Genomic DNA, 50,228 nt, shown 5'->3' with positions numbered 1-50,228 from the left:
ACATAGATGCAGCCGGGTGTCAGTGGGCAAAAGCGGGTTGACAGTGGGGGGCGAGTCCATACATAGGAGCGAGCTTGTCTCGCGATCTTTTGGCCTTTAAAAGATCGCGAGGCAAGCTCGCTCCTACAACGGCCACATAGCCTTGACGTCCTGCACGAGACTACAATCAGCACCCCGCTCCGTTGGCTGATTGGCGTCGCATGTTGACCTGCTCTGTACACCCCCTGCCCTACCACCCCAACCCTGCCGTTTATTTTGCGGCGATTCACCATGCCCCTGGCGCAGTCTTGCTGGACAGCGGCCGCCCCGTCGCAGAGCGCGGGCGCTATGACCTGCTGAGCGCCTGGCCAGTCGAAGAGTTGAGCGTGCGGGCGGACGAATCAGGGCGCGGGTTTCTGCAACGTCTGCGTGATGCGCTAAAACAACTGGGTGACGCTGAACTGCCAGCGCCCTATGAGCTGCCTTTTGTCGGCGGGCTCATCGGCTACCTGAGCTATGACTTCGGCCGCCAACTTGAACACCTGCCCGCCCAGTCGCTCAACGACCTGCATTTACCCGATGCGCGGCTTGGGCTGTATGCCTGGGCGCTGGTCAGCGACCACCAGGCAGCGACCAGCCAACTGGTGTTTCACCCCAGCCTGGCAGTGGCCGAGCGCGAGCGCCTGATTGAGCTGTTCGCTCAGCCCGCGCAGAGCGAGCCTGGCACGTTCTCGCTCAAACACCCCATGCAGCCCGACATCAGCGCTGAGTTTTACCAACACGCCCTGCAAAAAATCCAGCACTACATTCAGGCGGGCGACTGCTACCAGGTCAATTACACCCAGCGTTTCAGCGCCCCCTGCGAGGGCGACCCGTGGGCCGCCTATTGCGCCTTGCGCGACGCGTGCCCGACGCCGTTTTCAGGCTTTGTCAGCCTGCCCGAAGACACTGCCATCCTCAGCCTGTCGCCCGAGCGCTTTGTGCATGTCAGCCAGAATCAGGTCGAAACCCGACCGATCAAAGGCACGCGCCCACGGGGTCAAAATCCGGCAGAAGATGCCGCCAACGCCGCCGAGCTGCTGGCCAGCACCAAGGACCGGGCGGAAAACCTGATGATCGTCGACTTGCTGCGCAATGACCTGGGCCGCACCTGCCGTACCGGCTCGGTGAGCGTGCCGCAATTGATCGCCCTCGAAAGCTACCCCAACGTTCACCACTTGGTGAGCAGCGTTGTCGGTGAACTGGCGCCGGGCAAAGACGCGCTAGACTTGATCGGTGACAGCTTCCCCGGCGGCTCAATTACCGGCGCGCCGAAAATCCGCGCCATGCAAATCATTGATGAGCTGGAACCCACCCGGCGTAGCATTTACTGCGGCTCGCTGCTGTACCTGGATGTGCGCGGAGAAATGGACAGCTCAATCGCCATTCGCAGCCTGCTGGTCAAAGACGGCCGGGTCAATTGCTGGGGCGGCGGCGGGATCGTTGCCGACTCTGACTGGCACGATGAATATCAAGAATCGATCACCAAAGTGAAGGTGCTACTCGACACGCTGCAAACCCTGTAGCGCGCGGTTTTTGCTACCATCCGCCCCACTAGAGAGCGCCCAGCGCCATTCACCGTAGGAAACCGCCTGATGAGCCATCCGTTCGACGTTGCGCAAACAGCCGCGACATACGCCAGCAAGTCCCCGCAGGACATTCTCAAACTCGCCTTTGAACATTTTGGCGACGAACTCTGGATCTCGTTCAGCGGCGCCGAAGACGTGGTGCTGGTGGACATGGCCTGGAAGCTCAACAAGAACGTCAAAGTGTTCAGCCTCGACACCGGGCGCCTGCACCCCGAGACCTATCGCTTTATTGAACAAGTACGCGATCACTACAAGATCCAGATCGAGCTGATCTCGCCAGACCAGACCAAGCTGGAACCGTTCGTCAAAGAAAAAGGCTTGTTCAGCTTTTACAAAGACGGCCACGGCGAGTGCTGCGGCGTGCGCAAGATCGAACCGCTGCGTCGCAAACTGTCGACTGTTAAAGCCTGGGCGACCGGCCAGCGCCGTGACCAAAGCCCTGGCACCCGCAGCCAGGTCGCGGCACTGGAAATCGACGGCGCATTCTCGACGCCAGAGCGCCCGCTGTACAAATTCAACCCGCTGGCGCAAATGACCAGCGAGGAAGTCTGGGGCTACATCCGCATGCTCGAGCTGCCGTACAACAGCCTGCATGAGCGCGGTTACATCAGCATTGGCTGTGAGCCTTGCACCCGCCCGGTCCTGCCAAACCAGCACGAACGCGAAGGCCGCTGGTGGTGGGAAGAAGCGACGCAAAAGGAATGCGGCCTGCACGCCGGCAACCTGATCGCCAAGCACTAAACACCACACCCTGTAGGAGCGAGCTTGTCTCGCGATCTTTTAAAGATCAAAAGATCGCGAGACAAGCTCGCTCGTACAGTTGTTTCGCCCGCTTGCGTTTACCCCGAACTTACGTTCAGAATTAGCAATAATTCTCAATAACGTTTGAGTAATATTCTATGTCTTCGGGTGAACCTCCGTTCCAGGCCGCGATTTCAGACCTGTACTGCGAACATCACGGCTGGCTGTTTGGCTGGCTGCGCCGAAAACTCGGCTGTGCGCACAATGCTGCCGATCTGGCTCAGGACACCTTCGCCCGAATTCTCAATGCCCGCGAGTCGGTGGCCTCCCTGCGCGAGCCGCGAGCGTTTTTGAGCACCACCGCCCGTCGGCTGATCATCGATCAAGTACGCCGCAAGCACATCGAAAACGCTTACCTGCAAGAGCTGGCCCTGACCGCCGAGGCACTGGAGGGCTTTCAGTCCCCCGAACACATCCTCAGCACCCTCGAAGCCCTTGAACACATCGCCTTTATGCTCGAAGGCCTGCACGACAACGTCCGCCAGGCGTTTGTCCTGTATTACCTCGACGGCCTGACCCAAAGCGAGATCGCTCGCCAGTTGGGGTTGTCTGATCGCACTGTGCGCAAATACCTGATTCAAGCCTTGCTGCACTGCAGCCACAGCCTGGACACCTGATGCCAGCGCCCCGCCAGATCATTGATGAGCAAGCAGCCGAGTGGATGCTGCGCCTGCACGAAGAAGGCTTCAGCGACGCGGCGCGTCTTGAGTTCGAGTGCTGGAAGCAGCAGAGCCCGCAACATGCAGCCGCCGCCCAGCGCATGCAAGATGCCATCAGCCGCCTGCAATCGCTGCGCGAACAGTCGGCCCCGGCAAAGGCCGCGCTGAATGCAGCCTTTACCGGGCGTAAACCCACGGCCCCGCGCAAGCACATACTGCGTGTTGTGCTGATTGCTGCATGCCTGGCCTTGCCCGTGACCCTGACGCTAAAAAGCCAGTACCCCGAACGCTGGCTGGCCGATATCAGCACCGGGCCCAACGACTGGAAGACCCTGCACCTGGCGGACGACTCCACCCTCACCCTCAGCGGTGCCAGCGCGGTCAACGTGCACTTCAACAGCACGGAGCGACGGATCGAATTGCTCCAGGGCGAAATTCTGGTCGAGGTGGCGCATGACCGTTCACGACCCTTTATCGTGCAGACCGCGCAGGGCACCATGCGCGCCCTGGGCACCCGTTTTGTGGTCAATCATCTGGCAGACACCACCGTGCTGAGCATGCTGCAGTCGCGGGTGGCGGCGCAAAGTGCCAACGAGCAACAAACCCTGGAAGTGGGCGCCGGCTCAAAGGCGTTGATCAGCCGCGACGCGGTAAAACTCTCTGGCACGGTAGACCCCGCCAGCATCAATGAAGCCTGGCGCCGCCATCAGTTGGTGGTCGAAAACCAGCCGCTGGATCAGGTGCTGGATGAGATAGCGCGCCATCGCCGCGGCCATCTGCAGTTTGATCGCAACGCTCTGGCCAACTTGCGCGTGACGGCCGTGTTGCCGCTGGATGACACCGACCGGGCGCTGCAATTGATCGCCGACACCCTGCCGTTGAGCATCAATACCTATACCCCGTGGCTGATTGTGATCAGCCAGTTGCCGCAGCCTAAAAAATAATAATTCGCATTCGTTCCGCTTTTTCAGCGTCAGCCGTCAAGGAAGGTATACAGACCCATAAAGGATTGCGTTCTCCATGCTGACCTCCTCCCTTCATCGCGGGCGTTTTCGCCCTCAGGCCTGCAAGCCGCTGACACTGGCCATTCATTTGATTGTGGCGTCGGCGGCCGGCGTGTTGAGCACCTCGATCGCCCAGGCGCAAACGGCCGTGCAGACTTACGATATTCCTGCCGGACCGCTGAGCAGCGCCTTGAATCGCTTCGCACAACAAGCGGGCGTGGCGATCATTTTTCAATCGCACAACCTTGAAGGGCTGACCACACCCGGTCTGCATGGGGTCTACAACGAACAAAGCGGCTTTGAAACACTGCTGCACGGCAGCGGCTACACCGTGGTTAAAAGCACTAACGGTTACATGCTTGACGCCTTGCCTGCGGCGGGTAGCGCGCTGGAATTGGGCGCAACCCAAGTCAGCGCCAACCAGCTAGGCACAATCACTGAAGGCTCGGGTTCCTACACCCCCGGCAGCATTGCCACCGCTACGCGCATGGTGCTGACACCCCGCGAAACCCCGCAGTCGATCTCGGTCGTCACACGCCAGGCGATGGACGATTTTGGCCTCACCTCGATTGATGACGTGATGCGCCATACCCCGGGCATCACCGTGGCCACCTATGACAGCGACCGCACCAGCTATTACTCGCGCGGCTTTGCGATCAAGAACTTCCAATACGACGGTATCCCGATCCTGCAAGACCCGCAATACTCCGCCGGGCACACCCTCACCGACACCGCGATTTACGACCGGGTAGAGATCCTCAAGGGCGCAACGGGCTTGCTCACTGGCGCTGGCGGCCCCGGCGGCACCATCAACATGGTGCGTAAAAAACCCACCCGCGAGTTCAAGGCCCACATCGATGTCGGCGCCGGCTCGTGGGACAACTACCGCTCGGAAATCGACGTCAGCGGGCCACTGACCGAAAGCGGCAATGTGCGGGGCCGGGCCGTGGCGGCCTACCAGGACAAACACTCGTTCATTGACCACTACAAACGCGACAGTGAGGTCTATTACGGGATTCTTGAGATTGATCTGGACCCAGACACCCTGCTCACCCTCGGCGCCGATTATCAGGACAACAACCCCAAAGGCTCCAGTTGGTCAGGCAGCGCCTCATTGTTCAACTCCGCCGGTGAACGCATCAGCACCCCGCGCTCGTTCAACAACGGCGCCAAGTGGAGCAGCTGGAAGCAATACACGCGCACCGCTTTCGCCACCCTCGAACACAGTTTTGACAACGGCTGGGTCGCCAAAGCCCAGTACAACCACCAGATCAACGGCTATAACGCCCCGCTGGGCGCTTTGCTGTTCCCCAACTTAGAAACCGGCGAAGCACGACTGCTGGCGCGCAAATATACCGGCGAATACGTCAGCGACAGCGGCGACATCTACGCCACCGGCCCGTTCGAGTTCCTGGGCCGCGAGCATGAACTGGTGGTTGGCGGTTCGGTATCGCGCTCGCACTGGACCGGCAACGACTACACCAGCGCCATCCAGTTTAAAAGCATGTACGACTACTATAACTGGAAAGGCGATGCGTATGAGCCGGACTGGGGCAACGTGACCTCGCGAAACGACGAAACTACCCGTCAGACCGGCACCTACATCACCGGCCGCTTCAGCCTTACCGATGACCTGACCCTGATGCTCGGTACCCGCGTGGCCGACTACACCCTCACCGGCACCAGCCAGGCCAAGGACACGGGCAAGGTGTTGCCGTATGCGGGGTTGATTTATGACATCAATCAAAACATCTCGGCCTACGCCAGCTACACCGAAATCTTCTTGCCGCAGTCGTATTACCGCAACCGCGACAACAAAATGCTTGAGCCCGATGAAGGCACCAACTACGAGATCGGCTTGAAGGGCGAGTTCTTCGACGGGCGACTGAATTCAAGCCTGGCCTACTTCGAAGTGCACCAGGACAACCGCCCGGAAGACGACACCGCCTACAACGCGAACCCGACCAACCCGGACATCGAGTACGCCTACAAGGGCATCAAGGCCACGACCAAAGGTTACGAAGCAGAAATCTCGGGCGAACTGCTGCCCGGCTGGCAACTGCAAGCGGGCTACACGCACAAGGTCAGCCGCGAAAAAGGCGGCAAGAAGGTGTCTACCTGGGAGCCCGAAGACCAGATCAACCTGTACACCAGCTACAAGCTGACCGGCGACTGGGACAAACTCACCCTGGGCGGTGGCGTACGCTGGCAAGGCACGGGCTGGCAAATGCTGACCAACTGGAACAAGGGCGGCACCGTAGAGAAGTTTTCCCAAGACCCGTACTGGCTGGTGGACCTGATGGCGCGCTACCAGATCAGCAAAAACCTCTCGGCCACGGTCAACCTGAACAACGTGTTCGACAAGTCGTATTACACCAACATCGGCTTCTACAACTCGTCGTATTACGGTGATCCGCGCAACGTGATGGTGAGCACGCGCTGGGATTTCTAAAGCGCCCGTGCAGTAAACCTGCAGGAGCGAGCTTGTCTCGCGATCTTTTGAGTTTTAAAAGATCGCGAGACAAGCTCGCTCCTACAGCTACATACAAAACACACGCGCACAAAAAAACCCGCACTAGGCGGGCTTTCTGTGGATCACAAGCTTTCAAGGGGCTTGTGTTCCGAATATGGCGCAGCGGACGGGACTCGAACCCGCGACCCCCGGCGTGACAGGCCGGTATTCTAACCGACTGAACTACCGCTGCGCGTAACACTGAAAGCGAATGGTGGGTGATGACGGGATCGAACCGCCGACCCTCTGCTTGTAAGGCAGATGCTCTCCCAGCTGAGCTAATCACCCTTTCACTTCACTCTCGTTGCGGGGCGCATTCTCTCACACTTTTTGTGTAAGTGGTTGTTTTTATTCAAGTTTTTTTTCAAAACCGTTTAAAAACTACCGTTTCCAACGCCCTGCATCTTTGATTCAACAGCGAGCTGCTGAATCGAAGCCTTTCAGGAAAAGCCTGCATTCAGCGGACCTTTCCAACCACAAGCGTTCAAGGGGCTTGTGGTACAAAAAATGGCGCAGCGGACGGGACTCGAACCCGCGACCCCCGGCGTGACAGGCCGGTATTCTAACCGACTGAACTACCGCTGCGCGTAACACTGTGAGCGAATGGTGGGTGATGACGGGATCGAACCGCCGACCCTCTGCTTGTAAGGCAGATGCTCTCCCAGCTGAGCTAATCACCCTTTCACTCTCGGTGTGGCGCGCATTCTACGGAGCGACCTATAGTCTGGCAAGCACTTTTTAAAATAATTTTCTTATGCACGACAAAGGCTTAGCGCAGGGTTGGCCTATTAAGGCTATCAAGCGAATAATGCCCTCTTTGTATAAAGGAGTGATTCACCCCATGTGGTTCAAAAACCTGCTTATCTATCGCCTGACCCAAGATCTGCCTTTTGATGCGCAGGTGCTGGAAACGGCACTGGCCACCAAACCGGCCCGCCCGTGTGCAAGCCAGGAATTAGCCACCTACGGTTTCGTCGCCCCTTTCGGCAAAGGCGAAGACGCACCGCTGGTTCACGCCAGCCAGGACTTCCTGCTGATTGCCGCCCGTAAAGAAGAACGCATCCTGCCAGGCAGCGTTGTGCGTGATGCATTAAAGGAGAAGGTCGAAGAGATCGAAGCCGAGCAAATGCGCAAGGTCTATAAGAAGGAGCGTGACCAGCTCAAGGATGAAATCATCCAGGCCTTCCTGCCGCGTGCCTTTATTCGCCGTTCGGCCACCTTTGCCGCCATCGCGCCAAAACAGGGCCTGATCCTGGTCAACGCCTCCAGCCCTAAACGCGCCGAAGACTTGCTGTCCACCCTGCGTGAAGTGATCGGCTCGCTGCCGGTTCGCCCGCTGGGCGTAAAAGTCGCGCCAAGCGCCACCATGACCGAATGGGTCAAAACCCAAAAAGCGGCCGACAACTTCTTTGTGCTGGACGAGTGCGAACTGCGCGACACCCACGAAGACGGCGGGATTATCCGTTGCAAGCGTCAGGACCTGACCAGCGATGAAATCCAGTTGCACCTGAGCACTGGCAAAATCGTGACCCAACTGTCGCTGGCCTGGCAAGACAAGCTGTCGTTTGTGCTGGACGACAAACTGGTGGTTAAACGCCTGAAGTTTGAAGACCTGCTGCAAGACGAAGCCGAACAAAACGGCGGTGACGATGACCTCGGCCAACAAGACGCCAGCTTCACCTTGATGATGCTGACCTTCGGTGAGTTCTTGCCGCAGTTGTTTGAAGCGCTGGGCGGTGAAGAAATTCCACAAGGGATTTAACCCTGACGCCCGTGGGAGCGGGCTTGCTCGCGATTGGATCGACTCGTACATCACAATGACCGAGTGGCTTGCATCGCGAGCAAGCCCGCTCCCACAAAAGCCTGACCATAATAAGGAACACCATGCGTGCACTTGCTGCTTTAAGCCGCTTTGTCGGTAATACCTTTGCTTACTGGGTGCTGATTTTTGCCGTGCTGGCGTTTCTGCAGCCCGGGTGGTTTATCGGCCTCAAAGGCGCCATCGTGCCGCTTCTGGGTGTGGTGATGTTCGGCATGGGCCTGACCCTCAAACTCGATGACTTCGCTGAAGTCGCCCGCCACCCGTGGCGCGTTGCGCTAGGCGTGGTTGCTCATTTCGTGATCATGCCCGGGGTGGCGTGGTTGCTCTGCCAGATTTTCCACCTGCCGCCCGAGATCGCCGTCGGGGTGATTCTGGTGGGCTGTTGCCCAAGCGGCACGTCTTCCAATGTCATGACCTGGCTGGCGCGGGGCGACCTGGCCCTGTCCGTGGCGATTGCCGCCGTGACCACCCTCCTCGCCCCACTGCTGACCCCGGCGCTGATCTGGCTGCTGGCATCGGCCTGGTTGCCGGTGTCATTTATGGAGCTGTTCTGGTCAATCCTGCAAGTGGTGCTGCTGCCGATTGTGCTGGGCGTGCTGGTGCAACGCTTGCTCGGCGCCCGTGTGCATTTCGCGGTCGACGTGCTGCCGCTGGTGTCGGTGGTCAGCATTGTGATTATCGTGGCCGCCGTGGTGGCCGCCAGCCAGGCAAAAATCGCCGAGTCGGGCCTGTTGATCATGGCCGTGGTCATGCTGCACAACAGCTTTGGCTATTTGCTCGGCTACTTTACCGGCCGCCTGTTCAAGCTGCCGTTGGCCCAGCGCAAATCCCTGGCCCTGGAAGTCGGCATGCAGAACTCCGGCCTGGGCGCGGCATTGGCCAGCGCGCACTTTTCGCCGCTGGCAGCCGTGCCCAGTGCGCTGTTCAGTGTGTGGCACAACATTTCGGGGGCGTTGCTGTCGACGTATTTCCGCCGGATGAGTGAAAAAGACGATCGCTTGAAGGCCAACCAGCCATCCACTGACTGAAAACTCGGGGTTGATCGTCAGAAAAATCGTGTGCAATATAGTGCGCACTGCGGGGACGACCCTGCGACTCATCGAGTGATTAATCTGGGGACGACCCCATCAATTGATGGAGATAACCATGTCCTGGATTATTCTGTTTTTTGCCGGTCTGTTTGAAGTGGGCTGGGCCGTCGGCCTCAAATACACCGAAGGCTTCACCCGGCCAATCCCCACCGCCCTGACCGTTGCAGCCATGCTGGTCAGCCTTGGCCTGCTCGGCCTGGCCATGAAAGAACTGCCACTGGGCACCGCTTATGCCATCTGGACCGGTGTGGGCGCTGTCGGCACGGTCATCGCCGGGATCATTCTGTTTGGTGAATCCATGGCGCTGTTCCGACTGGCCAGCGTTGCGCTGATCATTGCCGGCCTGGCCGGGCTTAAGCTCAGCAGCTAAACGCTAGAGCGTGTCTCGCGATCTTCTGACAATCAAAAGATCGCGAGACTGGCTCGCCCTCCCCAGCCTTTACCTCACGCGACATCACCGCGCAATTCACTGACCCGCTCACGCAACAGCTTTTGTGTGGCTTCGCTGGCCGGTATCGGCGCGCCCGCCACCAGGGTGACCCGCGACCACAAGCGGCGGAAAAAGCCCTTGTTCGGGTCACGGCTGAAAAAGCTGCCCCACAGGCCTTGCAACGCCATCGGAATGACCGGCACAGGCGTCTGCTCCAAAATCACCCGAACCCCCGCCTTGAACTCGCTGATCTGGCCATCACTGGTCAACTTGCCTTCCGGGAAGATGCACACCAGTTCACCGTCATTCAAATACTGGGCAATCTTTCTGAACGCACGCTCATAGGTCGCCTCGTCTTCAGCACGCCCGGCGATCGGAATCGCGCCCGCAGTCCGGAAGATAAAGTTGAGCACCGGCAAGTTGTAGATTTTGTAATACATCACAAAGCGAATCGGCCGACGCACTGCGCCGCCGATCAACAACGCATCCACGAACGACACGTGGTTGCACACCAACAAGGCCGCCCCTTCATCCGGGATGGCTTCCAGGTTTTTGTGTTTGACGCGGTACATGGAATGGCTGAGCAGCCAGATCATGAAACGCATGGTGAATTCAGGGACGATTTTGAAGATGTAGGTGTTCACCGCAATGTTCAGCAACGACACCACCAGAAACAACTCTGGAATCGTCAGCTTGGCCACACTCAGCAGCAGGATGGTGACGACGGCCGACACCACCATAAACAGCGCATTGAGAATGTTGTTGGCGGCGATGACCCGGGCGCGTTCGTTTTCGGCGGTGCGCGACTGGATCAGCGCATACAGCGGCACTATATAGAAGCCGCCAAACACGCCCAGCCCCAAAATATCCAGCAACACCCACCAGGCCTGGCTAAAGCCCAGCACGCCGAGCCAGTCGTTGGCCTGGATGTTTTGCGGCATGTGCCCCGAATGCCACCACAGCAACAGGCCAAACACAGTCAGACCAAACGAGCCAAACGGTACCAGGCCGATTTCGACCTTACGCCCCGAGAGCTTTTCGCAGAGCATCGAGCCCACGGCAATGCCCACCGAAAACACGGTGAGAATCAGCGTCACCACGGTTTCATCGCCGTACAACCATTCTTTGGCGTAGGCCGGGATTTGCGTGAGATAAATCGCCCCGACAAACCAGAACCACGAGTTGCCGACCACTGACCGCGACACGGCAGGCGTCTGATTCAAACCCAGGCGCAGCGTGGCCCAGGTCTCACTGAAGATGTTCCAGTTAAGGCGCAGTTCTGGAGTGTCGGCAGCAACCCGCGGTATGGCGCGACTGGCCAGATACCCGAGCACGGCCACCGAAATAATCACCCCCGACACAATCACCGTGTAGTGCTGCGACGAGAGCATGATCCCGGCGCCGATGGTGCCCGCCAGAATCGATAAAAAGGTGCCCATTTCAACCAGGCCGTTACCGCCTACCAGTTCATCGTCGTGCAGGGTCTGCGGCAAGATCGAGTACTTCACCGGACCGAACAGAGCCGAGTGGGTGCCCATAGCAAACAGCGCGACCAGCATCAAGGTCAAATGATCGAACGCAAAACCGATGGCGCCGACAACCATGATGGCGATTTCGCCCAGTTTGATCAGACGAATCAGTTGGTCTTTGGGGTATTTTTCGCCAAATTGCCCGGCCAAGGCCGAGAACAAAAAGAACGGAATGATGAAGAGCAGCGCACACAGGTTGACCCAGATGCCGCGATCCCCGTCGATGCTCAGCTTATAAAGGATGGCGAGAATCAGCGACTGCTTGAACAGGTTGTCATTGAGTGCACCCAGGGACTGGGTGACAAAGAACGGCAGGAAGCGACGCTTCCCGAGCAAACTGAACTGCGAAGGGTGACTCATCATCCATGTACTCAAGTTGCGCCGGAGGCTTTCTCATTGGAGTGTGGTTTTAACACTCAAGACACAACCTTACCCAGGTTCTGTAACGAAAAACGTCAATTTCGGCGTTTTCGCACAGAGCCTGGGCACATGGATTACTTCTTAAGTCCGGCGATGCACGGCGACACAAACAACTCGCCGCGCCAGGCACCTTTAAGGGTGCGCGAACCGACAATGAACCACATCATCACCAGCATCGCGACCAGCACGCAGCCCACCCCATCGAAAAAGCTCAGCTGCAACACATGGCCCAGACGCAAGGTGGCCAGCGAGTAAACGCCCAGCGGGAAGGTAAAGCCCCACCAGCCCAGGTTGAACGGAATACCGGCACGGAAGTAGCGGATGGTGATCAGCAGCGCCATTAGAATCCACCACAGCCCGAAGCCCCACAGCGCGATACCCGAGATCAAACCCAAGCCTTCGGCGATTTCACCAATGCGGGCAAAACCATTGGCGGCAAAAATCGCGGGCGAATCAGCCCCCAACAGCAACATGCCCAGTGCACCGGTACCAATCGGCCCCAACGCCAGCCAGCTCGACGCAGCCATGTTTTCGTGCGGCAACTTGTGCAGCGCCATGCGCAACATCAGGATGGTCAAAATGCTGAAAGCGACCGGCACCGAAAACGCCCACAGCACGTAGCTGGTGATCAGCACATGGAACTGCATCACCGGGTCAGCCAGATGCGGGGCGAGCAAGCCACCACTGGCCGCCGCCACTTCAGCCGCCACCACCGGCAACAGCCAGACCGCGGTCATCTGGTCGATGCTGTGATCCTGACGGGTGAACATCATGTAAGGGATCATCACCCCGAACGCCAGCGACATGGCCACATCCAGCCACCACAGCACATGCGCCACCTGGACCATATCGCTGCCCCAGCGGGCGACGCCAAACAACAGAAAACCGTTGATGATGGTCGCGAGGCCCATAGGGATGGTGCCGAAAAACATCGACACGGTGGAGTGACCGAAGATCCTCCGCGCTTCATCGAAATACAGCACCCAGCGTGCACCGTAGAGCAGGCTGAACAGAATGAACAAACCGATGTTGAACAGCCAGAGGCCTTCGGCAACGGCATGCAGCCCCGGGATTTGCACCGGCAATTGCGCCAGCGCCAGGGCCAGGACGCCTGTGCCCATGGTGGCGGCAAACCAGTTCGGGGTGAACTGGCGAATCATTTCACGTGGGTGCTGCAATTGGCTCAGTGGCCGAAAGTCAGCTTTGGCAGTTGTGGTGCAATTCATGGGCTCCTCCTGTTCCTCTTGTGAGGTGATTCAAGAGTAGAACTGAATCGAATATCTATATAACGGGTAATTTCTCTAACTGTTATCTGTTTTACCTATATAGGTACGAAAGGCGCGGACTCAAGCCTTGCACGGGCTGGCAGCTCGTCTTAAAAACACACTTAACAGTGCCCCCAACGCCAGCACAATCAACACCACACTGAAGCCGTCGGCGGTTCTGACCAGACCAAAAATGCGCGTCAGGCTCCCCACCAGCAATACCGGCAGGCAGAACGCCAGATAACTGAGGATGTAAAAAGCCGACATCAAGCCCGCCCGCTCATGGGGCAGCGCCAACGGCACGACACTGCGGATGCTGCCTAAAAAGCCGGTGCCAAAGCCGCTGCCAGCCACTAACGAGCCAAAGAAAAACAGCCCGAGGTTGCCACTGTGAACGGCCAGCATGATTGTGCTGACGCCCACCACCAGCAGACTGGAGCCCAGCGTCAGCACCCGCGTGGCAGATTGATTGCGCATGCTGAAAATAGCCAGGGCGCCACTCAAGGTCAGCACGGCCACCATCGCCCCGCCCACCAGAAAAGAGTTTGAGCCCGTGGCCGCACGGATCAGTGACGGCACCAGCGCCAGGTAAAAGCCCCCCATCGCCCACACGGCAACGTTGACCGGCAACACCTGCCACATCGCCGCACGTGCTTGCGGCGGGATATGCAAGCTGGGCCGCAACGAACCCAGTACGCCGGGTTGCGGGCTGACGCTCTCGGGCAATCGCCAGACATACACGGCCTGGGCGGCCAGCAAGCCGAGCAATACCCAGTACGCGAGGTGCAACGGTTGCGGCGCAAACTCCACCAGCACGCTGGTACCAAATGCCCCGCAGGCCATGCCCACCAAGGGTGAAATGCTATTGATCAGTGGCCCTTGCTGGCGGTCGTTGTCCAGCATTGCAGCGCCCAGCGCACTGGTTGCCATGCCCGTGGCAAAGCCTTGCAACAAGCGCGCGGCAATCAGCCAGGCCACACTGTCCGCGCTGAGAAACAAGCCCATCGCCAGCATGTCGAGGATCAACGCGCAAAAAATGACTGGTTTACGCCCCAAATAATCCGACAATGAGCCCACTGTCAGCAGCGCCGTCAGCAAGCTCAAGGCGTAAACGCCGAAGATCAGGGTCAAGGTGGCGGCCGAAAAGTGCATGTTTTCCTGGTAGATACGGTACAGCGGCGTGGGCGCCGCCGAAGCCGCCAGAAAGGTCAGGACGGTAAGCCCGAGAAACACCATGCTGGAACGGTTTGGAGCCGGGATATCAGTGCTGTTGGACATACCATCCTCGCTAAAGCTAAGAATTTGCTTTTGCGGAGTGTGCGACGGCCTGCGGCTTAAAGCAAATTCTTTGTGTTAAGGTTTTACGCATGAACCAACCTAAGGAAGTACGCACGGGCGGGCGAAGTGCCCGCGTGCAGGAATCAATCCATTCGGCGGTGCGCCAATTGCTCAAGGAGCACGAGCGCGCCAACGTCACCGTGCCCATGGTGGCCACCCTCGCCGGGGTCACCCCGTCGACCATTTATCGGCGCTGGGGCGACTTGAACGTGTTACTCGCCGACGTTGCCCTGGAGCGCATGCGACCCGACACCGAGCCGCTAGCCACGGGCAGTTTGCGCGGGGACATCCAGGCATGGGCCGAGCAGTATCTGGATGAAATGAACTCCGAGCCCGGGCGCAACATGATGCGTGACGTGCAATGCAGCCCGACCAAAGGGACCTGCGTGCAGATCCTCGGCGCTCAGTTGCGGATCATCCTAGAACGTCACCGTGGGCACGTCGACCAACTGCCGGACATTGACCGCCTGTTGAACGTGATCGTCGCCCCGGTGGTGTTTCGCATCTTGTTTGCCGAAGCGCCATTAACGCTCGAACAACTGAATGAACAGATCGACCTGGCACTGGGCCAATGAGCCGCCCTGCGACACCAGGCCGCGCTCAGACCATGGTCGAGCCTGACGCGATTTAAACATCGTGCGAGACTAGACTTGCGGGCCGGATCGCCCGGGTCTATTTACCTTCAGGAGTCTCCATGTCGTTGTCCAGCGGGCTGATTGCCGCCGTCGCCCTGGCTTATATGGCCATCATGTTCGCCATTGCCTTTTATGGTGACCGGCGCAGCAAACCGCTGCCGCCGCGGGTACGCGCGTGGGTCTACAGTTTGTCGCTGGCGGTGTACTGCACCAGTTGGACCTTCTTTGGCGCCGTGGGCCAGGCCGCCGAACAACTCTGGGCGTTCTTGCCGATTTACCTGGGGCCGGTGCTGCTGTTGGTCTGCGCACCCTGGGTCCTGCAAAAAATGGTGATGATCAGCAAGCAAGAGAACATCACCTCGATTGCCGACTTTATTGCCGCACGCTATGGCAAATCCCAGTCACTGGCGATTGTCGTGGCCTTGATCTGCCTGGTCGGCGTGCTGCCTTACATCGCCCTGCAACTTAAAGGCATCGTGCTCGGCGTTAACCTGCTGATCGGCGCGGGCGCAGACGCCACTGGCACTCGCGCCCAGGACACGGCGTTGCTGGTATCGCTGGTACTGGCCCTGTTCACCATCGTGTTTGGTACCCGCAACCTCGACTCAACTGAACACCACCGGGGCATGGTGCTGGCAATTGCCTTCGAATCGCTGGTCAAGCTCTTCGCCTTTTTAGCGGTCGGCGCGTTTGTCACCTTTGGGCTGTATGACGGTTTCGACGACCTGTTCAGCCAGGCCATGCTGGCGCCGCGTCTTGAAGAGTACTGGAAAGAAACCATCAACTGGCCATCGATGGTGGTGCAAACCGGCGTCGCCATGATGGCGATCATCTGCCTGCCCCGGCAGTTCCACGTCACCGTGGTTGAGAACATCGAGCCGCAAGACCTGCGCCTGGCCAAATGGGTGTTCCCGGCCTACCTGATATTAGCGGCGCTGTTTGTGGTGCCGATTGCCCTGGCCGGGCAAATGATGCTGCCTAGCTCGGTGCTGCCGGACTCGTTCGTGATCAGCCTGCCACTGGCCCAGGCTCACCCGGCGCTGGCGTTGCTGGCCTTTATTGGCGGCGCCTCGGCCGCCACCGGCATGGTAATTGTGGCGAGCGTGGCGCTGTCGACCATGGTGTCCAACGACATGCTGTTGCCGTGGTTGTTGCGCCACAAAAACGCTGAGCGCCCGTTCGAAGTATTCCGTTACTGGATGCTCTCAGTGCGCCGCGTGTCGATCGTGGTCATCCTGCTGCTGGCGTATGTCAGTTACCGCTTGCTGGGTTCCACGGCCAGCCTGGCCACCATCGGGCAAATTTCCTTCGCGGCGGTCACTCAACTGGCGCCCGCAATGCTTGGCGCGCTGTACTGGAAACAAGCCAACCGCCGGGGTGTTTTTGCCGGGTTGGCGACCGGTACGTTTATCTGGTTTTACACCCTGGTGCTGCCGCTGATCGCCCACAGCATGGGCTGGCATCTAAATCACTTTCCGGGGCTGGCGTGGCTGCACAGCAACCCGCTGGGTCTGCCGATCACCCCGCTGACACAGGGCGTGGTGCTGTCGCTGGCCGGTAACTTCACCCTGTTTGCCTGGGTCTCGGTACTGTCGCGTACCCGAGTGTCAGAGCACTGGCAGGCCGGACGTTTTATCGGCCAGGAAATCAGCAGCCACCCCAGCGGCCGCTCCATGCTCTCAGTGCAAATCAACGACCTGCTGACACTGGCGGCCCGCTTTGTCGGCGAAGAACGCGCCCGCCAGAGCTTTATCCGCTTCGCCTACCGCCAGGGCAAAGGCTTCAACCCCAATCAGAACGCAGATGGCGAATGGATCGCCCATACCGAGCGCTTGCTGGCCGGTGTACTGGGCGCGTCGTCAACCCGCGCGGTGGTAAAGGCTGCCATTGAAGGCCGGGAAATGCAGCTTGAAGACGTCGTACGCATTGCCGACGAAGCGTCAGAAGTGTTGCAGTTCAACCGTGCCTTGCTCCAGGGCGCAATCGAAAACATCACCCAGGGCATCAGCGTGGTCGACCAGTCCCTGCGGCTCGTGGCCTGGAACCGCCGCTACCTGGAACTGTTCGATTACCCGGAGGGGCTGATCAGTGTTGGCCGCCCGATTGCCGATATTATTCGCCACAACGCCGAACGTGGCCTGTGCGGCCCCGGTGAGGCAGAAGTGCACGTGGCGCGCCGCCTGCACTGGATGCGCCAAGGTCGGGCGCACACCTCTGAACGCCTGTTCCCCAATGGTCGGGTGATCGAGCTGATCGGCAACCCCATGCCGGGCGGCGGGTTCGTCATGAGTTTTACCGACATTACCGCGTTCCGTGAGGCCGAACAGGCGCTCACCGAGGCCAACGAAGGCCTGGAACAGCGCGTCGCCGAGCGAACCCGTGAACTGTCGGAACTGAACAAGGCGCTGACCGAAGCCAAAGGTATTGCCGAGGCCGCCAACCAATCGAAGACCCGTTTTCTGGCCGCTGTCAGCCATGACCTGATGCAGCCCATGAATGCGGCGCGGCTGTTCTCGGCCGCCCTTTCGCACCAGGAAGACTTAAGCCCGGAAGCGCAGAAACTGGTGCAACATCTGGACAGTTCGCTGCGTTCAGCCGAGGACTTGATCAGCGACTTGCTGGATATTTCCCGTCTGGAAAACGGCAAATTCACACCCGACATCAAGCCATTTGCAATCAATGATCTGTTCAATACCCTGGGCACTGAATTTACCGCCCAGGCACAAGAGCAAGGCCTCAAGTTCCGGGTGCGTGGCAGCCGCTTGCGGGTCAGCAGCGACATCAAGCTGCTGCGGCGCATCCTGCAAAACTTCCTGACCAACGCCTTCCGTTACGCCAAGGGCCCGATACTGCTGGGCGTGCGGCGGCGTGGCCAGCACTTGTGCCTGGAGGTCTGGGATCGCGGCCCCGGTATCCCGCAAGACAAGCTGCAAGTGATTTTCGAAGAATTCAAACGCCTGGACAGCCACCAGACCCGCGCCGAAAAAGGCCTGGGGTTGGGCTTGGCGATTGCTGACGGCCTGTGCCGAGTGCTCGGGCACACCCTGCAAGTGCGCTCATGGCCGGGCAAAGGCAGCGTGTTCAGCGTTAGCGTGCCGCTGGCACAGGCCCAAGCCGCACCACAAGCGGTGCCCAGCGAGCTAAAAAGCCAATCGGTAACCGGTGCGCAAGTGCTGTGTATCGACAACGAAGACAGCATTTTGATCGGCATGCAGAGCCTGCTGACGCGTTGGGGCTGCCGCGTGTGGACCGCAAGAAACCGCGATGAATGCGCAGCCTTGCTCAACGACGGCGTGCGCCCGCAACTGGTGCTGGTCGACTACCACCTGGACAACGGCGAAACCGGCACCGAGCTGATGGGCTGGCTGCGCGCGCAACTGGGCGAGCCCGTGCCGGGCGTGGTCATCAGCGCCGACGGACGCCAGGAAATGATTGCCGAAGTGCATGCGGCGGGGCTTGAGTATCTGGGTAAGCCGGTCAAGCCTGCAGTGTTGAGAGCATTGCTGAGCCGGCATGTGCCGTTGTAGGTACGAGCTTGTCTCGCGATCTTTTGATCGTAAAAAGATCGCGAGGCAAGCTCGCTCCTACAGGGCGGGGTGAGGCGACGCAGCTACTCAGCCGGATGCGCTACGCCGTTGATGTCGGTCATGGCCCGCTCCAGCAGTTCGGGCGGCAAGCTCTTGCTCGCCCGGGCGCCGAGCAATTTGAGCTGTTCACTGCGGCTGACAAGGTTGCCGCGCCCATCGGTCAGTTTATTGCGCGCTGCTGCGTAGGCTTTATCCAGTTGTTGAAGACGATTACCGACTTCATCCAGGTCCTGGATAAACAGCACAAACTTGTCGTACAGCCAACCGGCCCGCTCGGCGATTTCTCGGGCGTTCTGGCTCTGGCGTTCCTGCTTCCACAGGCTGTCGATCACTCGCAAGGTGGCAAGCAATGTGGTCGGGCTGACGATCACGATGTTGCGGTCAAAGGCTTCCTGAAACAGGTTGGGTTCGGCTTGCAGCGCCGCTGAAAAAGCCGCTTCGATGGGCACGAACAACAACACAAAATCCAGGCTGTGCAGGCCTTCCAGACGCTTATAGTCTTTGCCGGCCAGGCCTTTGACGTGATTACGCAGTGACAGCACATGCTGTTTAAGCGCCGCCTGGCCGATCACGTCATCATCGGCACCGACAAACTGCTGATACGCAGTCAGGCTGACTTTGGAGTCGACCACCACCTGCTTGTCGCCCGGCAACAGGATCAACACGTCCGGCTGAAAGCGCTCGCCATCCGGCCCTTTAAGGCTGACCTGGGTTTGATACTCGCGGCCCTTTTCGAGCCCGGCATGCTCAAGCACCCGCTCCAGAATCAGTTCGCCCCAGTTGCCCTGGGTCTTTTGTCCTTTCAAGGCGCGCGTCAGGTTGGTGGCTTCGTCGCTCAAGCGCAGGTTAAGTTGCTGCAGACGCTCCAGCTCTTTGCCCAGCGAGAAGCGCTCACGGGCTTCCTGCTGGTAACTTTCTTCAACGCGCTTTTCGAAAGACTGAATGCGCTCTTTAAGCGGGTCGAGCAATTGGCCCAGACGCTCATTGCTGGTTTGCGCAAAACGTTGTTCGCGCTCGTCAAAAATCTTGCCGGCCAGCTCCGAAAACTGCGCGCGCAATTCATCTCGTGACCCTTGCAGATCGCTCAAACGTTGTTGATGGCTTTCTTGTTGCTCGCGCAGTTCGGCACTCAGACCAGCAGCCTGAGCGCCAAGGTGACGCAGCTCGGCTTCTTTCTGTGCGCGTTCCAGGTTCCAGGCGTGCGCAGCATCACGCGCGTTGTCGCGTTCTACCTGCAACAGTTCGACCTCGCGGCGCAGTGCCGCCAGATCGGCCTGCTTGGCCGTGTTGGCCTGCCCCAAGTCACTGATTTCATCGCGGCTGGCGTCCAGCTGCGCACTCAGACCGTCCTGAGCCAACTGAGCCATATTCAGGCGCTCTTCGAGCAGGTTCAATTCGGCTTGATGCCCGCTGGCGCGCCGCTGCAATTGCCAAACGAACGCCAACAACGGCACGCCTGCCAACGCCAAGCCCAGCAAAATACTGCTCAGGTCCAGGGCCATAACCACTCCGCGCAAGGTAAAAAAGCAAGGTTAACCAAGCTCAGGGCACGAAGACAGCTCAGTCTTCGATCTTGCTCAATTCCTGTTGAGCAACACGGTCACCGGCGCGGGCAGCCTGACGCAAAAGCTCGTGACCAATGCGTTGGTCCCGGGAGCTTCCACAATCACGGCACATCAATTGCCCCAAACGGCTTTGCGCCAGCACCACACCTTGGCGGGCAGGCTGCTTGAGCAAATGGCCGGCAACGTGTTTGACGCTGGATTTAGCGCCCAGGTGAGGGTTGTCCAGCAGCCAGACCGCAATGCGCAAAGAAAAGCGTTTAGGCGCTGCAGGTGATGTGCTGGAGCGAGTAGCAGAGGAAGTAGCTGTGCGAAACTTCATAAAACACTGTAGGGCAGAACAGAAGGCGCGCCACTCTACTCCTTTTTTCGCTTGGGTAAAGCCGAAAAAAGTCTATACCCGCGATCTAGAGCAAGCGCGCGTGACAATCCACAGATCCTGTGGATAAGTCAGTGGACAACCCTCGTTTACCCCCCGCAAACCCCCACCCTACGGGGCCTAGAGTCAAACTGTCGATTTTTTCACCAATTAAAAAAAAACGATGTTTTTCATTGACTTAAATTTGCGGAACAGGCTAGACAGCTGCCGGCTTTGACCTCGCAGACGAATATGTTGGTTGTGTTGCAAATGTGCAAAAGATCACATTCCGCGCAGCGCGCAGGGCGATTCAGAGGCAAAAAATGTAGGACTCACCTGCAGAAAACACCCCCATTCAACACCCGTGTGACGCTCGCCACCCAGGCAAGCCCACGTGGAATATTGCCTAAAACAGGCTAATAACAGTCCCGATACGGCCTGTTATGCGTGATGCCCCGCACACCGTTGCAGGATGTTTTTTCGCTAGCACACTTGCATTTAAATTTTCAACCCGATAGTATCCGCAGCGTTAGTACCAAGCTGAAAGTCAATTCGGGCCGAACAAATCCCTCAGCAGCTTCTCAAATAGATGGCCGCGCTGATTAAACGGGATCGACCCCCTAGATGGTTTCCAGGTAAACCTTGCGCCGATACAGCCTTTGAACAAGCAAAGGGTATCGCGAAGTTTTTTACTCTGACCGAACCAACCTGCAAATTGATCAGGATCTTCACCCAGAGCATGGAACCTTAGCTCTTGTTGTGATTGCCTGCCCTCCTAAGTACCTACCTGCCAGCCCAAGCGCCACATACTTAATGCGCTCCAACTGGCGGCTTTGTTCCAGACAGGTTCTTCGTCCCGCCAAAATGGCCCGACGTCACTGGAACGTTTTAACGCAGCACGGATCATATCTGTGTCTTTTGTAGGAACACCTAATAACTATGAATACTCAAATCCACACTCAGGATGCCATTCGCACCCTAACCAACGCTTTTGCTCCAATGAACTGCCTGATTATGGCCGCTCGCAAAGGCTGCTTCAGCTTCACCCTGGTCAACGAACACGGCATCGCCCGTCACAGCGAACGCCTGTACCCCGATCAATATTCCAGCGCAGAGCCTCTGCAAGCTGTGATCGAGCGTACTCGTCAGGCTCTTATCGCCTAAGACCCGCAAGCGCTTACCCAACAAGCCCTGCCCGAACAGCAGGGCTTTTTGTTGGGCGTCATTTAAGAAATATCCGGCATCGCTTAAGCACTTGCGGATATATCGTTTACACCTAGAAGCTACAAACGATTTAAAAACAGAGCTTTACAACAGAGATATGACACTACACTTCAACTCAAGCGGCAAAAACCGCTTCCGGCGCACCCTCACGACCCACAGCTGCCAAGCGCCTGGGTGCCGCCGGCCATTTTCAGGCGCCGACGCTGCACAGGGATCACGCCAGGGAGCTGAAGCTTTACATCACTGCATCAAAGTTAACCTGACCAAACAAAAATACACTTTGTACGCCAATGTTTTGTTGCCAGGCATTGCAGTCAGCCAACCTTTACACCGACAGCACACCCGCAAGACCTGCAGTAGCGCCAAGTAGTTGAGCTAAAAGGACGTTTGCACACTTTCAAGGATGTTGGGCGCGACTGCATGACCGTTCTCAACCAAGCGGCTTGAGATTTTTCAACCCTCTGCAAACCTGTAAATGATCGGAAAACGGTCGGATTGTCCTACAAAACATCGTTATCTTCTGCGATTTAGCCTATAGCGCTCTTACAAAAATGTTGGTAGCTTTCGTCCGGTGATCAAAAGGAGTTCTAATAATGAAAAAAGTAATGCTCAAGACCACACTTAGCCTCGCTGTCACTTTGGCTTCCAGCCAGATTTTCGCAAGCGGCTTCGCCCTCAACGAACAAAGCGTTAGCGGTATGGGGACCGGCTTCGCAGGTCGCTCATCTTCTGCTGACGATGCAAGTACCGTTTTCGGTAACCCTGCCGGTATGTCCCGTCTAAGCGGACAACAGGTCACAGGCGGTATCGCTGTGATCGACGCCTCAACCGATATCAAAAATGCTAACGGCAACGTCAAAGGCAGCAACAAAGGCGACATGGTTCCCTTCACTGGCGTACCAATGGGCTTCTACACCAACAAGCTCAATGACCAGTGGGCCGTCGGCTTCGGCGTGTACGCGCCTTTTGGTCTCGCCACTGAATATGAACATAACTTCCAGGGCCGCGCCTTCGGCAGCACCAGCGACGTAAAAGTCGTGACCCTGCAGCCAACTGTCAGCTACGCCTTCAACGATCGCGTTTCGGTAGGTTTTGGCCCGACCATCAACCGCATCTCCGGCAAGCTGGAGTCGGATCTTGCACTGGTGCCCGGCACACCTGAAGCCCACGTCAAGATCAAAGGTGATGACACCGCACTGGGCTGGAACGCCGGTGTTCTGGTGCAAGCCACAGACACTACCCGTGTCGGTCTGACCTACCACTCCAAAGTGACCTACAAGCTTAAAGGCCACACCGAAATCGGAGCGGGCGCAGGTACTCCGCCACAGCTGCTGCAAAGCAACCGCTATGACGCTTCGCTGTCGATCGACACCCCGGAATCCTGGGACCTGTCCGTTACCCAAGACCTGTCTGATGCCTGGAAGGTCTATGCCGGTAGCACCTGGACCCGCTGGAGCCGCTTGAAAGACATCACCGTGCAGAACAAAGGCGTGACCATGGCCAACGCCGGTGCTGGCGGCGCTCAAGCGTTCACGACCATCAAAGAAGAACAAAACTGGCACGACACCTGGGCTTACGCCATCGGTACGTCGTATCAGTTGAACAAGCAGTGGGTACTGCGTACCGGTTTGACCTGGGACCAATCGCCTACCAACAATGAAAATCGCTCGCCACGCATCCCTACCGGTGACCGGACGATCTTCAGCTTGGGTGCCGGTTATGCCGTTAACGAGAATCTGGTTATCGACGTGGCTTACTCTTACCTGAAAGAAGAGTCGGTCAAAGTTAACGATTCCAAAGGCATCAACAACTACAGCGCCAAGTACGAAAACAGCGCCAACGGCTTTGCTGTCGGTGCAACGTACAAGTTCTAAGCTTGCGAGAGCCTGACGCTCACACAGCCTGAACTAAAAAGCCCCGCTCTCTTTGCAGAGGCGGGGCTTTTTCTTGTGTAGGAATCAGGACTTTGAGGCGATGGCTTTTTCTATAGCTTCAATCAACTCCGGGTTGTCCGGTTTGGTCAGGCTCGAGAAGCTGGCAATCACATTGCCTTTGCGGTCCACCACGTACTTGTAGAAATTCCACTTGGGCGTGCTGCTTTGTTCAGCCAGGACCTTGAACAGGTGCGTTGCACCGTCACCCCGCACCTTTTGCGGTTCGGTCATGGTGAAGGTCACACCGTAATTGACGTAGCAGACCTTGGCCGTCTCTTCGCCATCTTTGGCCTCTTGCTTGAAGTCATTGGACGGTACGCCAATCACTTCCAGCCCCTGCCCCTTAAAGCGCTGGTTTAACGCCTCGAGGCCTTCAAACTGGGGCGCAAACCCGCAAAAGCTGGCCGTATTCACAATCAACAAAGGCTTGCCGGCAAACTGCTTACACAGATCGATCGACTCTTTAGCCCGTAGTTTGGGCAATGAACCTTCAAGCAAAGACGGGCAATCAGCCGCCCAGACAGAACCCGCGCACGCCAACAACAGTACGGGCATCGCAATCCAGCGCTTTAGCATTGTTCGTGTCCTTTATAGAGGTGCAGGCACAGAACTTACTCGCCCCGGCACGGCACTAGCAAGTGCCCATGCCTAACTCCAGCAAGGCCAGGCCACCTTGATGCCAGCCCCACCAGCTCAGGGCCAGCAGCAAAAAGCCTGCGCTGATGCCACCCAACCAAAGCCACAGTGAACTCACGCCATGCTCCCTTGTGCCTGCAAACGCGCAACCGGACGCTCACGCACCGGCCAGTTCAAGGCCGCTGCCAACAGACTGAGCACGATAGAACCTTGCCAGATCAGCTCGTAACTGCCGGTTTGATCATAGACCACGCCGCCCAGCCAACCGCCCAGAAATGCGCCCAGTTGATGGAACAGGAAGACAATCCCGCCCAGCATCGACAAGTTACGCACGCCAAACATTGTGGCGACGGTACCGTTGGTCAGTGGCACGGTCGAGAGCCACAAAAAGCCCATGGCCATGCCAAACAGATAAGCGCTGAATTGCGACAGCGGCGCCCATAAGAACACCACGATCACCACGGCGCGCGCCAGGTACAACGCGGTCAGCAAACGCGGTTTGGACATACGCCCGCCCAGCCATCCGGCGGTGTAAGTACCAAAAATATTAAACAGGCCAATCAGGGCCAATACCGTGGTGCCCACGGTGGCAGGCAAATGCTGATCGACCAGGTAGGCCGGCAAGTGGATGCCGATAAACACCACCTGAAACCCGCAGACAAAAAAACCAAATGCCAGCAGCCAGAAGCCCGAGTGAGTGCAGGCCTCACGCAGCGCTTCCTTGAGTGTTTGCTCGCCGCCCAGACTCGGTGTTGGCCGGTCCTTGAGCATGCTCACCAACGGCACGATCATGGCCACCAGCAAGCCCAGTACCAGCAAGGCGGACGACCAGCCAAGCCAGCCGATCAATCCCAGCGTGCCAGGCAGCATTGCAAACTGGCCAAAAGAGCCCGCCGCACTGGCGATCCCCATGCCCATGCTGCGTTTCTCTGGCGGCAAGGCACGGCCGACCACACCCAAAATGACCGAAAACGACGTGCCGGACAGGCCGATACCAATCAACAGGCCAGCACTTAACGACAGTGTCAGCAACGAGTCCGACATGCCCATCAGCACCAGCCCGACGGCATAGAGCACACCGCCGACAATTACCACCTTGGCGGCGCCAAAGCGATCGGCCAACGCACCGGTGAACGGCTGAGCCAGGCCCCAGATCAGGTTCTGCAAGGCAATGGCGAAGGCAAACACCTCTCGCCCCCAGCCGAACTGCGCACTCATGGGCGGCAAGAACAGACCAAAGCCGTGCCTGACCCCCAATGACAGCGCCAAAATCAACGCACTGCCCAGCAGCACCCACCCGCTCGTTCGCCACACCGATGTCATTGTTATTCTCCTGATGCGGGTATATACCCATTCTTATTCGTAAAACGGGTGCTAATCGACACCCGCCAGCTCATCCAATAACTGCAGCAACTGTTCGCGCCGGTCTTCTCCCAAACGCGCGACCAACCGCTGTTGTGCGGCCTCCCAGGCTGGCCAGGCAGCATTGAAGCGCGTCTCACCCTCTTCGGTCAGGCAGACCAGCCGATTACGATGGTCCTCACCTTCAGACATCTTCACCAGGCCAGCGCCTTCCAGCACTCGCAGATTGCGCCCCAAGGTACTGCGATCCAGCCCCATGGCCTCAGCCAGGCTGGAAATACTTGGCTGGTCCAGTCGCTTGAGGTTGCTCATCAATGAAAACTGCGCAACGTTGATCCCGAAGCCATCCAGGGCTCCATCGTAATGTCGGCTGATGCCCCGCGAAGCACGTCGCAGGTTGGTGCATAAACACTGGGTTGGTAACATTTTGTATGTATATACCCGCAATGAAGGAGAATCAAGATTTAAACAACACCGGGGTCAGTCTGCCACCAGCGCCAACCCCACTAAAATCAGTACTTCCAGCAGCTCCAGCAGCGCACCTGCCGTATCGCCCGTGGTGCCGCCCAGCCGCTGCATCATCACCCGGCGCAGCCACACAAAGCCCAACGCCGCCAGCAGCAAGGCCCACATCCCGGCAGTACCGGCCATCACCACACAGGCCACTGCACTGAACCCCAGCACCCACCAACCCGCCTTGCGCGGCAAGTGATCGGCCAAGGCCTGGCCCAAGCCGCCTGCCCGCACGTATGGCGTGGTCAAAAACACCGCCAGCAACGCACTGCGGCCGATCAGCGGGGCGATCAACAAGACGGCCGTGTGTTGCTGCTCGATCAACGCCAGCAAGGCACAGAACTTGAGTAACAACACCAGAACCAGCGTGACCACGGCGATCGGGCCGCTGCGCGGGTCTTTCATGATGGTCAGGGTGCGCTCGCGATCCCCAAAGCCGCCCAGCCAGGCATCCGCGCTGTCAGCCAGTCCGTCTAGGTGCAAGCAGCCACTGAGCAACACCCAGGCGCTCAGCAACAAGGCCGCATGCAACAGCAACGTCGCCCCGGCCAACAGGCCGTTCAGCGCCCACAACAGCACGCCAAACAACAGCCCGACCAGCGGATAGAACAACAACGACCGCCCCAACTCCTGGGGTTGCGGCATGCCGGGCAAGCGGATCGGCAAGCTGCTCAGAAACTGCAAGGCAATCCAGAACGGCAACATGTTCAGCGCCCCTCACTCAAAACGCCGTGTGCGTCGACCTGCAACTCGAACAGCGCACCATTAACCACCTGAATGTTCAGCAACTGCTCACGGGGCAGACCACGGGCCTGCGCCAGCAGCAACTTCATCACCCCGCCATGGCACACCACCAGTACTCGCTCCCCCGCGTGGGCCTGCTGCAAGCGCGTGACCGCCGCCAACACCCGCTGCGAGAACTCAAGCACCGGCTCGCCCTGAGGCGGGGTGAAGCGGTAAGGGTCTGCCCAAAACAGGCCCAGTGCCTGCTCATCGGTTTGCATCAGCGCGGCGGCGCTCTGCCCTTCCCACTCGCCAAAGTGCAGCTCTTGCAGGTCTTTGTCGAACGTGACCGGCAGCGCGAGTTGCCCGGCCAGTTCGTGGGCGAACAAAGCACAGCGCTGCAACGGCGAACTGACAATCCGGTCCCACGGGCCTTGGCCCTGAACGGCTGCGCGCATTTGCTCCCAGCCCACGGGCGTCAGCGCATCATCAAGGCTGCCGCGCAGCCCGCCGCCCAGCTCGGTTTCACCGTGGCGCAGCAAGTCCAGGGTCACGCTCATGCCGGGCGATCCGCGACAGCCGCCTCAGCAAACGTTGCCATCTGCCCGTGCAGGTCGCAGGCCAGACGCACCAACGGCACCGCCAATGCAGCGCCACTGCCTTCACCCAAACGCAAACCGAGGTCGAGCAACGGCTCAGCCTGCAAGCTTTGCAGGACACGGCGATGCCCGTGTTCAGCACCGCGATGGCCAAACACCAGCCATTCCCGGCACTCAGGGTTCAAGCGCACGGCAACCATGGCGGCAACGGTGCAAATAAATCCGTCGACCAACGCCACAATCCCGGCTTGCGCGCACGCCACATAGGCACCGGCCAGGGCCGCGATTTCAAAACCGCCCAAGCGGAACAAGGTTTGCAGCGGGTCGTCCAGGTAGCCGTCATGAAACGCCAGCGCTTGCTCAATCACCCGCGCCTTGTGGCTCACGCCCGCAGCGTCCAGCCCGGTCCCCGGCCCGGTCAGCTCAGACGCCGGGCATTGCAGCAGCGCACTGGCCACGGCACTGGCCGAGGCCGTGTTGCCAATGCCCATCTCGCCGCCCACGAACAACTCGCAGCCCAGCTCTTGTGCCCGCACCACGCTGTCACGACCGGCCGCCAGGGCTTTCAGGCCCTGAGCATCAGACATCGCAGGGCCTGTGGCGAAATTGGCGGTGCCCGCGCCCAGCTGTAAATGCCGCACACCCGGCAGGTTGAGCATCGGCGTTACCGTGCCCAGGTCGACGACGTCCAGGTGCGCACCCAATTGACGGGCCAGCACGCTGATTGCCGCCCCACCGCTGACAAAGTTGGCCAGCATCTGCCCGGTCACTTCCTGCGGGTAAGCCGATACGCCCTCGGCGACCACGCCATGATCACCGGCAAAAATCGCAATCCACAGCTGATCGACACGCGGTTTCAAGCGCCCCTGCAACCCGGCCAACTGCACAGCCAGGGTTTCCAGTTGCCCCAGCGACCCCGCCGGTTTGGTCAACTGCTGCTGGCGCTCGGCCGCCGCCGCTTGCACCTCACGATCAACCGCTTTGCACGGGTTCAGCCACCACGGGGTATTCATAGCGCAGTTCCTTTCAATGTCAGGGGCAGGCCCGCCACGGTCAGTACGACTCGCTGGCAACGTTCGGCCAAGGCTTGATGCAACCAACCGGCTTCATCGACGTAACGGCGAGTCAATTCGCCCAGCGGCACGACACCCATTCCGGTTTCGTTGCTGACAAATACAATGTGCCCCGGCAATCCAGCCAGGCACTCCAGCAGCGCCTCACGCTCGGCGCTCAAGCGCTGCGGGTCTTCAAGCATCAGCAGATTGGTCAGCCACAAGGTCAGACAATCCACCAGCAGGCAGGTCTGTGCACCGGCGTTTTCACGCAGCACGCGGGCCAGTTCAATCGGCTCTTCGATCAAGCCCCACTGTGCGGGGCGACGCTCACGGTGCAGGCGAACCCGCTCGTTCATTTCGCCGTCCAGCGGCTGGCTGGTGGCGATGTAGATGACAGCGCAGCCAGAGTCGGCCGCGAGCTTCTCGGCCAAGCGGCTTTTACCCGAACGGGCGCCACCCAAAATCAGTTGCTGCATGTTTAAAAACCTCAAAAATACCGCTTTTGATCTTGTGGGAGCGGGCTTGCTCGCGATGCAAGCGACGCGCTATTACTGGCAAACCAGGTCGATGCTATCGCGAGCAAGCCCGCTCCCACAGGATCCATAACGCATCAGATACCGCAAAGCTCGCGCAAGTACGCCGTGTCCAGGTGTTTCTCGACCAGATCGGCCAGGCGCTCGATGTCGCGCTCGCGCAGGGCGTGGTAGTCGACGTGCTGCACGTTCTGCAATCCGGCCCAGCGCAGCAACGCGCCGCAGGCCTCAGGCGATTCGAACAAGCCGTGCAGGTACGTGCCGAGAATGTGCCCGTCAGCACTCTGCGCGCCGTCACAGCGGCCGTCATCCAGACGCACCGCCGGTTGCTCCAGCGCTGCCCCCGTGGTGACACCGGCGTGAATTTCGTAGCCGTTGACCTCGGCGTCTTCCAGCAACAAATGGCCGCGCACGTTGCGCAGTTGCTTCTCGGCGGCCAGTTCGGTGCTGAAGCCCAGCAAGCCGAAACCAGCGCTCGAACCGGGCGCCCCTTCCAGCCCCAACGGGTCATGCACCTGCTCACCGAGCATCTGCAAACCGCCGCAAATGCCCAGCACCTTGCCGCCGTAGCGCAGGTGGCGATTGATCGCCGTGTCCCAGCCATTGGCGCGCAAATACGCCAGGTCACTGCGCACGCTTTTTGAACCCGGCAGGATGATCAAGTCAGCCGGCGGGATCGCTTGCCCCGGCCCGACAAACTGCAAATCCACCTGCGGGTGCAAGCGCAGCGGGTCGAAGTCGGTGTGGTTGCTGATGCGCGGCAATACTGGCACCACCACTTTGAGCACGTGCTCGACCTTGTCGGTCTGGCGCTGGTCGATGCCGTCTTCGGCCTCAAGGTGCAAATCCAGCACGTAGGGCAACACGCCAATCACCGGTTTGCCGGTGCGCTGTTCCAGCCAGTCGAGGCCCGGTTGCAGCAAGGCAATGTCACCGCGAAAACGGTTGATGATGAAGCCTTTGACCCGCGCCTGCTCCGTCTCGGAGAGCAACTCCAGGGTGCCGACCAAGTGCGCGAAAACGCCGCCCCGATTGATGTCGGCAATCAGCACCACCGGGCAATCCACCGCTTCGGCAAAGCCCATGTTGGCGATGTCACCGGCGCGCAAGTTGATCTCGGCCGGAGAGCCCGCCCCTTCAACCATGACCACCGGGTATGCAGCACTGAGCCGTTGATGCGAGGCCAGCACCGCTTGCATGGCGATGGCCTTGTAGTCGTGATACGCCACCGCGTTCATGGTAGTGACGGCGCGGCCATGGATGATCACTTGGGCGCCGGTGTCGCTGTTGGGCTTGAGCAACACCGGATTCATGTCGGTGTGCGGCGGCAAACCGGCGGCCTGCGCCTGTACGGCCTGGGCGCGGCCAATTTCGCCGCCTTCAGCGGTCACTGCACTGTTGAGCGCCATGTTCTGCGGTTTGAACGGCACCACGCGCACGCCCTCGCGGGTCAGCCAGCGGCACAACGCCGTTACCAGCGTGCTTTTGCCCGCATCGGAAGTGGTGCCCTGCACCATCAATGTGCTCATCAAACGTCCTTGGTTCGCGACTGGTCATAAGCCTGCAAAGCCTCTTGCAGCTTCAACCAGTCGGCTTCATCGGCAGGCAGGCCAAAACGCACGCTGCTGTTGCTGGTAAACAGGCGCAGCAAAATCCCGCGCCGGGCCATAAAGTCGTAAAGCTGCTCGGCCTCTGGGGTGATCAGCCACTGGAACAAGGCGCAGCCGCCCTGCGGGAGCAAGTCATGCTGGCCCAGCAAGTGCTGCAAGCGGGCACTGGCCAACTCACTGCGCTCTCGCTGCCGGGCATGGCCTTGGGTGTCGAGCAGGCACGCCTGGCCGACAATCCGCGTCGGGCCGCTGACGGCCCACGGGCCGACCTGCTCTGCCAGCAGCTTGAGCAATTTAAGCTCTGCCAGCACAAAGCCCAACCGCACCCCGGCCAGGCCGAAAAACTTGCCGAACGAACGCAGCACAATCAATCCGCTGCGCCCGCTCTCGGCAGCCAGGCTCAACTCGGGGGTGTTGTCCATAAAGGCTTCGTCCACCACCAGCCAGCCGCCGCGCTGGGCCAACCGTGCGTGCCAGTCGAGCAAACGCTCGGGGCTCAGGCTCAGGCCCGTGGGGTTGTTGGGGTTGACCACCACCAGCACATCGAGGGTGTCGAGGTAGATGTCGACTTCCTGCTCCAGAACTTCACGCACGATGAAGCCATTGCGCCGCCACGATTCGGCATGTTCTGCGTAGCACGGTGACAGCACGCCGACCTTGCCACTGCGGCGCAGACGCGGCAGTAACTGGATCGCGCATTGCGAACCCGGCACCGGCAATACCTGGGGGGCGCCGTAATACTGGCAGGCCGCCTGCTCCAGCCCGTCATCGGTTTCGGGCAAACGCGCCCAAGCCCGCTCGGGGATCGCCGGGATTGCAAAAGGCCTGGGCGCGAGGCCACTGGACAAGTCCAGCCATTGCGACTCGGCGATGCCGTAGTCGAGGGCCGCCTGACGCAAACGTCCACCATGCTCAAGCAAAGAACTCACTCCCCACGCACAAGATCAGTAACCACAGCCATGCACCGCGCTGCACCAACTGCCAGCCCCGGCCAATCGAATCGGCATCGGCGGGCACGCCTTCACCCAACTGCGGGCGCTCATGCACTTCACCGTGATAAATCGCTGCGCCACCCAGCTCAACTCCCAGCGCACCGGCACCGGCCGCCATTACTGGCCCGGCATTGGGGCTGTCCCATTGCGGCGCCTGCTTGCGCCAGCAGGTCAACGCCAAGCGGGTTTTACCGAGCAAGGCGTAGGTCAGTGCCACCAGCCGTGCAGGAATGTAGTTAAGCAGGTCGTCGATGCGGGCAGCAGCCCAGCCAAAACGCTCGAAGCGCTCGTTGCGATAACCCCACATCGCGTCCAGGGTGTTGCTCAAACGGTAGAGCACCACGCCCGGCGCACCGGCAACGGCAAACCAGAACAGCGCCGCGAACACCGCATCACTGCCGTTCTCCAGGACCGACTCAGTAGCGGCCCGGGCCACTTCGGTTGCATCCAGTTCGCTGGTTTGACGGCTGACCAGATAACCGACCCGCGTGCGCGCCTCGTCCAGATCATTGGCGCGCAAGGCCTCGGCCACCGGCTGCACGTGCTCACCGAGGCTGCGCATGCCCAGCGCGCAGTACAGCGCCAGAATCTCCACCAGCCAACCGATATAGGGCAGCCATGACAAGGCCGTGGCCAGAATCGTCAACGGCAACACCGCCAATACCCAGGCGGTCACACCGTGGCTGCGCCAGCCACGGCCACCGGAATTGAAACGCTGTTCGATACGGTCAGCCATGCGGCCAAACGCAACCAGCGGATGCCAGCGTTTAGGCTCGCCGAGCAGCGCATCCAACGCCACACCGGCAACGCACAACAACGCCACACTCATGGCTTTACTCCCCAATAATTCTCGTACACCAACTCACTCAGCGGGCGCGCCTGCGCCCACCCTTCCAGCACCAGCATCGGCGCCGGATAAAACTGCTCGACCGGCCCCAGGCACAACACCGCCAGCGGTTTGGCCCCGGCAGGCAGACCCAGCAGATTGGCCAGCGCCTGTGGCTCGAACAACGACACCCAGCCCATGCCCAGGCCTTCGACCCGCGACGCCAGCCAGAGATTTTGAATCGCACAGGACAGCGACGCCATGTCCATTTCCGGCAATGTACGACGACCAAAAATGTGCTTTTCGCGGTCATCCATCAACGCGGCCACCAGCACTTCGGCGCAGTCATTAATGCCTTCGACCTTGAGCGTCATGAACTCGTCTGAGCGCTCGCCCAAAGCCTCAGCGGTGCGTACCCGCTCGGCTTCGACCACGGTTTGAATCTTGCCGCGCAGCTCACGGTCGGTGATGCGGATAAATCGCCATGGCTGCATCAGGCCCACACTCGGCGCCTGATGCGCGGCTTCGAGCAAGCGGGCCAACAACTCGGGCGCCACTTCACCACCGCTGAAGTGGCGCATATCGCGGCGCTCAGCAATGGCGCGGTACACAGCGGCCTTTTCTTCAGGGCTAAATGCGTTGTCGCTCATGGCACCTTCACAGCGCACGGCGCGAACAACGCGGCAATGGCCTGGGGATTGGACGGAAAGTAAAAGTGCACATAAGACGCCGTCATACGCCCTTCGCGATACACCGCTTCGGCACCGCGCCCGCCATTGGGGCTCAAGCCCCGCGCAATGGGCTCAAGTTCGGTGCTGGTCAGCGAGTGATGATAAGTGTGACCCCGCAGCAGGCCTTCGGGCATTTCGACGGCTTGCAAGGCCAGCGCAGCCAGGCGCTTTTGCATCGTTGCCTCGCCCTTGAGCAAGCCCACTAGCGCTTCACGCTGGCCTTCAACATCGGTCAAGGCGTCTAGCAGATAAAGCATGCCGCCGCACTCGGCCAACAGCGGTTTACCCGCGTGATGGTGGGCACGAATCGCTTCAAGCATCGAGGTATTGCGCGCAAGGGCCTGGTGATGGAGTTCCGGGTAACCACCGGGCAAATACACACTGTCGGCCTGCGGCAGTTGGGTGTCGCGAATCGGCGAGAAAAACACCAGCTCAGCGCCCATGTCGCGCAGCAGTGCCAGGCTCGCGCCATAGGTAAAGGCAAACGCTTCATCGCGCGCCACGGCAATCCGCACACCGGCCAGCAACGGCTCAATGGCCACAGGCTCAGGCGCGGCGAATTCCACCGGCGGTGGCAGCGCTACCTCGCAGGTGCTGGCCAAGGCATTGGCGGCGGCGTCCAGACGCATGTCCAGATCGTTCAACTCGCTAGCTTGCACCAGACCCAAATGACGGCTGGGCAACTCGATCCCGGTTTCGCGGGACAACGCGCCGTACCAGCGCAAGCCTTCGGTCAGGCTGCCTTCAAGCAACTGCGCGTGGCGCACAGTGCCCACCCGGTTGGCCAACACCCCGGCAAACGGCAGGTCCGGCTGATAGCGCGCCAATCCCAACGCCAACGCGCCGAAGGTCTGGGCCATGGCCGTACCGTCAATCACGCCCAATACCGGCACGCCAAAATGGCGGGCCAAATCGGCGCTGGACGGCGTGCCGTCAAACAGGCCCATGACCCCTTCGATGAGGATAAGGTCCGATTCACCGGCCGCTTCCCAGAGCAAGCGCCGGCTTTCGTCGGCGCCGACCATCCACAAGTCGACCTGATACACCGGCGCACCGCTGGCGCGCTCGAGGATCATGGGGTCAAGAAAATCGGGGCCACATTTAAAGACCCGCACCTTGCGCCCCTGATTGCGGTGCAATCGGGCCAAGGCGGCGGTGACGGTGGTCTTGCCCTGACCGGAGGCCGGTGCGGCGATCAACACCGCCGGGCAATGACGCGACTCTCTCATGCTTCAACACTCACAATTCAATGCCTTTCTGGGCTTTGATACCGGCCTGGAAGGCATGTTTGATCACGCCCATTTCAGTCACGGTATCGGCCAGGTCAATCAGTTCAGGTTTAGCGCCGCGCCCGGTGACCAGCACATGCTGCATCGGCGGGCGGGCTTGCAGATCGCTCAGCACTTGCTCCAGATCGAGGTAGCCGTGCTTGAGCGCAATGTTCAATTCATCCAGCACCACCAGGCCAATGGCCGGGTCGCGCAGCATCTCGCGGGATACTTCCCAGGCGGCTTCGGCGGCGGCGATGTCACGCTGGCGGTCCTGAGTTTCCCAGGTAAAACCTTCGCCCATCACGTGATAGCGCACTTGTTCAGGGAAGCGACGGAAAAAGATCTCTTCGCCGGTGCTGTTACGCCCCTTGATGAACTGCACTACGCCGCACTGCAGGCCGTGGCCCATGGCCCGGGCCAACATGCCGAAAGCCGAACTGCTCTTGCCTTTGCCGTTGCCGGTCAACACCAGCAGCAGGCCGCACTCATTGGGAGCGCTGGCAATGCGTTCGTCCATAATCGCTTTTTTGCGTTGCATGCGCGCCAGGTGACGTTCGTCGCGCTCGGGGGATTCATTCATGGCAGCTCTCCGTTGGGGCTAAAAAATGCAAACGGGAGGCGGGGGAATTCGTTAACAATCGACACACCTTCGCCCGCCGCAAGGGTGCTGGATGGATCAGGCCGGTCTCCGGGCTCATGAGTGGGCGTTCCTGAATAAGGAACAGCACCGGGTCACGCGCCTTCCCGTGCAATAAACACAGTGGCATTGAGCGTGATGTTGACTCATTTACCGTTGCGGGGGCAGCGCCGGGATCAAAGCGGTTGTGTGGGTCAAACGCGCCCTCACCGGCTTCCCTGTTTCACTCTGCCAACCTGAGGTTGCAGAGCACCTGAAACACGCCGCGAAGGTTAGAGGGTTGGGGGTGGAGCGTCAATTAAAGGTGCCGGGCTGCGCAGCAAACAAACCCGTCGGCCTGAACCTTTGAACGGCTACGCTTCTCTATGACTACACGCCCACTGTTTTCATGGAGATCCCTATGTTCAAGCGCCAGCACGCTGTTGTCATCGTTTTAGCGGCAGGGTTGGCCGCCTGCGGTGAAAGCTCGACCCTGCAAGTTACCGACGGCACAGGCCCCTCGCCTACTCTGCCGGCACCGAACAAAACGCTGATCCCCACCGTCAACATCGCCCCCGCGGTGGGCTGGGCGGAGGGCGCCAAGCCGGTTGCCGCGCAAGGTTTGCAGGTGCAGGCATTTGCCGAAGGGCTCGACCACCCGCGCTGGCTCTATGTGTTGCCCAATGGCGATGTGCTGGTGGCCGAAAGCAACGCACCGGCCAAACCGGATGGCAGCCAGGGGCTGCGCGAGTGGATCGCCAGCAAGGTCATGGGCCGCGCCGGTGCCGGTGTGCCGAGCGCCAACCGCATCACTTTGTTGCGCGACACCAACCACGATGGCAAAGCCGACACCCGCACAGTGTTTCTAGAAAACCTGAACTCGCCCTTCGGCATGACGCTGGTGGGCAACGACCTGTACGTGGCGGATGCCGACAAGTTGCTGCGCTTCCCGTATCAACCGGGCGAAACCTCCATCAGCGCACAGCCGACCAAGATCATTGATTTGCCCAGCGGCCTGAACCACCACTGGACGAAAAACGTCATTGCCAGCCCCGACGGCAAAAAACTCTACGTGAGTGTCGGCTCGAACAGTAACGTCGGCGAAAACGGCATGGACATCGAAGAAGGCCGCGCAGCGATCTGGGAAGTCGACCCGGCCACCGGCAGCCACCGCATTTTTGCCTCCGGGCTGCGTAATCCCAACGGCATGGACTGGGAACCCAAGACCGGCAAACTGTGGACCGCAGTGAACGAGCGCGACGAAATCGGCAGCGATTTGGTGCCCGACTACATCACTTCGGTGCAAGACGGCGGCTTCTATGGCTGGCCCTACAGCTACTACGGGCAGCACGTCGACGTGCGGGTCAACCCGCAAAACGCCGAGCTGGTGGCCAAAGCCATTGCCCCGGATTATGCCGTCGGCCCGCACACCGCCTCGCTGGGCCTGGCCTTCGCGCAAAACAGCACACTGCCGAACTTCACCGACGGCGTATTTATCGGCCAGCATGGCTCATGGAACCGCAAACCGCACAGTGGCTACAAAGTGATCTTCGTTCCGTTTGCCGACGGCAAACCCAACGGCATGCCGATTGACGTGCTGACCGGCTTCCTCAACTCCGATGAAAAAGCCATGGGCCGCCCGGTGGGGGTCGTCATTGATAAACAGGGGGACTTGCTGGTGGCCGATGATGTCGGCAACAAAGTGTGGCGGGTGTCGGGGGAGTAAACCTTTAAATCCTGTCACGACAGATCTATGCGCTTTTGGTAGGAGCTGCCGAAGGTTGCGATCTTTTGATCTCTAAAAACTAAAGATCGCAGCCTGCGGCAACTCCTACAGAGGCCTCATCAAATTAGAGAGATTAAGGCAACCGCGCCAAATGCTGCTCGGTTGGCAAGACGCGCTTGGCGTTCAGGTAGGCTTTTTGCCAATAGGCTTTGCTGAGGCTGTCCAGCTTGACCGTGCCGCCCGTGGCAGGCGCATGCACGAAGCGGCCTTCACCGACGTAGATACCGGCATGGCTGACTTGGGTTCCACCATTGGTGGCGAAGAACAACAGGTCACCGGTTTGCAGTTGGTCTTTGCCGACATTCTGCCCGCGCATCACGATCATTTCGCGGGTGGTGCGCGGCAACGATATACCCGCCATGTCGTTGTAGACGTACTTGATCAGTCCACTGCAATCAAAACCTGAGTCCGGTGTATTGCCGCCCCAGCGATAAGGCGTCCCTACCAGGCCCAACGCACGAAACAATACGTCTGCCGCCAACGGCGAACCATCGTCGATCGGACTCGACGACACAACCGGTTTGACTTCAACGGGAGCAGGTGCAGGACGGTTTGCGCAGGCACTGAGCAGTGCGGCGAATGTGATGAGGGCAACGCGGGCCAGGGTCGACATAAACAGAACGTTCCTGATTCTGGATACGGCTACTGGGCCGCGAAACCCGAAGCCGCGACAGGGGATACCTTCGCGGCTTCAGGAATTTAACATTGCGACTGAATTCTAGCGCTTAGAAGCCAAACTTCAAGTAAGACTTTAACTTTACTTACGAGCCACTACGCTGGTTGGCGCCATGGCCAAAGCACGCTTGGCTTCAATAAAGGTCTTGTTCCAGTAGGTGTCGCCCAGGCTATCAATCCTTACACCACCGCTGCGGCGGCTGCTGGAGTGAATAAACTGGTCATCGCCCAGGTAAATGCCAGCGTGGCTGACACGTCCGCGACCATTGGTGCTGAAGAACAGCAAGTCACCCGGCTTGAGGTTGTTTCGTGCGACCAACGGTGCATTTACGTTGATCATTTCGCGGGTGGAGCGCGGCAATTGCATGCCCGCTTCCTCTTTGAACAGATAGCCGATAAAGCCACTGCAATCGAAACCAGCTTCAGAGGTGCCGCCAAAACGGTAACGGGTACCGATCAAGGACATTCCGCGCTCAAGAATGCTGTCAGCCAAGGCCGGCAGTTCGTAAGGCTTGCTGTTTTCGGAAAATTGAGCCAGTTCTTTTTCAGTGGCCAGTTCTTCCTGATAAAGAGCGGAAGACTGCGACGAAGATGACTTTTGAACCTGTGAATCGACAACTTGCTGGGACACTGGCGAGTGAGCAGCGCAGCCGAAAAGCAGGGTAACGAGTGCGAGAGGCACGAGGGGTGCGAAGCGCTTTAGCATGGGCACGACCGTGGCTGTAGGAAAAGTTACCGCGACTATGCCCTCTATGATCCTCATTTGCAAATTCAATCGAATTAAATGTGACTTAGTCGATTTCACGTGACATCTAAGGTTTTACACCCCTGACAATCGATTTTGCGTAGACGCACGTCTGATACGCAGGTTTTCTGACGCCTGAATACTGCCTAAACCTTGTAGGAATGCGCTTTTACAGCAAAAGATCGCGAGGCAAGCTCGCTCCTGCATAAAAAGGGGATGGCGGGTATTTACCAGCCGAGGGTTTCTTTCAGGAAGGGAATGGTCAGCTTGCGTTGGGCCTGCAACGAGGCCTGATCGAGGCGCTCAAGCAATTCGAACAGCGCGCTCATGCTGCGTGTGCCGCGCGTGAGGATGAAATGCCCGACTTCGTCGGTCAGGTGCAGGCCACGGCGCGAGGCGCGTAACTGCAAGGCACGCAGTTTGTCTTCATCAGACAAGGGGCGCATTTGAAAAATCAGCGCCAGGGTGAGGCGTGATTTAAGGTCGGCCAGTTTGATCGGCAATTCACGTGGCGAGGCCGAGGCGGCTATCAGCAAGCGTCGACCGCTGTCACGCAGGCGATTGAACAGGTGAAACAGCGCTTCTTCCCAATCAGCCCGACCGGCCACGGCCTGCAGGTCGTCCAGACACACCAGTTCGTATTGCTCAAGGTTGTCGAGGATCTCGATACCACGATCCAGCAACTCCGCCAACGGCAAATACACCGCAGGCTCGCCCAGTTGCTCGAAACGCAAGCATGCGGCCTGCAACAAATGCGTGCGCCCTACCCCATGTTTGCCCCACAGATAAATCAGGCTTTCTGTCCACCCGGCGTCGGCTTCGCACAGACGTTCGACGTAGCCGAGTGCAGCGGCATTGGCGCCTGGATAGTAATTGATGAAGGTAGCGTCATCTCGCAGACGCACACCTAGGGGCAGCTGAATCGGTTTCATGCTGACTGAACAGTTCAAACGAACCGTTAGTGGCCTCTGTGTAAAGTTTGCAAAGTTTATACCCGTGTAGCCGGGCGCACAATGTAACAGACCACGAGCAAAATCAAAGGTTTGCGTTAACGCATTGGATTGAATCAAATTTTTCTGAGAGACAAGCTCGCGCCCGGCCATAAAAAAGGCCGGTTCATCGCCACATGAACCGGCCTCTTATTCAATCGCTTACCTGCCTACAACTCAGGTTCTTCATCACCTTTGTAGGCCTGCGAATGTTTGTACAAATCGTGCATATGGCGCACCAGCACCATGATCACGGCCGCGACCGGCAAGGCCAGCAGTACGCCGGTAAAGCCGAACAGCTCACCGCCCGCCAGAATCGCAAAGATCACCGCTACCGGATGCAGGCCGATGCGGTCGCCTACCAACAGCGGGGTCAAGACCATGCCTTCCAGCGCCTGCCCGACCATAAACACCGCAACAATCCCCAGCATCGGGTACAGGTCACCGCCAAACTGGAACAGGCCCGCAATCAACGCGGCGCCGATGCCGATGATAAAGCCCATGTACGGCACGATAGCCGCCAGACCGGCCATCAAACCGATCAACAGCCCCAGCTCCAGACCCAGCAACATCAAGCCTGCCGAATAGATGATGCCCAAAGCGACCATCACCAAGAGCTGCCCGCGAACGAAAGCGCCGAGTACGTCGTGACATTCCTTGGCCAGCGACACGATCCGCTCTTCGCGATCGCGCGGCAGCAGGCCACGGATCTTGGACAACAAGACATCCCAGTCGCGCAGCAAGTAAAAAGCCACCACTGGAATCAGTACCAGGTTCGCCAAAAAGCCAAACAGCGCCAGACTTGAAGCGGTCGCCTGTGACAGCACCACCCCGGCGATATCCCCGGCCTGCCCCATGTGCTCGGTAATCGTGGCTTTGATCTTGTTGAAGTTCCAGAAGCCATCCCCCAGACCGAACCGGGTTTGCACCCACGGCAAGGCGGTATTCTGCAACCAGTCCAGTACCTGTGGCGCCAACTGGTAAAGCTTCACCAACTGCTTGGCCAGCATCGGCACCAGCACCACCAGCAAGGTCACCAGAATGACTGTGAACAGGGTAAAAACCGTGATCGTGCCCCAGGTTCTGGACAGGCCGATTTTTTCGAGGCGATCAACCACCGGGTCGAACATGTAAGCAAGAACGATCGCAATCAGAAAAGGCGTCAGTATCGCGTGCAAGAAATACACGAATAGCACCGCGGCCAGCGCTACACCCCACCAAACCCACCGTCGCGAATCCCGCATAAATGCCTGTCCTTATATATAGAAGAGAAAAACCTACCAGCTAAAGCGCAACTGCGCCGCCTGAGGTGTAGCCGACGCCTGATCTGCAGGCACTTCATGCATTTGCGCCAACGCCAACTGCGAACGTAATTGTTCTGCACTGCCGTTGACCTGATAGACGATACGGTTGCCATCGACGCTCACCAATTGGCCACCAAACGGTTCAAGCAAGCGACTCAACTGAGCATAGCGCTCCAGGGTCATGCCCTGTACTTCAAGTAACTGATCGGTCGACACGCCCGGCTTGACGGCGTAGCGCGGAGCCAGACGCTGGCTGACTTGCAGCATTACGTCATCCGCCAGTGCCGCCTGATCAGCGCCGGTTGCACTGCCTTGCTCTTGTTGATCGCCGATCCACAGGCGCCATTTGGCCTGCCACTGGCCGCTGTCTTCATGAGCATGAACGGCCAGCAGCGCGTCTGCGCCGTAACGCTCGGACGCCTCTTTCAGCGGCGCCGGATTAGAGCCTTCAAGGTTTTCGGCAGTGCCCACCAATTGCTCGCTCAAGTCAGCCAGCGGCAAGCGCAGTGGCAAACCACGGTGTTGGGCGGCGCGGCGCAATGGTTCGGCAACGGATTGACCGTCACCCACCAGACTGGAGCCGTCCACCGAATCGTTCAGCCACCAACCCAGCAAGGCCGGGCGGTTGCTGCCCCACAGTGACAAGCCGGCCTGGCGCAAGGCGCGGTCTGTGCTCACCGGGTCGAAATCCACTTGCAGGGATTCTGGCGGGCCTGCGTCATAGCCGTACTGGCTGATGATTTGCTGAGGATCTTTGCGAATAGGCTCCAGCGCCGGGTTCTGCACCGCCTTGGCGTCCCCCGTCAGGCGCAACACCAGGGTTTCCAGGGCTTTTTGCGTGGCTTGCGCGCGCTCATCAGGCGACTGACTGGTGACCGGCTCACGCACTTGATACAGGCCCGTCAGGATTTCGGCATGACTCGCCAGGCTGAAAAAAGACAAACAGCCCACAGCTATTAATTGATGAAAACGCATGAAAGATTCCCAACGGCAAAAAAGGGCATTAAAAGGCCGTATAAACACACTCGATAACACCTCAGACAGGCGCGCAGCCAAATCATTCAGGTGCAGCTCGCAGATTTCACACGGTCATAAAAAATCAGAATTTAGCGGATATACCTTATACAGCGTCGCGCCAAGCAGCCAGTACGACTAAAAAAGGTTTTTTTCGACAGATATAACCCTGCCTGTCGGCCCGAGGATGGCCGCTGCCCTTCAAGCCTGATAAAATCGCGCGCCTTCGCAGACCGGCGACAGCCGGGCACTCTGCAAATGCTCTGTTTCAAACCCTGAGCACTTGCAAGCAGGCCCGCTGAGATCGGTCGATACCCCCGAATCCCCCCTAAAGGCCTGGATTATGAGCAAGCAACCCTCCCTGAGCTACAAGGACGCCGGTGTAGACATCGACGCCGGTGAAGCATTGGTCGAACGCATCAAGAGCGTAGCCAAGCGCACTGCGCGCCCTGAAGTGATGGGCGGCCTCGGCGGTTTTGGCGCCCTCTGCGAAATCCCGGCCGGTTACAAGCAACCTGTTCTGGTTTCCGGCACCGACGGTGTGGGCACCAAGCTGCGCCTGGCGCTGAACCTGAACAAGCACGACAGCATCGGCATCGACCTGGTCGCCATGTGCGTTAACGACTTGATCGTGTGCGGCGCAGAGCCTCTGTTCTTCCTCGACTACTACGCCACCGGCAAGCTCAACGTAGAAACCGCAACCCAAGTGGTTACCGGTATCGGCGCTGGCTGCGAATTGTCCGGTTGCTCGCTGGTAGGCGGCGAAACCGCAGAAATGCCTGGCATGTACGAAGGCGAAGACTACGACCTGGCCGGCTTCTGCGTTGGCGTGGTCGAGAAAGCCGAGATCATCGACGGTTCCAAAGTGGCCACCGGTGACGCCCTGCTCGCCCTGCCTTCTTCGGGCCCGCACTCCAACGGTTACTCGCTGATCCGCAAGATCATCGAAGTGTCCGGTGCCGACATCGAAAACACCCAGCTCGACGGCCAGCCGCTGACCGACCTGCTGATGGCGCCGACCCGTATCTACGTCAAGCCGCTGCTCAAGCTGATCAAGGACACCGGCGTAGTTAAAGCCATGGCCCACATCACCGGTGGCGGCCTGCTCGACAACATCCCGCGCGTGCTGCCAAAAGGCGCTCAAGCGGTGGTTGACGTGGCCAGCTGGCAGCGCCCTGCAGTCTTCAACTGGCTGCAAGAAAAAGGCAACGTGAACGAAACCGAAATGCACCGCGTGCTGAACTGTGGCGTGGGCATGGTGATCTGCGTGGCTCAGGCTGACGTTGACACCGCGCTGAACGTACTGCGTGAAGCGGGCGAGCAACCTTGGGTGATCGGCCACATCGCCACGGCCGCCGAAGGCGCGCCGCAAGTTGAGCTGCAAAACCTCAAGGCGCACTAATGCCCGATACCTGTGATGTAGTGGTGCTGCTTTCCGGCACCGGCAGCAACTTGCAAGCCTTGATCGACAGCTGTTCGATCAAGGACAGCCCGGCCAGAATCCGCGCGGTGATCTCCAACCGCGCAGACGCCTACGGCCTGCAACGCGCCAAAGACGCGGGTATCGACACCCGCGTACTGGATCACACAGCATTCGAGGGCCGCGAGGCCTTCGATGCTGCACTGATCGAAGTCATTGATACGTTCAACCCGCAACTGGTAGTTCTGGCCGGATTCATGCGCATCCTCAGCGCAGGCTTCGTGCGTCACTATCAGGGCCGTCTGCTCAACATCCACCCTTCCCTGCTGCCCAAATACAAAGGCCTGCACACGCATCAGCGTGCGCTGCAAGCCGGTGACAGCGAGCATGGCTGCAGCGTGCACTTCGTCACCGAGGAACTCGATGGCGGGCCTCTGGTCGTACAAGCAATCATTGCGGTAGAGTCCGATGACTCGCCGCACAGTCTGGCGCAACGGGTTCACGCCCAGGAGCACCGGATTTACCCGCTTGCAGTGCGCTGGTTTGCCGAAGGTCGCTTGTCACTTGACGAGCAAGGCGCATTATTAGACGGTCAATTACTCGCGGCCAGCGGCCACTTGATACGAACCTAGGAGACATTATGCGTCGTGCCCTGCTCCTCGCCTTGAGCCTGCTGGCTGTCCCAGCAGTGCAAGCGGCTGAACTTCATCCTTTCCAGGCCAGCTACACGGCCGACTGGAAACAGTTACCCATGAGCGGTTCTGCCGAGCGCAGTCTGGTCAAGAATGACAACGGCACCTGGACCTTGAACTTCAAGGCCTCGATGATGATCGCCAGCCTGTCCGAATCCAGCACGTTCGCGTTCAAGAACGACAGCCTGATCCCTCAGTCCTACCGTTTCGAACGTGGCGGCCTGGGCAAAGCCAAGAACATAAACCTGGACTTTGACTGGACCACCAACATGGTCACCGGCACGTTCAACAAAGACCCGGTCAAGGTGACATTGCTCAGCGGCATGCTCGACAAGTCGACTTACCAGTTGGCGTTGCAGCGCGATGTCGTGGCGGGCAAAAAGAGCATGAGCTACCAGGTCGTTGACGAAGATGGCGTAGACACCTACGACTTTCGCGTCATAGGCCCGGAAGTGGTCGAAACCAAGGCGGGCAAGGTAGACGCCATCAAGGTTGAGCGCGTACGCGACCCGACACTGGACCAGAACCAGAACAAGCGCATCACCGAAATGTGGTTCGCCAAGAGCTGGGACGGTTTGCTGGTCAAACTGCGCCAGGTTGAAAAAGACGGCAAGGAATACAACATCATGCTGCAAGACGGCACGGTGGACGGCAAAGCCGTCAAAGGCAGCTGAGGCGCGACATGCCTTAAGCAGCACGCTTCAAGAAAACCTCGCTCCGGCGAGGTTTTTTCGTTTCTGAGTCCGCGCAACAAACAGGCAACTGTAGTCGCTGACGAGGTACGAAGGCTGCGAACGGCTACGTGCAGCCGTAAATCCATCCACCTCGGGATTCTTGGGTACATATCCATTGCTGCAGCAACGGATATGTACATAAAAGCCTCTCTAATCAAGAGCAACCCTCACCCTAGCCCTCTCCCGAAGGAGAGGGAACCGATTGGGGGATGCTGAAGATACTCGCTGTCCTGTTTGCTGTGCGACAGCGCGGCGTCGTAGACGGGGCGGCAACGCCTACAGAGGATTGGAGTGATTCGCAGGACCTTGAACATGAAACTTTTGTCATAAAACTATTGGCAAAATCCGTAAACACCGCGTAGTACAAGGGCTGCAGCGTTTTGCGCTTTTTTCCAAGATGACAGAGCGACAATTAGCTATTTACTTAGGAAGCTAACAAATTCTATAAAGAAGTCCTGCGACGTCTTGCCGCAGGTCCTTATCAGAATTTGGAGCAAGCAGATGACTATCAAAGTAACTGAACGCGACGATTCACGTATGTTCCACCAGTTTGTAGCCCATGGCGTACACCTGTGGGATGTTCATCAGGAAAACATCTTGGTTGGCATGTTTCACCGCGAGAGCGACGCTCATAACTACAAAGCAGAGCTGGAAAAGCTTGAAGCGCAGAAACTCAAAGCCTGAACCACGGCAACGACAGTCTTGAAAAACACAAACCCCGCCGAAGCGGGGTTTGTTTATTGCCTTGCAGGAGCGAGTTTGCTCGCGATCTTTTGATCTTTACCACATCAGATCGTCAGGGATCTGGTACGCCGCGTACGGATCATCTTCTTCCGGCGTTTTCGACTCGACCAGCACGTTCAACTGAACGATACGGCGCGGGTCGCGCTCCTGGATCTTCAGCGCCGCCTCACGCGGGATCACTTCGTAGCCGCCCTGGTGCTGCACAATCGCCAATGAACCGTTGGCCAGTTTGTTGCGCATCAAGGTGTTGACCGACAGGCGCTTGACCTTCTTGTCATCCACGAAGTTGTAGTAGTCCTCGGTGTTCAGCTTGGGCAGGCGCGACACTTCGATCAATTGCTTGATCTGTGCAGCGCGGGCTTTTTGCTCGGCTTTTTCTTGCTGCTGACGATTGAGTTCCTGATCACGCTTGATCTTCTCGGCCTTGGCTTCTGCGGCCAGGCGCTGCTGCGTGTCATCCAGCTCGATCTGGCCTTTATGGGCCAGACGCTGCTGCTTTTGCTTTTCTTTACCGGCCTGCTTGGCCTGCTTCTCGTTGACCAATCCGGCTTTGAGCAACTGGTCGCGTAGGGAAATGCTCATTGTCTTACTCACTTAGGCAAACTCAGCCGCAGCTGGGCAAATTCTTTTCCTGGCGCTTGGCTTCACCCCACAGGGCGTCCAGGTCTTCAAGGGTGCAATCTTCAATGGGACGCAGGGTATCGCGCAATGCCTGCTCGATAAACCGGAAACGTCGGTCAAATTTGGCATTTGCACCGCGCAAGGCGGTTTCCGGGTCAACTTTTAGATGCCGCGCCAGGTTCACCACCGAAAACAGCAAGTCGCCCACCTCATCGTGGATCGCCGCCGAATCGTTATCCGCCATGGCTTCCAGCACTTCGTCCAGCTCTTCACGCACCTTGTCCAGCACCGGCAAGGCGCCGGGCCAGTCAAAGCCGACCTGAGCCGCACGCTTTTGCAACTTGGCCGCACGGGACAACGCAGGCAGCGCCACCGGCACATCATCGAGCAACGACAACTGCTGCGGCGCCGCGGATTTTTCTGCGCGCTCTTCGGCCTTGATTTCGTCCCAACGCTCCTTGACCTGCGCTTCGCTCAAGCGCGGCACGTCCAGCGGCGCGTACAGGTCGCCGGTGGGGAACACATGGGGATGGCGGCGGATCAATTTGCGGGTAATGCTGTCGATCACCCCGGCAAACTCAAAGCGCCCTTCTTCACGGGCCAACTGGCTGTAATACACCACCTGGAACAGCAAATCGCCCAATTCGCCCTGCAAGTGCTCAAAGTCGCTGCGCTCAATGGCATCGGCCACTTCGTAAGCTTCTTCGAGGGTATAAGGCACGATCGTCGCGTAAGTTTGTTTGATATCCCACGGGCAGCCGAACTGCGGGTCGCGCAGGCGGGCCATGAGATTTAGCAAGTCGTCGAGGGTGTACATCATTAATCCTTGTGCAGAACGATGTAGGAGCCAACTGCCTCGCGATCTTTTAAAGGTCAAAAGATCGCGAGGCAAGCTCGCACCTACAAGAGATCAACGCGGTTCGCTACGTCCGATACGGCGGGTTTCGATGATGTTCGGCAGTTGCGAAATACGCCCCAGCAAACGCCCTAATGCATCCAGCCCCGGAATCTCGATGGTCAGGGACATCAACGCGGTGTTGTCCTCTTTGTTCGAGCGGGTGTTGACCGCCAGTACGTTGATGCGTTCGTTCAGCAGCACTTGCGATACATCGCGCAGCAGGCCCGAACGGTCGTAGGCACGGATTTCGATATCGACCGGGTACGTCGACACCGGGATCGGCCCCCAACTGACCTGGATGATCCGCTCCGGCTCACGGCCGCCTAATTGCAGCACCGAGGCGCAGTCCTGACGGTGAATGCTCACGCCACGCCCCTGAGTGATGTAACCGACAATCGCATCGCCCGGCAGCGGCTGGCAGCAGCCGGCCATTTGGGTCAGCAGGTTGCCCACGCCTTCGATCTGGATATCGCCGCGTTTGCCCGGTTTGTAGCCTTGGGCTTTGCGCGGAATCAGCTCGATCTGTTCGCTGCCGCGTTCCGGCTCGACCAGTTGCTGCGCCAGATTAATGAGCTGGGCCAGACGCAAATCGCCCGCCCCCAGCGCCGCGAACATGTCCTCGGCGGTTTTCATGTTGGCTTTGTCGGCGAGCTTTTCGTAGTCCACCGCTGGCAAGCCCAGGCGTCCCAGCTCACGCTCAAGCAAGGTTTTACCGGCCGCGACGTTTTGATCACGGGCCTGCAATTTAAACCAGTGAACAATCTTCGCCCGCGCCCGCGAGGTGGTCACGTACCCCAGGTTGGAGTTCAGCCAGTCACGGCTCGGCGTGCCGTGCTTGCTGGTGATGATCTCGACTTGCTCACCGGTTTGCAGGCTGTAGTTGAGCGGCACAATGCGCCCGTTGATCTTCGCGCCCCGGCAGTTATGGCCGATTTCGGTGTGCACCCGGTAGGCGAAGTCCAATGGCGTCGCGCCCTTGGGCAGGTCGATGGCATGCCCGTCCGGGGTAAAGATGTAGACCCGATCCGGTTCGATATCGACCCGCAACTGATCGGCCAGACCACCGATATCGCCCAGCTCTTCGTGCCACTCCAGTACCTGGCGCAGCCACGAGATTTTTTCTTCGTACTGGTTGGACCCGGCTTTAACGTCGGTGCCCTTGTAGCGCCAGTGTGCGCACACCCCAAGCTCAGCCTCTTCGTGCATGGCATGGGTACGGATCTGTACTTCCAGCACCTTGCCTTCCGGCCCGATCACCGCCGTGTGCAACGAGCGGTAGCCGTTCTCTTTGGGGTTGGCGATGTAGTCGTCAAACTCTTTGGGGATGTGCCGCCACAGCGTGTGGACGATACCCAGCGCGGTGTAGCAATCGCGCATTTCCGGGACCAGCACCCGCACAGCGCGCACGTCATAGATCTGGCTGAAAGCCAGACCCTTGCGCTGCATTTTGCGCCAGATCGAATAGATGTGTTTGGCCCGGCCGCTGATGTCGGCGTCAACCACCCCGGTGGCCTCAAGCTCGGTGCGCAACTGGTTCATCACATCGCTGATAAAGCGCTCGCGGTCCAGCCGGCGCTCGTGCAGCAAGGTGGCGATTTGTTTGTACTGCTCAGGCTCCAGATAGCGGAAGGACAAGTCCTCCAGCTCCCACTTGATGTGGCCGATACCCAGGCGGTGCGCCAGCGGCGCATAAATATCGAAGACCTCGCGGGCAACGCGGATGCGCTTCTCGTCCGAGGCACTTTTGACTTCGCGGATGGCGCAGGTACGTTCGGCCAGCTTGATGAGTGCAACGCGCACGTCATCAACCATCGCCACAAGCATTTTGCGCAGATTTTCGACCTGCCCCTGAGAGCCCATCACCATGGATTGGCGGGGGCTGAGGCTGGCGCTGATCGCGGCCATGCGCAGCACGCCATCAATCAGCTTGGCGACCACCGGACCGAAGCGCTGGCTGACCGCAGGCAGTTGAATCTGCCCTTCGCGTACGCCGCGATACAAAATCGCCGCGACCAGCGAGTCTTGATCGAGCTTGAGATCGGCGAGGATTTCAGCAATTTCCAACCCGGTTCGAAAGCTCGACGCGCCTTCAGTCCACAGGTTTTTTGCTGCATTGGCTTGCTGTTCCGCCTCACGTGCGTACTCACACGCTTCTTTCAAGGCTTCACGGTCCAGCGCCACATCGACACTCACCGCATGATCAAGCCATGCCTCGAGGTTGAGACTGCCGTCAGTGTTGATCGGCTGGTGTGCTCTGACCTGTACCATCTTGCTTACCTTCCCTACGGCGCAGGTTTGATGCGCCGATATACCGACCCGAATCCCAACCCCATGCTCCAGGGTTTAGTGGCATGGGATTGCGGGCCCGTCGAAATAGACAGACCATCCTAGTCTGCTTCAAATAACGCCATCGCCTCGACATGCGCGGTTTGCGGGAACATATCGAGGATTCCGGCACGTTTTAACCGATACCCCTGTTTCATCAACTCAACCGTGTCGCGAGCCAGCGTAGCCGGGTTGCACGACACATAGACCAAACGTTTGGCCCCCAGCCCCGACAGCTTGCGCACCACCTCAAAGGCCCCGTCACGCGGCGGGTCAAGGAGGACAGCGGCAAAGCCCTGCGAGGCCCATGTTGCATCCACCAAGGGCTGCGACAGGTCGGCCTGAAAAAACGCTGCATTATGCAGCTTGTTACTGACCGCGTTTTGCGCGGCGCGTTCGACCATGGTCGTAACACCCTCGACGGCCACCACTTCGCGTACCTGACGCGCCAGGGGTAATGCGAAATTACCCAGCCCACAGAACAAGTCAAGAACCCGTTCGTCAGCCTGCGGCGCCAGCCACTCCAGCGCTTGCGCAACCATGGCTTCGTTGACCCCGGCGTTGACCTGAACAAAGTCACCCGGCCGGTAGGCCAGTTCCAGGTCCCACTGCTGTAAACGGTAGCCCAAGGTCTGCGTCAAATCGACCGGTTGCGGCTCGCCATCGCCATGTAGCCACAACTGGGCATGATGGGTGGCGCAAAAATTCTGTAAAACCTGCAAGTCAGCAGCGCTGAGCGGCGCCATATGGCGCAGCAACACGGCATTCGCAGAACCGCTGAACAACTCGACATGCCCCAGGGCCTTCGGATTGCTCAATTGGCGCAGCATGGCCGGCAGCCCGCTCATGATAGGTTGCAAAGCCTGTACCAGCACCAAACAGTGGTCGATGGCGACGATGTCCTGACTGCCGGCAGCCCGAAAGCCGACGTCCAGCCGCTTGGCCCTTGCGTCCCAGCGCACCGCGATGCGGGCCCGGCGGCGGTAGCCAAATTCTGGCCCGGTCAACGGCGCTGCCCATTCATCGGGCTCAACAC

45 protein-coding genes, 4 tRNA genes and 1 riboswitch are annotated in these 50,228 nt (G+C 59.0%); of the genes, 17 read left to right on the top strand and 32 right to left on the bottom strand.

What is annotated here, in order from left to right:
* Positions 1-200 precede the first annotated feature (200 nt).
* The 5 genes from pabB to GHO25_RS16750 all read left to right on the top strand — a co-directional run bounded on the left by pabB (position 201) and on the right by GHO25_RS16750 (position 6,523).
* Positions 201-1,544, top strand: a complete 1,344-nt coding sequence (pabB, locus tag GHO25_RS16770) for an aminodeoxychorismate synthase component I (protein WP_153391322.1) — start codon at positions 201-203, stop codon at positions 1,542-1,544.
* A gap of 69 nt (positions 1,545-1,613) precedes the next feature.
* On the top strand, positions 1,614-2,348 hold the full coding sequence (locus GHO25_RS16765) for a phosphoadenylyl-sulfate reductase (RefSeq protein WP_048369806.1): 735 nt from the start codon (positions 1,614-1,616) through the stop codon (positions 2,346-2,348).
* 158 nt (positions 2,349-2,506) lie between these two features.
* The gene (locus GHO25_RS16760) at positions 2,507-3,025 is read left to right on the top strand and encodes a sigma-70 family RNA polymerase sigma factor (protein ID WP_048386824.1); all 519 of its coding nucleotides are present in this window, start codon (positions 2,507-2,509) and stop codon (positions 3,023-3,025) included.
* On the top strand, positions 3,025-4,011 hold the full coding sequence (locus GHO25_RS16755; RefSeq protein WP_153391320.1) for a FecR family protein: 987 nt from the start codon (positions 3,025-3,027) through the stop codon (positions 4,009-4,011). Before GHO25_RS16760 ends, GHO25_RS16755 begins: the two co-directional genes overlap by 1 nt.
* A gap of 76 nt (positions 4,012-4,087) precedes the next feature.
* A complete protein-coding gene (locus tag GHO25_RS16750) occupies positions 4,088-6,523 on the top strand; it encodes a TonB-dependent siderophore receptor (protein ID WP_153391318.1) in 2,436 nt (811 codons plus the stop codon).
* Positions 6,524-6,699: 176 nt separating this feature from the next.
* On the opposite strand, the gene GHO25_RS16745 is transcribed toward GHO25_RS16750, so the two are convergent.
* From GHO25_RS16745 to GHO25_RS16730, 4 genes are all read right to left on the bottom strand, one after another.
* Positions 6,700-6,776, bottom strand: a tRNA-Asp gene (locus GHO25_RS16745).
* 19 nt (positions 6,777-6,795) lie between these two features.
* Positions 6,796-6,871 (bottom strand) — tRNA-Val (locus GHO25_RS16740).
* A 220-nt stretch (positions 6,872-7,091) separates the two neighbouring features.
* A tRNA-Asp gene (locus GHO25_RS16735) sits at positions 7,092-7,168 on the bottom strand.
* Between the two features lie 19 nt (positions 7,169-7,187).
* Positions 7,188-7,263 (bottom strand) — tRNA-Val (locus tag GHO25_RS16730).
* Between the two features lie 161 nt (positions 7,264-7,424).
* Here GHO25_RS16730 and rdgC point away from each other — a divergent pair.
* From rdgC to sugE, 3 genes are all read left to right on the top strand, one after another.
* Entirely contained in the window at positions 7,425-8,345 is a 921-nt protein-coding gene (gene rdgC, locus GHO25_RS16725; RefSeq protein WP_153391316.1) for a recombination-associated protein RdgC, read from the top strand.
* A gap of 122 nt (positions 8,346-8,467) precedes the next feature.
* Positions 8,468-9,433 carry a bile acid:sodium symporter family protein gene (locus GHO25_RS16720; protein ID WP_048369795.1) on the top strand — a complete coding sequence of 322 codons (966 nt, stop codon included), beginning with the start codon at positions 8,468-8,470 and terminating at the stop codon, positions 9,431-9,433.
* A 118-nt stretch (positions 9,434-9,551) separates the two neighbouring features.
* Positions 9,552-9,866, top strand: coding sequence for a quaternary ammonium compound efflux SMR transporter SugE (sugE, locus tag GHO25_RS16715; protein ID WP_048369794.1), 315 nt, complete (start codon positions 9,552-9,554; stop codon positions 9,864-9,866).
* 74 nt (positions 9,867-9,940) lie between these two features.
* Here the strand turns inward: sugE and GHO25_RS16710 are convergent, their stop codons facing one another.
* The 3 genes from GHO25_RS16710 to GHO25_RS16700 form a co-directional block, all read right to left on the bottom strand.
* Complete coding sequence (locus GHO25_RS16710) at positions 9,941-11,815, bottom strand: MFS transporter (protein WP_048369887.1); 1,875 nt, start codon at positions 11,813-11,815, stop codon at positions 9,941-9,943.
* A 134-nt stretch (positions 11,816-11,949) separates the two neighbouring features.
* Complete coding sequence (locus GHO25_RS16705) at positions 11,950-13,101, bottom strand: TDT family transporter (protein WP_048369793.1); 1,152 nt, start codon at positions 13,099-13,101, stop codon at positions 11,950-11,952.
* Between the two features lie 120 nt (positions 13,102-13,221).
* Complete coding sequence (locus GHO25_RS16700; RefSeq protein ID WP_153391313.1) at positions 13,222-14,418, bottom strand: MFS transporter; 1,197 nt, start codon at positions 14,416-14,418, stop codon at positions 13,222-13,224.
* 89 nt (positions 14,419-14,507) lie between these two features.
* On the opposite strand from GHO25_RS16700, the gene GHO25_RS16695 reads away from it, so the two are divergent.
* Together GHO25_RS16695 and GHO25_RS16690 are read left to right on the top strand one after the other, a co-directional pair.
* A complete protein-coding gene (locus tag GHO25_RS16695) occupies positions 14,508-15,053 on the top strand; it encodes a TetR/AcrR family transcriptional regulator (RefSeq protein ID WP_048369790.1) in 546 nt (181 codons plus the stop codon).
* Between the two features lie 119 nt (positions 15,054-15,172).
* Entirely contained in the window at positions 15,173-18,640 is a 3,468-nt protein-coding gene (locus GHO25_RS16690) for a PAS domain-containing hybrid sensor histidine kinase/response regulator (protein WP_153391311.1), read from the top strand.
* Positions 18,641-18,723: 83 nt separating this feature from the next.
* On the opposite strand, the gene rmuC is transcribed toward GHO25_RS16690, so the two are convergent.
* Complete coding sequence (rmuC, locus tag GHO25_RS16685) at positions 18,724-20,088, bottom strand: DNA recombination protein RmuC (protein ID WP_174479328.1); 1,365 nt, start codon at positions 20,086-20,088, stop codon at positions 18,724-18,726.
* A gap of 172 nt (positions 20,089-20,260) precedes the next feature.
* Positions 20,261-20,584, bottom strand: a complete 324-nt coding sequence (locus GHO25_RS16680) for a hypothetical protein (RefSeq protein ID WP_048369784.1) — start codon at positions 20,582-20,584, stop codon at positions 20,261-20,263.
* Positions 20,585-21,559: 975 nt separating this feature from the next.
* Here GHO25_RS16680 and GHO25_RS16675 point away from each other — a divergent pair.
* The gene (locus GHO25_RS16675; protein ID WP_048369782.1) at positions 21,560-21,784 is read left to right on the top strand and encodes a hypothetical protein; all 225 of its coding nucleotides are present in this window, start codon (positions 21,560-21,562) and stop codon (positions 21,782-21,784) included.
* Between the two features lie 653 nt (positions 21,785-22,437).
* Positions 22,438-23,718, top strand: coding sequence for an OmpP1/FadL family transporter (locus tag GHO25_RS16670; RefSeq protein WP_123751842.1), 1,281 nt, complete (start codon positions 22,438-22,440; stop codon positions 23,716-23,718).
* Positions 23,719-23,802: 84 nt separating this feature from the next.
* Here the strand turns inward: GHO25_RS16670 and GHO25_RS16665 are convergent, their stop codons facing one another.
* The 14 genes from GHO25_RS16665 to cobO form a co-directional block, all read right to left on the bottom strand.
* On the bottom strand, positions 23,803-24,354 hold the full coding sequence (locus GHO25_RS16665; protein ID WP_048386806.1) for a glutathione peroxidase: 552 nt from the start codon (positions 24,352-24,354) through the stop codon (positions 23,803-23,805).
* Positions 24,355-24,409: 55 nt separating this feature from the next.
* On the bottom strand, positions 24,410-24,532 hold the full coding sequence (locus GHO25_RS26585; protein ID WP_256677239.1) for a hypothetical protein: 123 nt from the start codon (positions 24,530-24,532) through the stop codon (positions 24,410-24,412).
* Positions 24,529-25,737 (bottom strand): MFS transporter, encoded by a 1,209-nt coding sequence (locus tag GHO25_RS16660; protein WP_048369776.1) that lies wholly within the window; start codon positions 25,735-25,737, stop codon positions 24,529-24,531. The genes GHO25_RS26585 and GHO25_RS16660 overlap by 4 nt, the downstream gene beginning before the upstream one ends.
* Positions 25,738-25,788: 51 nt before the next feature.
* The gene (locus GHO25_RS16655) at positions 25,789-26,202 is read right to left on the bottom strand and encodes a MarR family winged helix-turn-helix transcriptional regulator (protein ID WP_153391309.1); all 414 of its coding nucleotides are present in this window, start codon (positions 26,200-26,202) and stop codon (positions 25,789-25,791) included.
* Positions 26,203-26,256: 54 nt separating this feature from the next.
* Complete coding sequence (locus GHO25_RS16650; RefSeq protein ID WP_153391307.1) at positions 26,257-26,994, bottom strand: adenosylcobinamide-GDP ribazoletransferase; 738 nt, start codon at positions 26,992-26,994, stop codon at positions 26,257-26,259.
* A 2-nt stretch (positions 26,995-26,996) separates the two neighbouring features.
* Entirely contained in the window at positions 26,997-27,572 is a 576-nt protein-coding gene (gene cobC / locus GHO25_RS16645; RefSeq protein ID WP_153391305.1) for an alpha-ribazole phosphatase family protein, read from the bottom strand.
* Positions 27,569-28,624 carry a nicotinate-nucleotide--dimethylbenzimidazole phosphoribosyltransferase gene (cobT, locus tag GHO25_RS16640; protein ID WP_153391303.1) on the bottom strand — a complete coding sequence of 352 codons (1,056 nt, stop codon included), beginning with the start codon at positions 28,622-28,624 and terminating at the stop codon, positions 27,569-27,571. Before cobT ends, cobC begins: the two co-directional genes overlap by 4 nt.
* Complete coding sequence (cobU, locus tag GHO25_RS16635) at positions 28,621-29,142, bottom strand: bifunctional adenosylcobinamide kinase/adenosylcobinamide-phosphate guanylyltransferase (RefSeq protein WP_048369764.1); 522 nt, start codon at positions 29,140-29,142, stop codon at positions 28,621-28,623. Before cobU ends, cobT begins: the two co-directional genes overlap by 4 nt.
* Positions 29,143-29,276: 134 nt before the next feature.
* Entirely contained in the window at positions 29,277-30,728 is a 1,452-nt protein-coding gene (locus tag GHO25_RS16630; protein WP_153329050.1) for a cobyric acid synthase, read from the bottom strand.
* Positions 30,728-31,729: a threonine-phosphate decarboxylase CobD gene (cobD, locus tag GHO25_RS16625; protein ID WP_153391325.1), complete on the bottom strand. Its 1,002-nt coding sequence runs from the start codon at positions 31,727-31,729 to the stop codon at positions 30,728-30,730. Before cobD ends, GHO25_RS16630 begins: the two co-directional genes overlap by 1 nt.
* Positions 31,722-32,630: an adenosylcobinamide-phosphate synthase CbiB gene (gene cbiB / locus GHO25_RS16620; protein ID WP_153391301.1), complete on the bottom strand. Its 909-nt coding sequence runs from the start codon at positions 32,628-32,630 to the stop codon at positions 31,722-31,724. The genes cobD and cbiB overlap by 8 nt, the downstream gene beginning before the upstream one ends.
* Positions 32,627-33,277: a 5,6-dimethylbenzimidazole synthase gene (gene bluB / locus GHO25_RS16615; protein ID WP_153391299.1), complete on the bottom strand. Its 651-nt coding sequence runs from the start codon at positions 33,275-33,277 to the stop codon at positions 32,627-32,629. The genes cbiB and bluB overlap by 4 nt, the downstream gene beginning before the upstream one ends.
* Positions 33,274-34,587 (bottom strand): cobyrinate a,c-diamide synthase, encoded by a 1,314-nt coding sequence (locus tag GHO25_RS16610; RefSeq protein WP_153356344.1) that lies wholly within the window; start codon positions 34,585-34,587, stop codon positions 33,274-33,276. Before GHO25_RS16610 ends, bluB begins: the two co-directional genes overlap by 4 nt.
* A 10-nt stretch (positions 34,588-34,597) precedes the next feature.
* On the bottom strand, positions 34,598-35,209 hold the full coding sequence (gene cobO / locus GHO25_RS16605) for a cob(I)yrinic acid a,c-diamide adenosyltransferase (protein WP_153329058.1): 612 nt from the start codon (positions 35,207-35,209) through the stop codon (positions 34,598-34,600).
* 81 nt (positions 35,210-35,290) lie between these two features.
* Positions 35,291-35,538, bottom strand: a riboswitch (cobalamin riboswitch).
* Between the two features lie 128 nt (positions 35,539-35,666).
* Here cobO and GHO25_RS16600 point away from each other — a divergent pair.
* A complete protein-coding gene (locus tag GHO25_RS16600) occupies positions 35,667-36,971 on the top strand; it encodes a sorbosone dehydrogenase family protein (RefSeq protein ID WP_153391297.1) in 1,305 nt (434 codons plus the stop codon).
* Between the two features lie 133 nt (positions 36,972-37,104).
* Here GHO25_RS16600 and GHO25_RS16595 read toward each other — a convergent pair whose 3' ends face one another.
* The 5 genes from GHO25_RS16595 to GHO25_RS16575 form a co-directional block, all read right to left on the bottom strand.
* Positions 37,105-37,644 carry a C40 family peptidase gene (locus GHO25_RS16595; protein WP_048369748.1) on the bottom strand — a complete coding sequence of 180 codons (540 nt, stop codon included), beginning with the start codon at positions 37,642-37,644 and terminating at the stop codon, positions 37,105-37,107.
* A 144-nt stretch (positions 37,645-37,788) separates the two neighbouring features.
* Positions 37,789-38,412 carry a C40 family peptidase gene (locus GHO25_RS16590; RefSeq protein WP_048369747.1) on the bottom strand — a complete coding sequence of 208 codons (624 nt, stop codon included), beginning with the start codon at positions 38,410-38,412 and terminating at the stop codon, positions 37,789-37,791.
* A gap of 266 nt (positions 38,413-38,678) precedes the next feature.
* On the bottom strand, positions 38,679-39,383 hold the full coding sequence (gene hda, locus GHO25_RS16585) for a DnaA regulatory inactivator Hda (protein ID WP_048369745.1): 705 nt from the start codon (positions 39,381-39,383) through the stop codon (positions 38,679-38,681).
* Positions 39,384-39,610: 227 nt separating this feature from the next.
* Complete coding sequence (locus GHO25_RS16580; protein WP_048369743.1) at positions 39,611-40,684, bottom strand: AI-2E family transporter; 1,074 nt, start codon at positions 40,682-40,684, stop codon at positions 39,611-39,613.
* Between the two features lie 33 nt (positions 40,685-40,717).
* Positions 40,718-41,719 (bottom strand): DUF2066 domain-containing protein, encoded by a 1,002-nt coding sequence (locus tag GHO25_RS16575; protein ID WP_048369741.1) that lies wholly within the window; start codon positions 41,717-41,719, stop codon positions 40,718-40,720.
* A 382-nt stretch (positions 41,720-42,101) separates the two neighbouring features.
* Between GHO25_RS16575 and purM the strand changes: the two genes are divergently transcribed.
* From purM to GHO25_RS16555, 4 genes are all read left to right on the top strand, one after another.
* A complete protein-coding gene (gene purM / locus GHO25_RS16570) occupies positions 42,102-43,160 on the top strand; it encodes a phosphoribosylformylglycinamidine cyclo-ligase (protein ID WP_048386779.1) in 1,059 nt (352 codons plus the stop codon).
* Entirely contained in the window at positions 43,160-43,810 is a 651-nt protein-coding gene (gene purN, locus GHO25_RS16565; protein WP_153391295.1) for a phosphoribosylglycinamide formyltransferase, read from the top strand. Before purM ends, purN begins: the two co-directional genes overlap by 1 nt.
* An 8-nt stretch (positions 43,811-43,818) precedes the next feature.
* Entirely contained in the window at positions 43,819-44,544 is a 726-nt protein-coding gene (locus GHO25_RS16560; RefSeq protein WP_153332475.1) for a DUF3108 domain-containing protein, read from the top strand.
* A gap of 561 nt (positions 44,545-45,105) precedes the next feature.
* On the top strand, positions 45,106-45,288 hold the full coding sequence (locus GHO25_RS16555; RefSeq protein WP_153391293.1) for a hypothetical protein: 183 nt from the start codon (positions 45,106-45,108) through the stop codon (positions 45,286-45,288).
* 96 nt (positions 45,289-45,384) lie between these two features.
* Here the strand turns inward: GHO25_RS16555 and GHO25_RS16550 are convergent, their stop codons facing one another.
* From GHO25_RS16550 to rlmD, 4 genes are all read right to left on the bottom strand, one after another.
* Entirely contained in the window at positions 45,385-45,930 is a 546-nt protein-coding gene (locus tag GHO25_RS16550; protein ID WP_048369732.1) for a DUF2058 domain-containing protein, read from the bottom strand.
* A 22-nt stretch (positions 45,931-45,952) separates the two neighbouring features.
* Positions 45,953-46,786: a nucleoside triphosphate pyrophosphohydrolase gene (gene mazG / locus GHO25_RS16545; RefSeq protein ID WP_048369730.1), complete on the bottom strand. Its 834-nt coding sequence runs from the start codon at positions 46,784-46,786 to the stop codon at positions 45,953-45,955.
* Positions 46,787-46,879: 93 nt separating this feature from the next.
* Complete coding sequence (gene relA, locus GHO25_RS16540; RefSeq protein ID WP_048369728.1) at positions 46,880-49,135, bottom strand: GTP diphosphokinase; 2,256 nt, start codon at positions 49,133-49,135, stop codon at positions 46,880-46,882.
* A 119-nt stretch (positions 49,136-49,254) separates the two neighbouring features.
* A partial coding sequence (rlmD, locus tag GHO25_RS16535) for a 23S rRNA (uracil(1939)-C(5))-methyltransferase RlmD (protein ID WP_153391291.1) occupies positions 49,255-50,228 on the bottom strand: 974 nt, incomplete at its 5' end.

The sequence above is a fragment of the Pseudomonas sp. FSL R10-1350 genome (genome assembly GCF_009600525.1).
GTDB classification, from domain to species: Bacteria; Pseudomonadota; Gammaproteobacteria; order Pseudomonadales; family Pseudomonadaceae; genus Aquipseudomonas; species Aquipseudomonas helleri.
Note: the sequence above shows the minus strand (reverse complement) of the source record. Positions and strands in the feature narration are given on the sequence as shown.

What these genes read in the sequence shown, in the direction of transcription:
- GHO25_RS16650 (WP_153391307.1), bottom strand. Translation starts at nt 26,994, where the DNA reads ATGTTGCCGTTCTGGATTGCCTTGCAGTTTCTGAGCAGCTTGCCGATC.
- GHO25_RS16695 (WP_048369790.1), top strand. Translation starts at nt 14,508, where the DNA reads ATGAACCAACCTAAGGAAGTACGCACGGGCGGGCGAAGTGCCCGCGTG.
- GHO25_RS16590 (WP_048369747.1), bottom strand. Translation starts at nt 38,412, where the DNA reads ATGCTAAAGCGCTTCGCACCCCTCGTGCCTCTCGCACTCGTTACCCTG.
- GHO25_RS16575 (WP_048369741.1), bottom strand. Translation starts at nt 41,719, where the DNA reads ATGCGTTTTCATCAATTAATAGCTGTGGGCTGTTTGTCTTTTTTCAGC.
- GHO25_RS16610 (WP_153356344.1), bottom strand. Translation starts at nt 34,587, where the DNA reads ATGAGAGAGTCGCGTCATTGCCCGGCGGTGTTGATCGCCGCACCGGCC.
- GHO25_RS16720 (WP_048369795.1), top strand. Translation starts at nt 8,468, where the DNA reads ATGCGTGCACTTGCTGCTTTAAGCCGCTTTGTCGGTAATACCTTTGCT.
- GHO25_RS16705 (WP_048369793.1), bottom strand. Translation starts at nt 13,101, where the DNA reads ATGAATTGCACCACAACTGCCAAAGCTGACTTTCGGCCACTGAGCCAA.
- GHO25_RS16690 (WP_153391311.1), top strand. Translation starts at nt 15,173, where the DNA reads ATGTCGTTGTCCAGCGGGCTGATTGCCGCCGTCGCCCTGGCTTATATG.
- GHO25_RS16750 (WP_153391318.1), top strand. Translation starts at nt 4,088, where the DNA reads ATGCTGACCTCCTCCCTTCATCGCGGGCGTTTTCGCCCTCAGGCCTGC.
- hda (WP_048369745.1), bottom strand. Translation starts at nt 39,383, where the DNA reads ATGAAACCGATTCAGCTGCCCCTAGGTGTGCGTCTGCGAGATGACGCT.
- cobT (WP_153391303.1), bottom strand. Translation starts at nt 28,624, where the DNA reads ATGAATACCCCGTGGTGGCTGAACCCGTGCAAAGCGGTTGATCGTGAG.
- bluB (WP_153391299.1), bottom strand. Translation starts at nt 33,277, where the DNA reads ATGAGCGACAACGCATTTAGCCCTGAAGAAAAGGCCGCTGTGTACCGC.
- GHO25_RS16580 (WP_048369743.1), bottom strand. Translation starts at nt 40,684, where the DNA reads ATGCGGGATTCGCGACGGTGGGTTTGGTGGGGTGTAGCGCTGGCCGCG.
- cobU (WP_048369764.1), bottom strand. Translation starts at nt 29,142, where the DNA reads ATGCAGCAACTGATTTTGGGTGGCGCCCGTTCGGGTAAAAGCCGCTTG.
- GHO25_RS16680 (WP_048369784.1), bottom strand. Translation starts at nt 20,584, where the DNA reads ATGAAGTTTCGCACAGCTACTTCCTCTGCTACTCGCTCCAGCACATCA.
- cobC (WP_153391305.1), bottom strand. Translation starts at nt 27,572, where the DNA reads ATGAGCGTGACCCTGGACTTGCTGCGCCACGGTGAAACCGAGCTGGGC.
- GHO25_RS16595 (WP_048369748.1), bottom strand. Translation starts at nt 37,644, where the DNA reads ATGTCGACCCTGGCCCGCGTTGCCCTCATCACATTCGCCGCACTGCTC.
- GHO25_RS16550 (WP_048369732.1), bottom strand. Translation starts at nt 45,930, where the DNA reads ATGAGCATTTCCCTACGCGACCAGTTGCTCAAAGCCGGATTGGTCAAC.
- GHO25_RS16555 (WP_153391293.1), top strand. Translation starts at nt 45,106, where the DNA reads ATGACTATCAAAGTAACTGAACGCGACGATTCACGTATGTTCCACCAG.
- GHO25_RS16630 (WP_153329050.1), bottom strand. Translation starts at nt 30,728, where the DNA reads ATGAGCACATTGATGGTGCAGGGCACCACTTCCGATGCGGGCAAAAGC.
- purM (WP_048386779.1), top strand. Translation starts at nt 42,102, where the DNA reads ATGAGCAAGCAACCCTCCCTGAGCTACAAGGACGCCGGTGTAGACATC.
- GHO25_RS16765 (WP_048369806.1), top strand. Translation starts at nt 1,614, where the DNA reads ATGAGCCATCCGTTCGACGTTGCGCAAACAGCCGCGACATACGCCAGC.
- GHO25_RS16670 (WP_123751842.1), top strand. Translation starts at nt 22,438, where the DNA reads ATGAAAAAAGTAATGCTCAAGACCACACTTAGCCTCGCTGTCACTTTG.
- GHO25_RS16600 (WP_153391297.1), top strand. Translation starts at nt 35,667, where the DNA reads ATGTTCAAGCGCCAGCACGCTGTTGTCATCGTTTTAGCGGCAGGGTTG.
- GHO25_RS16660 (WP_048369776.1), bottom strand. Translation starts at nt 25,737, where the DNA reads ATGACATCGGTGTGGCGAACGAGCGGGTGGGTGCTGCTGGGCAGTGCG.
- cbiB (WP_153391301.1), bottom strand. Translation starts at nt 32,630, where the DNA reads ATGAGTGTGGCGTTGTTGTGCGTTGCCGGTGTGGCGTTGGATGCGCTG.
- GHO25_RS16755 (WP_153391320.1), top strand. Translation starts at nt 3,025, where the DNA reads ATGCCAGCGCCCCGCCAGATCATTGATGAGCAAGCAGCCGAGTGGATG.
- purN (WP_153391295.1), top strand. Translation starts at nt 43,160, where the DNA reads ATGCCCGATACCTGTGATGTAGTGGTGCTGCTTTCCGGCACCGGCAGC.
- relA (WP_048369728.1), bottom strand. Translation starts at nt 49,135, where the DNA reads ATGGTACAGGTCAGAGCACACCAGCCGATCAACACTGACGGCAGTCTC.
- GHO25_RS16760 (WP_048386824.1), top strand. Translation starts at nt 2,507, where the DNA reads ATGTCTTCGGGTGAACCTCCGTTCCAGGCCGCGATTTCAGACCTGTAC.
- GHO25_RS16560 (WP_153332475.1), top strand. Translation starts at nt 43,819, where the DNA reads ATGCGTCGTGCCCTGCTCCTCGCCTTGAGCCTGCTGGCTGTCCCAGCA.
- rdgC (WP_153391316.1), top strand. Translation starts at nt 7,425, where the DNA reads ATGTGGTTCAAAAACCTGCTTATCTATCGCCTGACCCAAGATCTGCCT.
- pabB (WP_153391322.1), top strand. Translation starts at nt 201, where the DNA reads ATGTTGACCTGCTCTGTACACCCCCTGCCCTACCACCCCAACCCTGCC.
- GHO25_RS16655 (WP_153391309.1), bottom strand. Translation starts at nt 26,202, where the DNA reads ATGTTACCAACCCAGTGTTTATGCACCAACCTGCGACGTGCTTCGCGG.
- sugE (WP_048369794.1), top strand. Translation starts at nt 9,552, where the DNA reads ATGTCCTGGATTATTCTGTTTTTTGCCGGTCTGTTTGAAGTGGGCTGG.
- mazG (WP_048369730.1), bottom strand. Translation starts at nt 46,786, where the DNA reads ATGTACACCCTCGACGACTTGCTAAATCTCATGGCCCGCCTGCGCGAC.
- GHO25_RS16700 (WP_153391313.1), bottom strand. Translation starts at nt 14,418, where the DNA reads ATGTCCAACAGCACTGATATCCCGGCTCCAAACCGTTCCAGCATGGTG.
- cobO (WP_153329058.1), bottom strand. Translation starts at nt 35,209, where the DNA reads ATGAATGAATCCCCCGAGCGCGACGAACGTCACCTGGCGCGCATGCAA.
- GHO25_RS16710 (WP_048369887.1), bottom strand. Translation starts at nt 11,815, where the DNA reads ATGAGTCACCCTTCGCAGTTCAGTTTGCTCGGGAAGCGTCGCTTCCTG.
- GHO25_RS16675 (WP_048369782.1), top strand. Translation starts at nt 21,560, where the DNA reads ATGAATACTCAAATCCACACTCAGGATGCCATTCGCACCCTAACCAAC.
- GHO25_RS16665 (WP_048386806.1), bottom strand. Translation starts at nt 24,354, where the DNA reads ATGCTAAAGCGCTGGATTGCGATGCCCGTACTGTTGTTGGCGTGCGCG.